Origin of the sequence: Microvirga sesbaniae (assembly GCF_025460805.1) — a bacterium.
In the GTDB taxonomy this organism is placed as follows: domain Bacteria; phylum Pseudomonadota; class Alphaproteobacteria; order Rhizobiales; family Beijerinckiaceae; genus Microvirga; species Microvirga sesbaniae.
The window spans coordinates 108,996-150,844 of sequence record NZ_JAMXFJ010000014.1 but is presented as its reverse complement, the minus strand read 5'-3'; the positions used below and the strand labels follow the sequence as shown (position 1 = coordinate 150,844).

Here is a 41,849-nt window from a genome sequence, read left to right as displayed (position 1 = left end):
TCAAGCGTGCCGTCATCAGCCACATGCGCCGGCTTGCCAGGTTGCCCGACCGGATCCGCAGCTACTTCGAGCATCCGTCGTTCCGTTATGCCGCGTAGTTCAAGATTACCCAATCCGGATCAGTAAGGGCCACACGGGTTATGGTGATAGCTCGACCTCTACTCCGCTCCTCGGAGATCAGACGCGCCTGACGGATCAGGGCGTCGACGTTGGCAGAGGCTCGGTGGATCAGCCGGCGGGGAAGATCCTGGTCATCTAGGAAGGTGGAAGCGGCAATGCGTTCTGGCGTCGGGTCGTGCCCTTCGGAGACGCTTTCACGGATCGCGCCCCAGATCTGGATATGGTCGTCTTGGACAAAGTCACCCGGACTGAGAAATCGCACTTTCTCGTATAGGCTTGGCTCGCGGAGGACTGCGCCAATAATTTCATCGTACGCGTTCATGTTTGGACTGCCGTCTGGAACTGTGGCGGGTTGAGGTCAGCGGACGTGGAAGCCGATATCTTCTTGAACCGATGGGATCGGCACATCAGGGGGAGGGAGTTCCAACCGGATATGCCCCGTGCGCTGCCGGTAGATGCGTCTACGGGCTCCCTGTGGCCATTTGAATTCGGGGCTCGATGGATCCATTCCATCTGGCGGAGCCTCCCACCCGATGAATTCGGTTTTCGCTGCTTCGGGATTGGACGGCTTGACGAATTTGAACACGACGTTGGGCTTCGGTACGCGCAGGGTAGATGCGGGCGTTCCGGCCGTGCGTCGAAGCCAGTTAAGCAACATCCCTACAGGCTCTGCCGGATTGAGCGGCTTGCAATAATCGATCGCCTGTATCAACCGATCATGACCGTGGGCTTGGGCGAGCCAGTGATAGGTTTTTGGGGCCTGTTGCTCCGCGATCCCGAGAGCGATGAGGTCACGGATTGCACGGGCCTTTGGAGTATCGGCATTGAGCTGTTCGTAACGCTTCACCAGGCTTTCGAGATGTTTAGCGACCCTTTGGTCAGCTTTGCTGTCATCGATCTCCCACGGCGCGGGCAGGCTGTCTTTATCCTTAAACGTGATCCGGCCTGCATGAATCGTGAAGAAGTCCTCAAGGTCTTTGCGGACCTCTTCAAAAACGAGTTCCGATACTCGACAAAGGGCTGCGGCCTCATGGCGGCTGATAGAGCGCCCCTTCTCAGCTAGGGCCGCAGCAAGCCGGATCGCCACGACGATCTGCTTTTGACCCTTTTTGGAGAGATCCACCAGCGATTGCGCGTCGAACATTCGCGTCGATTCCTGAACCGGGGAGGTTGATACCTGCTAAAGTATCAAGCCTCCTCCGAATTACAAGAACAAAGCGAGAATTAAACTGCAATCTATCGGCCTTTGCCACGTGTGCGCCGCCTTTGGGCGAGGATTGCGCGACGGCGGGTTTCCGTGTCTGCGGCAGCAGGCTTCTGCTCTTGGGCCTCTTCAGCGCCGGTCTTCCGCGGCTTCCGCTTCTTCCTCGGGAGTTCTTCGGCCACTGGCACCGGGACGGAGGCAACCTCAGGGATCGTGCGCGGCGGTTCAACGATCGGGGGAGCCGGGGCTTTGGCTGGTGTTTTTTGATCAATCTGGCCCGACAAAGCACGCTCAGCCCCTTCGCTTGGTGCGTGACTTGGGGCTGGTGCGGGCCGGTGCGGTTTAGCGACTCGCGGCTTTTGTGGTGCCGGAGCCGTCGGTTCCACGGTAGATACCTTCGGGTCGACGACTTTGTCAGCCGGTGCAGCTGGAGCCTGCGGCTTGTTGGTCGCTTCCTTCACCTGGGAAGGCTTAGAAGCCGAAACCGGCTTCGGCCCACCTTCGGGCATCTTGCCCGCGTTCTTCGGATTGAAGAAGTTCTTGCCGAGGTAGCGATCGACGGCCGACTCCTGAGGAGGCTGCGGTGTAGGTTTGGATGGGGAATCCGACAAGCTGGTGTGCTTCGGAAACCATCCTGCAGTCATTTCCCTGATCTCCTCGAGCGACATCCCGCGGCGGCGCGGCTTCGGGCCAGGCGCCGGATTGCTGGGAGCAACCATATCGAGGAACTGGCCGAAGAGTTGCTTTTGGAATGATCTGGCGAAGTCGGCGCGGATATGGGCGATCTGCGAGGCCTTCTCACGGTATTCAGCCGCGAAACGGTCGGCAAGTGCGCCAAACTGTTTGCCCTCGGTGGCTCTGACTTCCGCGGCCACCTCTATCAGAACCCTATCGATCTTAGTCCTCTGCGCGGGTTTCTTGAGACGCGCTCGGGACACCATCTTGTCAGCCACAAAGTTTGCCGCCGTTTGGGAGGCGACGGCCGACATCACAAGGCTGTAAAGATCGGCCGACCTGCGGATAAGCAGTTGAAATCGTTCGGAATCCGGGTGCCCGGCTGAGTGGAGGGCAGTAAAGAAGGCTCGGTTCTTATAGCTCGCATTGACCGCCGTGGTAGCGGCCTGTCTGGATTGCTGGTCGAGTTCGGCCGCTGCATCTATCCACTGCTGGCGGGCTGCCTCGATACCCTGCTCCGTGACTTGGCCCTTGCGCTCCTTAGCGTAGATTTTCGGGTCGATCCGCTTCTTAGCCTTCTGGGTGAGGCCCATGGCTTTGTAGGAGCGATGGTCGTAGCGCTTCGAGCTGCCTGCAGCCTCCAGGGCTTTGTTTAGAATGTTCTTATACCGGCGCCGCTCGATGCCGACCCAGGCGAGACTGCTCATTTCGCGGATCCGGTCCTGCATGAAAGGGCGCCGAGATCGTAAGTTTCGACTCTGTGATCGGAATGTCTCTATGATCTCGAAGTCCCAGGTAACCTTGCCCGTCGCAGGGTCTACCATCTGTTTTGCGGGTCGTTCGCTTAGCGCAATGTGGATATGAAAATTCCGCCGGTCGTTATGTTTGTCAGGCGCGTGAATAACGGCCCAGTAGGGAAGTCCTTGGCGTTCGAACTCAGAACAGTATTCCTTGGCCAGTTTTAGACGTTGAGCCGCGGTGATCTCGTGGGGGAGCTCCGCAATGATACGGGTCTGGACACGTCCGCCGCGTCCCAGCGAAACCTTTATGGCGCCGTCCGTTAGGAAGTCCCCCATCGTGTGAGCAAACTTCAGGAGAGCGATAGCTTCGGCGTCCTTTAGGTGGACCTCGTAGGGCGTCACCTCGGTTTTGCAGTTTTCGATAGCTTTGGCCAACGGTTTGGGAATCTCATGTCCCGACTTGGCATAGCGGTCGATCGCCTCCCAGAAGGCGGCACCACGGAAGGGGTTAATCGTGAACTTGTGATCTTTCGGACTACGCTCGGCTCGTTCCAGTTTCTGCCAGAACTCTAGTCGATCTTCCTTAGAGTCTCCTATATTCCCGAACGACGAGACGACGATGGCCTCGTTTTCCTCATGCTTTTCTGACGCGGCATCCCGTTCGATATATGATTGGCCCTCGCCAAGTCCTAGACCATCCCGCTGTTCCGCGAACTTTAAGGATTCTGGGTCGACGAACGTCTCGGCGGCGCCGTCGCGCTCAATGTAACTCTCGTGCTGAGCGGCACTACCGGATGGAGTGCGCCCAGCATAAGCCGCAACTGTATAATTTGTTTTAGATACTGACGTCACAGAAAAGTGAAACGTGACCCCGCCAGTATCGGGGGCCTGGGGCCTCGGTGCGGTCTTGAAGGCCATAGACCGATTGAAGTCTCTGGCCGATCTAAGCCCAGGTGACTTCATCGCATCAAGCATAGCTTTCAAATTCTTCGGCGATGTGCTGTGACGCCTCACCCGCTCCTGTGCTCTACGCTCAGCCTCCGCGATCCGGCCTGAAATTGCCAGTGCGCGAGCGGTATCGCGGCGAACCATTTCTTCAGCTTCTTGCTCAGTCATCGTTTGATTTGCAAATTGAACTCCTTGCGTGCTTTACCACAAAACTGCGAATTAAATCAGGCCGCGGCATCTTTATACCTCGGTCTTAACCTGCGCTGACACGCTTTGGGTCAGTTTGAAACTGACTCAAAATGGTGCAGTTTTCCGGTTGCAGAGTGAGCGAACGATTGTTGTGCTAATTCATCGGAAACATTGCGTTTTTTACGTTTTCGTTGGGCCTGTCGATGGTTGCTAAAATTGATGGTTCAGCTGTTTACCATCAATGGGATTCAGCTTTGTTAGAATCCGAGTTACCGCGTATAACGCTCCCGTCTAAAACGGGCTCAATCAACCACCCAAAAGGGGCAACAAAGAAATGGGCAAACATGCTGACGACGGTATAAGAGAATCGGTTTTCCATCCGATCGCGATTAGCGGAAGTCTCTCCCGGCTTACGGAAGCCGTCGCGGCCGCAACAAGCGTTGTGGCTCGGGACAAACGCTTTGTGGATCGAATGGACGAAGTTTTTGCTGATCTTCCTAAGCACAGGGCAGGCTTTAATGTCGGCGGTCGGGTCTTGGGTATGCGCCAGAGAAAATTTCTGGAGATCGCCCTGGCAACGTCCGAGAATTTGCGAGATATCCCAGAAGATGGCGCGTGTGAGCTGACGATCGTCGTGCGCGAGCCAGCGAAGATCGAGGATATGATGTCCTCGCTGAACATAGGTGATTTGATCGAGGTGCGTGGAACGATCGTTCCGTTCGCATACTCCGAAGATGATGGTGAGCGCGTTGTTTCGCTGACGATGGTCGCAAGCAATGTCAACGTTATCGATAATACGCAGAGATGAACTTTGACGCACCAGACCCCTCGATGAGTTCGTAAGGGTGTTCGCAGGGGGCCGCCATTGGGCGGCCTTTTTGCGTTATATCACTGAAGAAACTGGACTGATGAGAACTGAAGCGCCGCAAGTTTCAGTGTGACGAAGGTCGGAATCGACTCATCCGTCGTCGCGCCCCTGGTGTAGAAGGCGTTCCCGCCGGCCACTAACAGATATTGAGCATCCTTGTATGGGATCCGGAACCCGGCAGTGTGGAAATACAGCTATCGACCAACGGCTTTGTGCCTGGCGCCGGTAAGAACCTCAGACGCGACCATCTTTGCGCGCGAGTATCCTGGATCCGGCGTTGGCTTAGTCAGGACGCCTTTGGCGAACTGCCCCTTTTGACCAACAACTTCGCAGATCGTGTCTGGGTACTTAGGAGACGCGACCCGGTTCATGACGACAGTTCCAACGGCCAGCATTCCGTCATCACTGTTTCGATTGCTCTCGAAGTACATTGCGCGAGCTAGACATTCATGGGCGCTGCTGCTCACCAGCGTGATCTGCTTTTGCGTCTCCTTTGGCAGAGGTGCGTGGACTTGGGCACTTGTCTGGAAGGAAGAGACTGGCTCGGCCTGTCTGAATAGAGCGCTTTGGCATCCGCCAAGCGCTAGGCAAATAATGCTGGCGGTCCAGATGCGCGACGTTGATTTATGATTTGCGTTTCGGGTCATGCTCCTTTTTAGCGCAGAGCTGGTCCGTAACGAAAATTCGGATAATGGCAGTTTATTTCGCCGCCGTTAGGCCAGAGCATCGGGCAGTTGGTTCGGCGGTGTTTTTAGGATCGTGCCGGGATCTGTTGAGCCTGCCGATCGCGGTTAGGGTGGAATTCTGTGGCTTTCGTTCTTGGTCGACAAGGCTCTGGGAGTAACGAACCCGAAAGGGAACTTGGCTAAGCAGTTTCTCGATGGGCTGAACGTTTAGGCTGAGTGAATTGGCTCGGATGGCTCGTTTGGTGGGAACAGGTAGGACCGGCGATTTGACGTTTGGGGTGTTTAAGCGCCGATGGGGCTTAGCCACTTGTCGACAATTGCCGGAATGATCAGAGCCGAAGGTACGGTTTGAGGTTGTGGGAGGCGAGCGTGTTGGAAGCAGGCGTGATCTGCAGTCGCCGGCCGCTCGCGGGATCCATCGGGCATACGGCGAATAGGTTACCCATGCCTTCGAAGGGCAAATCCGGATTCGAAACGACCCTGCACATGGGCGTCTCCTGTTACGCAACTAAACTTCGTCACCTTGTATACCAAGGGCGGCCAGAGTCCAGACACATTTATGCCACAACCGGCGACAAGTGGCCGGATTGTCCTCTATCTGACGTTATAAAGTGAGAATGGCTACAATGGCTTCGCTTCTATGAGCGACATCCTCTCTCTTCGCAGCATCGTTGCGGAAAAGATCGCTGCCGCAATCCTCAGCGGCGAGTTCGAGCCGGGAGCACAGCTTAAGGAGGCGGCGCTGGCCGAGCGCCTTGGCGTGAGCCGGGCACCAGTACGTGAGGCGCTCCGCTTGCTCGAGGAGAGGCGTCTTGTTGAGAGCCATCCCTATTCAGGCGCTAGGGTGACGGTGTTTACACCGGAGGATGTGGCCGATCTTTATGAGTTGCGAGAGGTCTTGGAAGCTAGAGCCGCTTTCAAGGCGGCATTGAGAGCGACAAAGGAGGATATTGCGGAGCTCAAAGCAATTATCGATCAGGAGGCCACCCAGATATTAGGGGAGGCTGTCGAGCCTGCTGGTGATGAGCCTAACATCGACTTTCACCAAAAGATCATTCAGATCTCCGGGAACCGAGAATTCGCTCGCCTGATGAACAATGATTTCTGGCGATACAATCGGATTCTTTACCGGATGCACTGGGGCCGGAAGGAGGGAAGGGAAGAGGAGCGGCATCTCGAGCACGTACGGATATTCGAGGCAATCCAGTCTGGGGACGGTCCTTTGGCCGAACTACTCATGCGCCGGCATGTGCAGAGCACCCGGGTTGTGATCGGCGAGGCCCAACAGGTCAGGTACGGACGCCGAGCCTCGGATAAAGTCTGACCCCTGTCAGGGGGCGATGTCACAGAGAGTAAAGCACTTCGGGAAGCTGGCGTTCGTCAATCTAGGCGCAAAGGCGAGCGTGACGATCAGGAGCGATTAAGGTATTTATTCAGTTGCCGGTCCTAAGGCTGGGCGTTACCAACCTGAATATCTCCAGTTCCGCCTGATCCCACCTAATTGCAGTTTTGCCGTCTCCTCGGAGCCTCTCATGACGTTTTCCGCGTCCGTCTCTAATGGTGTTCTGCTCCTTTCTGGAGGCGAAGCCGAAGACAGCGTCCACGTCCGGTACGACGAGACCGGGCGCGTCATTGTTACATTGAACGGAGGCAATGTTCCCGTCGATGGGGGATCAGAGCCCGTACAGTCGATAGACGCGGTAGGGCTCACGGCCGCTCCGCTAACAATCCTAGGATCTGCTGCAGGCCATGCTTTCGTGGTCAAACCCGTTTCTGGTTCTGGTATCACCACCCTCGCCGGCGGGTCTGGAGTCGATAGTCTCACCATCGTTCAGAATGGCGGAATACCCCATCAATTCTATGTCGAGGGTATCGAACAGATCATCGGAAGCTCCATCGACGATCGTGTTTCCCTGGGAGATGCCGGAAACACCCTGACGATCACCGGCGTTGAGGTGCTGACCGGCGGGGCTGGTACTGATCTGGTCACCCTCAGCAACGACAATGACATTATCAAGCTAACCGGGATCGAGAGCGTCGACGGTGGGGCAGGAGGGGATCTCGTCGTCTTAGGTGATTCCGGGGGCACAATCTCTGTCAGAAACGTCGAGTCCCTGGTGGGCGGATCGGGAACCGATCAGGTGATCCTCAGTGACGGAGATAACACGATCCTCATAAGGGGGGTCGAGACTCTTGATGCCGGGGCTGGCAACGACACGATTAGGCTAGGCGACACATCCAACACTATTACAATCCTGAACGCCGAGACCATCGTCGGCGGGGTATCATCGGATATCGTGACCCTCGGCGATGGCGGCAACTTGGTGGCTGTAAGCCAAGTCGAGACGCTGATCGGGAGTGTCGGCGTCGACTTAATTACCCTGAGTAGCGGCAACGACACGCTCACTGCGAGCGGCATCGAGAGCATCGACGGTGGGACCGGAATGGACGTCGTGTTCCTGGCTGGTGCCGGGGGCACGGTCACTGTCAGAGGGGTTGAAATCCTGGTTGGCAGCACTGGAATCGATCACGTCACCCTCAGCGAGGCAGATGACACATTCATCTTTAGAGCGGTCGAGACCCTCGACGCGGGCGCCGGCAACGACACGATCAGCCTGGGCGATGCATCCAATACGGTCACAATCCTGAACGCCGAGACCATCATCGGCGGGGCATCATCCGATACCGTGACCCTTGGCGATGGCGGCAACGTCGTGGCCGTCAGACAGGTCGAGACGCTCATCGGTGGAGCTGGGACTGATCGGATCACGCTCAGCAGCGGGAATGACACCCTTTTCATGACCGGGATCGAGTTCCTCGATGCCGGGGCTGGTGGCGATACCATTACCCTTGGAAACCAGGGAGGCACCGTCACTCTGCACAATGTCGAAACCCTCTTGGGCGGCAGCGGCGTCGATCAGGTGTTCCTGAGCGATGGCGACGACATCCTCATCACCGTGGGCGTTGAGACCCTCGATGCGGGTGCCGGAAATGACAGCATCATCCTGGGAGACCGCGGTGGCACGTATACCATCCTAAACGCCGAGACTATCATCGGCGGAACGGGCTCGGATATCATTACCCTCGGAGCCGACGGCAACGTGATCGCTGTCAGATTGATCGACACGCTCATTGGCGGTGCCGGGGTTGATCACATTACTCTAAGCAGCAGCAATGACACGGTCTCGGTGAGTGGCATCGAGAGCATCGATGGCGGACTGGGCGGCGACAGCGTCACGCTCATTGGCCAAGGTGGGACTGTCGCAATCCGGAATGTCGAGACGCTGATCGGGAGCGTCGGCGTCGACCAGATCACACTGAGTGAAGGCAACGACACGCTCATTGCGAGCGGCGTTGAGGGCATCGACGGCGGGGCCGGAATGGACGTCGTTCTGCTGGGTGATGCCGGGGGCACGGTCACTGTCAGAGCCGTCGAGATCCTGATCGGCGGCACCGGGATCGATCACGTCATCCTCAGCGAGGCCGATGACACCATCATCTTTAGAGCGGTCGAGACGCTCGATGCGGGCGCGGGGAATGACCGTATCAGCCTGGGCGATACACCCAACACGGTCACAATCCTGAACGCCGAGACCATCATCGGTGGAACCGGGATCGATAAGATCACGGCTCAGTCAGGTTCATCGACGATCAACGGCGGTCTCGGCAACGATACCATCACGGGTGGCGGAGGACGGGATCTCTTCGAGGGCAAAGCGAGTGAACTCGACGGGGACGTCATCACGGACATCGAGAATGGCGAGAGCATCCGGATCACCACTGGCACACTTCAGGGCGCGTCACTCTCCGGTGAGACGCTGACATTCCGGGTGGACGATGTCGACTACGCCCTGACGCTCAAGGGCGCTACCGGGGCAATCGCGCTCTCGGCCAATACGATCATCTACAATGCGAGTGTCCCGCAGGTTTCGTCCGTGGCTGTGCCTGCCAATGGGACCTATAAGGCCGGGGACGCCCTGGATTTTACCCTAGCCTTTACTGAGGCGGTGGTTGTCAGCGGGGCACCCAGCATTGCCCTTGTTGTCGGCTCGAAGGTCGTCGAAGCATCGTACCTTGGCGGATCAGGAACAGGAGCACTGACCTTCCGCTATGTCGCGGCAACCGGGGACCTGGACGCGAACGGCATCGCAATCGGCTCCCTGGCCCTGAAAGGCGGCACGGTCCAAAGCTTGGGGGGCCTGGACGCGGAAACGATCCTCAACGGGGTCGGGTCGACCGCGCAAGTGCTCGTCGACGGGGTTCCTCCAGAGACAACGATCTCCGCGGGCCCGCCGGGGACTTCACCGAATTCCAACGCGGTCTTCACCTTCTTATCCAGCGAGGCGGGTGCATCCTTCCAGGTCAGCCTCGACGGGTCGAGCTTTGCCGCGGCCTCGGACGTATTTACGATCACCGGTCTCGTCGACGGCAGTCACACACTGGCGGTGAGAGCCATTGATGCCGCCGGCAACATGGATGCGACACCGGCCACCTATACCTGGACCGTCGATGCCGCTCGGCCGAAGGTTATCAACGTTGCCGCTCGCACGGCAGCCGGCACCTATTCGGCCGGGGATCAGATTGCGATCGCTGTGGAGTTCAGCAAGGTCGTGGTGGTGGATACGAGTGCAGGCCTGCCGACGCTCGCGCTCGAAACCGGTCTAATCGACCGTTTCGCGTCGTTCGTTTCGGGGTCGGGGACGAACACCCTGGTCTTCCATTACACGGTGCAGCCAGGCGACCTGTCAGGCGATCTGGACTATCTGGAGAGTGGCGCTCTCCGTTTGAACGGGGCCACCATCGCCGGCGTGTCGGGGAACAGCGCCGACCTTGCGCTGCCTGGCCCGGGAACATCGGGATCGCTGGCGGCCAACAGCAACCTTGTCATTGGCGAGCGGCCCGTCGATCCCGGCCCGGTGGACCCGGGCCCGGTCGATCCAGGACCAGTTGATCCGGGGCCGGTTGATCCCACGCCGACCGAACCTGACCCGGTCAGGCCTGACAATCTTCACGTCATCGGCAGTGCGTTAAACGACGTTCTGACGGGCGGAGGAGGAAACGACACGCTTTCCGGCGGCGCAGGGCACGATCGCCTCGATGGCGCCGGCGGAGCTGATCTGCTGACCGGGGGGACCGGTAACGACACCTATATCGTCGACTCGTCCGGCGACCGGATTCTGGAGAGCGTGAGAGGCGGCACGGACACGGTGTACAGCTCCGTAAACCTCAGGCTTGGATCGAACGTGGAAAACCTCCACCTGACCGGTCACGCCATCAGCGGCTATGGCAACTCGCTTGCCAACAAGCTCTACGCTTCGAGGGTCGGAAGTCTCCTGGACGGAAAGTCGGGGAATGACGTGCTCACCGGCAATGAGGGGCAGGACCGGCTCTATGGCTCCTCCGGGGACGACAAGCTCTACGGCCGGGACGGCAAGGACCGCCTTGATGGCGGCTCCGGGAAGGATCGGCTTTATGGTGGGGACGGCAACGACACGCTGGATGGTGGCGCTGGCGACGACGTCCTGTCCGGGGGCGAGGGAGCGGATCTGCTGCAGGGCAGCGCCGGTCGAGACGCCTTTGTCTTCGACACCAAGCTCGGGAAGGGTGAGATCGATACGATCCGATCGTTCAGCATCGCCGCGGATACAATCTGGCTGGACCGGTCGGTCTTTAAGGCACTCGGCAAGCAGGGAACGCTCGGGCTCGACGCATTCACGTGGGGGAAGGCGGCCTCGGACGCGGACGATCGCATCATCTACGACATGGCTAAGGGCGCCCTTTACTATGACGCCGATGGCAGCGGGACCGGCAAGGCGGTTCAGTTCGCCAAGATCGACAAATGGTTGTGGCTCAGCGCGTACGACTTCAAGATCGCTTAGGCTACCGCCAGGCCATGGCGATGGGAGAGTCGCACCGTTCGGCTCTTGGCCCATCCCTTTCCGCGTATTCCCGGCACGACACATCCCGCGTATCACGTCGGGGTCGGCGGTCCCTGACTTTGCTTCCTTGCAAGCAGTAGCATCCCGGTCATCTCAAGACCAACGGGTTGCTGATCAGTAATTACCCACGCCCCATTTTGAGCTGAGGTTCAGGCGGACACGGTCTGAAGGATGGTCTTGAACGCGTTGGTTTCCGGGCCAAGGCGCGCCGTGTCGACGACCGTTCGAATGTCTGCTTCGCCCGCGGCCGCCCACATCGCCCGATAGCCGTTGGTCACCTTGCGCTGAATCACGGCCGGTCTGAGCGCGCGTTCGCAGGCGTTGTTGGTTGCCTCAACCAATCCGGGCCAGTGGGCGAAGGTCAGAAGCTGATCGCGAGCGCGCCGGACCTTGCTCTGAAGGTCACGGGCGAGATCACAGGAGGTCGGCGCGGCCAGGATATCATCCAGACTTCGTTCCAAGGCGCGGCGCTTGCGGGCCAGGGTCGAGGCGGCAAGGGTTGCGACCTCCTCCGCCAGGGCAAAGGCCCGGTGCAGCCACAGCTTGAGGCGGGAGGGCAGGACATCCTCGCTCGCCTCATCGGCATAGGCGACGTCGCGGGAAAGATGAGCCAGACAGGTCTGGTGGGCGTCGGCATGGCCCTGCTGTGCGCTATAGCGGTCGGAGCACCAGACCTCGGGCCGGTGTCCGGCCATCATGGTCCGGACCACAATAGCGCCTCGGGTCGGCGAGGCGTGATGGACCACCGCCTCGGCGCAGCGAAACACCCAATGATAGGCATTGCAGCCCTCGATCCGGACGCCGGTCTTGTCGGAGGCGACGACCCGGGCCTGGCGTAACGCCGCAACCGCCTTGTCGCGCTCGGTTGCGAAGGCGTCCTGCGCCCGGCGCAGCATGTTCATCAGGCCGCCTTGGCTGATGGTGAGCCCGAACAGGTCCGCGAACGTGCCCTGCAGCCGCTCGTAGGACAGAGCCTGGAAGGTCTTGAGATAAGTCGCCATGGCATGGACGCGCGGCCCGAACGGTGTCCGCTTGGCGGCCTCCGGCACGGGCGCGACGACCCGCGTTCCACAGGCGGGGCAGCACACCGCCAGGCGCCGATGTTGGGTGACGCGGGGCGTTATCTCCGGGAGGTCGATCTGCTCGTGGATGCTGATCGTCTCCGCCGGCCAATCCACCATCAGGACAGCCGAGCAGCCCGAGCACCGGTCAGGACGATGCTCGACCACCTCATCGGGCGTGGCGCTGAGGATCCGGCTGTGACCTTCATGTCCCGGCTTGGCCCCGCCGGGCTTGGCCTGATCCCGACGCTGCTTGCGATCGGTCGAGGGTGGCTTGGAGGATGTGCGCGAGGTCTTTGGCGGATGCTGCAGCCGCAGCACCAGCTCGATCAGCTCTTCCTTGCTCAGACGCTGCAAATCAGTGCGATCCATCTCCCCATGGATTCAGGAATTGTGCCTGCTGACAAGGGCGTGGGTAATTACGCTGATCAAGGTTCCGATCTATGTGAGCGCCGCAACGGGTGATGCGAAGCGCTCGCGGCGGCGTTTGTGAAAGAACAAGTCCGGGCCAGGTTGCAGGTTCAGGATCCTGGGGTGGGCTGGAAAGAAGGATGGCGCTATCGGGGGCCGAATGGCCCTGCAGCAACCCTCGCCGAGATGGCCCTAACCCCTTCCAGAGGCTGCTTGTCAGCCGGGCCGAGCCGCTCTTGAGAGCGGCAGAGGCCGAGAGAGCATGCGGACGCTGGTCGTCCGCCCGCAGCCGGAGCGTTCTGCGACGGCAAGTAATCACATAGTATTCACGAGGGACGCGGTTTTCGCGTCCGGATGGCGAGGCAGGGCTGCGTTCAGCAGTCGGATGCCTCGCCCGTACCCGGCCACGATCCGCCTGGATCGTGCGGTTTGGCCTCAGCCAAAGCGCGCCGGGACAGCCTCGCAGAGCCCAATGTAAGTGACAGCAAATCTGGATGAACCGGTAGGTGCATCAGATTTGCGGTATTGGGCCCTAAAAATTATCCTGCCCCTAAACCTCCCTCTGGACCCCTCCTATTAGGGGTCTGTGAGCCTCAGAGGTGTTCCGACAGCCGCAGGCTATGCCCGTCGGCGGGGTAGGGTCATGCGGGACGTAGAACGGGGCCTGTGGCCCCTCCCGAGCCGATCGAGAGTCTTTGAGCCTGTCCTGCCTCGACCGGCCTCCAGGCCGCTCCGGGCGGGTTTGGAGACGCGCACACGGTGAGAGCGCGTCTATCTCTGCCGTGAAAACGTATTCCGACAGTACAAACTGATGTGATTACGCTCCAGCAGAATCGCGGGGGCACACCCGCTGTTCTTCGATACGACGGGCGTCAAGCAAAGGATATGTATTCAGGCCAAGCAAAAGACCAGTGGCGTTCTCTGAACGCTCCGAACAGGGGTTTTACTTTGCACGAATGGAGTCTGGCCAGTGAGCTGGCGAGTCCGGCCGGTGCACTCGGGAGATCCGGGAGCTGCAGCGACTAGGATCGACTGCGATCTAACAGGAGAATGGGTGACAGGTCGGTTGTGGCAAGACCTGTCACTCCGCTGACAGGCAGGGAGTTTCTCGACCTGTCAGATCGTCTGGTCCTTTGGTGTGCCTCGACCAGGCGGGGAGGGTGGCCCTCGGCCTCGATGGCACTGGCGGGACGGGCTGGTCGGCCGCTCGGTGTGTCAGGCCGCATTGCCCCAGACCTGTCACTTGCCCCGGCAGAGCCGTGACCGTGCCGGCCCGTCTAAGGGAGCGTGTCGGTCGCTGGCTCCTGGCAACAGGCGAGCTCGGATTCCTCCTGCATGTGTAGCAGGATGATAGTGGCCGAGAAGCCAAGCCTTTGCCTCGTAAGGGTTTGGCTGATGCTATGACAGGTGCCCGCATGTATGACCTGTCGCCCAAATGAAAGGTCTGTCGTAACAGGACCTGACAGATTGGGCCGGAACTGATGACAGGTGGTGTCAAATTCGACCTTTCATGTTCGATCTGAAGGGACAGGCAGCTCAATTGACGAGGGATCCAGCCGGAGTGCGATCGGACCAGGCAGCGGGTGTCGCGTGGGTCTATGAAGCAAGCGCGGACTGCGTGCTGTCGACCATCGCTCGATCGCGGACGGACTGCCTCCCAGAGAGCAGCAAGAGAGGATGGAGGGCTGCTGGGGTGTCTGCCAGGCCGGAGAAGATGTGACAGGCCTCCAGTTTTCGAACCTGTCGCTCGCCCGAAGTGCGAAAGATCGGCCGGGAACCAACCTGTCAGGCCGTTTTACTTTGGGCTGTCAGGTGAGAAATTTCGGACCTGCCATTTCTGCGACAGGTCAGTTTTCCGGCCATCTGCCTTTCCGGCATGCGGGACTGGCAGGAGGTTTCTGGTGATAACTGCCGTTTGAGTGTCAGTTGAATTCGACGTTCCGGGTTTCACTTCGTTGAATCTTGGCCATAAGGCTGCTACCTTCCGGTTTAATTCGGAGGTGTGAGTCCAACTGCGCGCCTCCTGTTTTTGACGAAGTGAGAGGCTTTGTGATGGGCGCTGCTGCGACCGGATCAGTATCAGTCAACACGGCCCGCAAGGACGGGAAGCGCTACTCCTGGGGCGCCGAGCGTCCCGGCGTGATCGAGAAGCGTGTGCAATTGCGCATGGACCAGATCGATGCTGAGATGGCCAAGATCCGTGAGGAAGGCGAACGGGCGATCGCGCGTCGGCTCGCGGCCAAGCAGGCTGAGAAGAAAAAGCTGGCCGATCAGAAGGTGCTTGTAGCGGAGCACCGGAAGGCTCTGAAGGAGGGCAGGCGCGCCTTCCGGGTGACCAATAGCTTTGTCGTGCCAAAGGGCAGCTTCACCGAAGAGCAACTCGCGGAATTCATGGCTGCCAATCCAGGGCTCAGCGAGAAAGAGGCTCGTGTCCTTCTATCTATGAGGACCTGCGAGTCAGAGCAGTCGGATGTGTCGAGGCCTAAGACTGTCTCTCCTCAGGAGACGAATGCTGCTGTACCCCTAGCGTCTACAGAGCCTCCCTCTGTCGTCGAGCAGAGGGCAAAGCCTGTCGAGGCGCCGAAGGTTGATCCTATTGAAAAGCCGAAACCGGCCACTGTTCATATTGAAGCGGCGGTGACGTTCTCTGCTAACGCTGGTGAGGCCGAGCGAGATTGGTCGGATTTCGACCCCGAGACCTGGGAAGAAGGGCAGCCGTATCCAGAGCACCTATATCGGGCCGTACAAAATCAGGACCGCGACTACTATCTCGTGCCGAATACAGAAATGGATGAGGTTGTCGAGCCGGTTGTCACGCCCGAGATCCAGGCTTTGCGGGATCGTTGTCGCGAGATTGAAAAGGCCCAGGAAGAGTTGTTTGAGAAGTTTGGCCGGAATCGGATGTTGTGGACCGACGAGGTGATTGCAGAGGCACGGAGATTGGATCAAGAGGTCACTGACGTCGAGATCGAACTTCGTTATGCACTGGCCGCCCAGTAGCAGGGGTTTGAAGGCGCGAGCATGAAAAAAGGCCCCTCTGTTTCGGGGGCCTTCTTGCGTCTCGACCGGATCAGGCTTTCTTACGGCGGTAGAAGCTCTCGCTCCACCAGGTACTCAGGTCACGGTAGCAGTCCCGTTTGAGCAGCATGCCTTTCCAGGGGAAGCGCTTTCTCGGACGTTTCACGGTGATCGACATCGACGGGATCCTTTCTGTTGTCGTGAGGGGAGTCGAGGGGAAAGGTCTCAGGCGGCGAGGTCCAGTTGGCTCTCGTTCCAGATGTCGCAGTGCGGACCGCAGGCCCGGCAGGGCTGTTTCGGCTGCGCGGTGATCCGGGCGACTTCCGCCTCGGCGGCTTCGACTGCGGCCCAGAGGGTCGGATGGTACCGGGTCTCCGGAAGGCGGCGCGGATAGCAGCCGGTGTTCCAGGAGACTTCCCAGCGCTCCTGCGTGCCTTTTTCCAGGATGAGATCGCTGCGCAGGACGTAGACGATCTGCTCGCCTGGGGTCCGGCCGCCGAAGTAGGTGTAGTGGCTCATGCCGGTGGACATGCGGTCGGTCCAGATGAGCGGGGCCGGCTTGTTGAGCGATGCGGCAGTCATGCCTTTTCTCCGAAGCTGTGAGATCGACGCGATGGGAGGTGCGACCCTTAGGCCGCGATCTGCTCCTCGCAGGGGATGAAGACGTAGTTGGCCGTGACGAGGACGCCGTATTGGGCGAGTTCCTCGATGAAGCGGGCCAGCCCTTCGATCTGCTCGGCGGTCGCGGGCGAGGCGATCGGCTCGCCGTCTCCCTCCAGCGAGTACCAGTTCTCACCGTTGATCTGGTACTCGCGGGTCCCGTTATCGATGTAGAGGCTGTCGATCAGGTGGATCTCATCCGGGCCTTCCCAGCTGAGGGCACCCTCGTCTTCGTCCCCGAAGCGGGCCGCGACTGCGATCTCCAGCCGAAGCTTCTTGCAGATGTAGGCGAGCTGCTGCGCCAGACGCTCATGGAGGTCACGGGCGAACGCTGTCTTGCAGGCGATAGCCTGGGCCAGAACCTGGATGCGAATGCCGGATAGAACCGTGAATTGCTCGAGGGTGTCCATCGCCTTGCTCCTTTTCGGGGATTTTTTCGATCATCTCTTCACAATCCCAATCGAGAATTGAGATGAGCCGGGATCAGGGCGATGGGGTTTGGAAGTCGGAGCATAAGAAAACCCGCCCTTTGTCGGGGCGGGTTTCTGATTTCACATCGTGCCCAACGGGCCGACCTTATTGATGTCGTATCGCTGGCAATGGTCATCGACCGCCCGCTCCGGCGTGTCGCCGGCGGAGTAGGCAGGCTGGAATCTATCGTCCTCGATGCAGTCATCTGGCAGGAGGTAAGTGGTCCAGGCGTAGGAGACAGCCTGAGCCTTCCACGCCTCATAGGTCATGGACGGGTTGGTGTGTTGGGTTGCGGCGTCCATATCAGGCGGCCTCCCCGACCTGGAAAGTGGGGCGCTGCACGACCCCACTGGCGTAAACGGCTTCCAGGTCAGCGAGAAACTTGTCGCCATACTGGAGGCAGCCGACCGCATGGATGTAGCGGGCGTAACGCTGGCGACCGAGCTCGTTGGGAAACTCGTGGTCCGTGGCCGTGCTGACGTCCAGGAACTCGCTGACCAGGGTGTCGCGATCGGATCCGATGGTCTTGTCGAAGCTGCTGAAGCGCCGGATCCGCATGTCCAATCTCCTTTTCGGGGTTTTGCCCAATCATTGGTTCGTGGACATGTCCCGAAAGGAGATGAGGCTCTTAGGCGGAGAACCCTGGCAGATCGACATGGTAGGGGGCTGGATCATTGCAGACGAAGCCGCCGCCCGGAAGTTTCCCGTCCTCCATGTATCGTTTGTGCTGCCTTTTGCAGCGGTCTTTCAAGGTGCGGCTATAACCGATGGCCTCAAAGAACGAATTTGGATTGTCGTGATCGACCAGCGTGCCATTTGCCTCAAGGAAGGCGTGCTGGACCTCGTGCTTGATCACGTCCCCACCAAAGATCTGCTCATAGATCTTGGCCTCGATGTCAGCCTCGACCTGTTCCTCGTCCTTGGCCGTATAGCCATGGATCAGGCATTGGCGGCGGAAGCTATCGAGGGCTCTTAGCTCTCCGATGGTCTTGGTCTTGATCCGATGCACGGTCCCTTTGGGATCGAGCACATAGTAGGTGGACTTGAAGTGATCGGCCATGGCGGCACTATATCACTGCAAAACGACGGATACGCCCTGGGTCTCCAGCGCCTCAATGACGCGGATAACCCCGTCGAGCATTGCCGTCTGGTCGCTGGTCCAGAACTCGAACATCAGCCAGTCGGAGCTTTCCCCCTGCAGGAACCAGCATGTATCGACAAAGCGCTTTCCGTCCTCGTGGCGGATGAACCCGTGGGGTGCCGCGCCGAGATAGCGAAAGGCCGTGGCGCGGAACGTCTCGACGAAGGCGACATCCTCTTCGTCGCTGTCGTTCATGTGGAGCTCAAGGAGCCAGCCCTTGCCGGGGAAGTCCTTGTGGAGCTTCAGGGAGTAGCGACTCGCATCCATCGTGAGGATCCTTTCGGGGATTGGTCCGATCATCTGTTCGCGGCAATGATCCCGAAATCGAAAACATCCTCCGGTGCTATGGGAAAGCGATTATCCGGATTGTTTATCGGCGAGGCGCTTGGATTGGATCTCCTTGACGATCATGGGGTGGAGAATCCAGCGTCCGGTGCTGGAGACGGGGACAAGGATGCTTTGGCGTGAGAGGGCGGTGGCCCACGCCTGAATTGCGAATTCCGGAAATTCGAATTGAACCGAGCTTTCCCGCAGTGCAGCCGCCTGGTCTTCAGAGATCCGGCTAAAACGGAAGTTGATCCAGCCTCGATCCTTAAGTTTCCGGAGCGCCTCCTTGATAGTGATATGGGCGGATCTCCCCACAACAGCCTGTTCGATCACGCCGGAGAGGATGGTTGCCTGCCAGTCGCGTGGTGGGACCTTGAAACAACCCGATCCGGGGACATCGTAGCCAATCGCCTTCTCCATGCCATCGCTCTCGATGCGGCCGACCGCCAAGCACGAATTGCGGGAGGTTCGGTGGCTCTCAAGAGCTCCTCGATAGGCCTTCACAAGAGGAGATACCTGCCGGGAGAGTGTGTCGGCTCGCCGGCGCCGACGGGTTTCAAGTTCCCGCTGCCCTTCCCTGATTTTTGGATTGTGGAGCCATTTGCGCGGGGCCGAACTGAGGATGGCGTCTTCGAGCCCTTTCCGCGAGGTGTCGCGCGGCAGTTTGGATAGGTCAACCTCAATGGCGCTGATGTCCATATTGGCGATTTGGGCGATCTTGGCAGGCCCGCACTCATGGGTGACGGCAAACTCGACGATCAGGTCCCTGTTTCCCTTTCGAACGATGACATCGGGAATGATCCCCCCCAGACGGTACTCCAGGACGGCGGCGTCAAATTCATAGGACTTTCCTTCGAAACCCACCCACCTCTCGGGACCGTCCCAAAGGTCCAGGGTCGGCAGGAAGAGGTGTAGCTTCTGTTCCAGAACCTCCTTGGCGAATTTGTGCAGGGCGGTTTCCGGTCCTGTGTTACAGGGCCGTCCGTCTTCAGAGCCCTGGTGACCGAAATGGTGGTGTTGAACCTCTCCCTTCCGGGCCACGAGGGGAGCCCCGCAGCCGGGACAGGTGCACTCGCAGGCCGTCCCTCGCGGCACCTCCGAGATGTGAGCGATGGAGCCGTCCGGCCTCTGGCCGAGGACGAGGCTTTCCTGCCCGTCATGGCAAGCGAAGCTGCTAAGGAGTGACGCCTCCATCACTGCAACCGTCCGTTTGAATCACTGCGGATCATAACACAGGCTGACCCGGCGGGATCCAGCAGGCAGGCAAGGGCCTGACGATCAATGGTGGGTGGCAGAATAGTGGAACGTCAGTTCAGCATGAGGGCTTTTTGCGGAGTAGCCGATGACGTCACATCCGGTCTTGGATCTGACTGGGCCCGGACCGCGAAGGATGATCTGGCTTCCCTGCTCCATACCGATCACCTGGTAGGCGGCAGGGGCACAGCCGGATTTGAAAGCGAACGCGGTGCCGACGATCCGGTTTCCTTCGTAGTCCCCTTCGAAAAGGACTGCCCCCTCCTTGACCCCTGCCGCTGCGAGGCTGGCCTTTGGCTTGGAATAGGTTGCCTTGATTTTATCTCCGACGACAAACCAGTCGATGACCGACTGGTTGTGCTCATAGATATAGAGCTCACCGGCAGAGGTAGGGCCTGTCCCAACTCCGCTCAGAGTGGCACCAAGCAGTGCGCTTATGAGAAGTGGCTTATGGAATTTCGGCAACATAGCAGGTAATCCGAGAGCGGAATCGATCGAGTATTAGTAGCCCCATACCAGAATTCAGATGGGTATAGCGATGAAGCGTTTTGGAATCCTGGTCGTAGGGTTAGCCGTGGCAGGACCGGCTTATGCAGCCGAACTCACTCCCGCCGAGCGAGGCGAGATTTGTCGTGCGGCAATGGGCGGCGTGATGGGCAGAAAGCCGTCCATCATGAAAGCCCAGCCCGAAGGAGAGATCACCATCGTCTCCTATAATCGCCCGTCGGATGGGACGCTTTGGAAATATCGTTGCCGTCTGGAGGGGACCAGGGTGATCTGGGCCGCCGAAACCGGCCGCTGGCGAACCGATCCGCTGGATAGCGTCGTGACAGTTGAGGTTCTCGACAAGGGCAAGCGGGTCCGGATCGTCGAGCGGCACGAGGATGGATCTCAAAACGAGTATTCCTATCCCCGGAGGGAGCTGCGCTGAGTCAGGCGGCATTCAGGACCTTCCCTTCGGCCTCGGCAATCCGGGCCCAGAGGTCGATGTCCGGTTTCGGTGCCTCTGTCGCCATAATGACGGCGGTACCATCCTGAAGGGCCTCGAAGGTCGTTCCCAGGCTTTCGAGCAGAGCGGGCGTTTTCCAGATCACGGGAATCTCGTCGACGGTCATGTCGCACATGCCGCCGCGGCCGCTGTTGTCGTAGATCATCGTGATCTTCGGCGTCATCAGGATCGAGTAATAGAAGCAGGATCGGATGATGACGTTCGGCTCCTTTGTCCGGCTCGGGTGACCGACCACAAAGAACGGGTCGAACTGGTCGCCATTATAGGCGCGGATCAGGAGGTGACCGACATCCGTCATCGGATCGCTCGGGAGGTCCTGCGGCTGGGAGGCGGGAGCATCGGTCATTTCGAACCTTTCGGGGTTTCTCAAATCATCGGATCGATGGGATGATTTTAGAGGAACTGAAGAAAGCCCGGATCGTGATTGGTCTGGTTTCCAGAGGTTTGACGATACGCCCATAAAAAAGAGGCCCCGAAGGAGCCTCTTTGCGTGATCCCTGTACCAAGCCGATTAGTAGGTGCAGACGTAGCGATAGCCGTTGTTTGCCATGAACGTCCCCGTGACCGGGTCGTACGACCGGTACTTGCGGGCGCAGTAGGCCGCGAGTTGCGGATCCTGCGTGCCGGGAGGCGGCGGCGGAGCGGCCTGTGCCTGGTTGGCGATCGCGCCAGCGACCAGAGCGCCAGCGGCGAGGCCAAGCACGCCAGCAGCAACCGCGCCGCCGTTTCCGCCGTGGCGGTGATAATAGCGTGGGCCGCCATAGTAGCGCGGACCGCCGTAGTACCGGCGGTATTGGGTGTAGCTCTCACCCGGGTACTGCTTGGTGATCTCCGGCATCTTGGCGCGGGGTGCTGCAATCGCCTGAGACACAGGAGCCGCTAAGACAGAGGCGGCGAGAACGAGAGAAGTTAGCTTACGCATGATCGTCTGATTGACCTTTACCTGTGAGGTCCAAACGGGTCCGGCATGGTGATAGCCGTTCCGTCTGGCGCTTCGGTTTATAGGACAGATTATCGGGGGGCGGAAATAAATCGTGGATGAACGAAGCGCCCGTGGGGGATTACAAATTCGTAATCCTGACGGCGGCTGGGTTTCTTGACCCGAACATAAAAAAAGAGGCTCAAGTCGAGCCTCTTCCCTGGCGTCAGAGCGCCATCGATCAATAGGTGCAGACGAAGCGTTCCCCAGCTCCCGTCAGGTAGGTCCCGGTCATTGGATCGTAGGATCGAAACCGACGAGCGCAGTAGGCAGCGAGCTGGGGGTCAGTTGTAGCCGGAGGAGGTGGAGCAGCCTGGACCTGTGCTTGGTTGGCGATCGCGCCCACGACGGCTGCGCCTAGGGTCAGTGCCAGGATCCCTGCTCCGATGGCGTCGCCGTTGTCCCCAAGGTAGTGTCGAGGGCGGCCATAGTGACGGGGCTCGGCATACTGAGGTCGATACCCGCGCTCATAGCCGGAGTATCGATCCCGGCCGTACCGGCTTTCAGCATAGCCCCCGGGGTACCGGGATTGCGCTGTGGCTTCCGCGAAGGAGATGCCGAGAGTCAGCAGGGCGAGAAACAGGGTCGCGATCTTGCGCATCGAGGCTGCTTTCTATTTCGACGATGGAGGGCGAAGGTTGGGCCGGCTCAGTAGTCGTCGCGGCGCTTGGCAGCGGCGCGGTTGTAGGGGACGCCCTTGCCCTTGCGGCGGGTGTCGATAACCTTGTGGGTGCTGCGGCCCTGGCTGCGTGCGTTGGCGAGAGCTGCCTGAACCGGGTTGAAGCGCGCCATTGTCCTGATCCTTTCTGGGGATTTTTCTGAATTCATCTTCACGCTCATGATCCGAAGTAAGATTCCGGACATTCCCAGTGCGATGGATCAGACCGGATTCCCCCGAACGCCAGGGTTTGAGCCGCTACAAGCCCGAGTGCGCTTCGCCGTCTTGCGCGATCCAACGATGGGATACCTGCTCTCTCCCGAGATCGGCCGCGTATTCCACAATTGAGAAAGTCAGGGTGGGGAATTCGCTGGACAGGTTCAGGAGAGTGGGACGGGGGTCTTGGTCGCCCCCCGATAGGGCGACGATGATCTCCTCGGAGTTGTCTTTCCTGATGGCGGGAAAGGAACCCAGAAACTGAGATCTGAATTCGCCGATGGTCGCCTGCGGCCCTGTGATCGTCGCCTCAATGATGAATTCGGACACGAACCGCCCTCCCTTCCTTTGACGGGCAAGTGGCTCCTTGGGGTTTTTACTCAGCCAGCACCCGGGTTAATCGAAGGTGCGGGAGGTTGTGCTGCCGGCGGCGGCTGTTTTCTTCGCCAGCGCTCCTTGAAGGTTCGGGTATTTCGCCTCTGAATATCAGCTGGCGTAAACGCCCCCTGTCGCAATGGCGACCCCAATAACAGCCACCAGGCCCAGCATACTGGCCCATCCTTGCCTTTGGGATTTCCAGAGGGTCACCGCTGCCGGTGTCAGGCACATGCAGAGCAGAATGAGACCGAACATGAAGAACGCATGGAGGTTCGGGGAGTGGTAGATCGCCCCGATATTGAAGTCTCGCGCCTGCGGCGGTTCTCCCAGGAAGAATTGCGATAGAAACGAGAACATCGTTTTCCCCCGATGATTTTGGGGAGCGTCATCCTCCCCTTTACTCAGTTGTAGCCCAAATCAGACAAACTTCGACAAGATCGGTCAGATTTCCCCAGCATAGGCGGCCGACCGGGGACGATTCCCGTTACCTCTGGCGTAATCGACCCGATGCTGTGGGTGGGCCATTGTTCACATGCCGGTGAGGAGCCGGCGCAATAACGAATTCGTAATCAGGGCCTCAATAGAAACCGCCAGGGGCAGACCCCACCTCGGGGTGGCTGTTGGGCTGGGGCTATTCCGCCGCATCGTCGGCACACGTGGAGACGAGGAATGACTTTGGAACAAGGGCCAAGAGGTAGTCAGAGGGCGACGATTTCCCCCTTGGATCTCGAGCAGATCAAGAAAGCGGTGAACGAATTGCGGAATTCGCACCCGAGGAGCGTTCTGGCCGACCTGGTTGAAGAGAGGATCCGGGCGCTGGAGAGTGCCTCCCACCACTTCGTGAGCGACCTCTTCGAGGACTTTCGTATCAGCCGCCCGCTCAACTCTTAGTGACCGGACGGGTTATCCAAACACCGGCCTGAGCAGGCGTTATCACCTCGACAGTCAGGGCACGGATCATCGTCCTTAGCGATGCCCGTGCCATTGCATTCGTAACAGCGGGCACCGCTGAGCCAGTCGCGCTCCCCGGTGCCTTCACAGGATGGGCAATCGTCCATGACTGTTCCGATCAGTGGAATGTGTTGAGGTGATCCGTAATTCGCCCAATCCGACCCGAAATAGAAAGGCAGGCGTTTAATTCGGCGATGATTGGCGGTGTGAGGACTGCGACCGGGATCTCGACCAGTTGGAGGGCATTGGCCTTGTCATAGAGACCGGCATAGCGGAAGGCCTGGCGGTGCTTGTTGAACTGCTCCTGCACCAGTTCGGCCGGCCCGTGCTTATGCAGGGTACCGCCCAGGATGCTGTCGGTTTCGAAGAACAGCCCGAGTTTGCCGTCGGCCGGGATCGACAGGACCGTATCGGGCCCTCTCATCAGATAAAGGTTTCCGTCGGTGCCGATGCCGTATTGCAGGGTCTTCCAGGCCCGTTGCAGGACCTCGACGCCGTTGCCGAGATCATAGAAGTCATTGCCGATCTTCTGTTTTACCAGAACTTCGGGACCGAGATTGCCGGTGTCATCGAGGAGCGACACAAAGGCATCGCCGAACGGCTCATTGACGAGGATCGTCTTGGCCTGGGGCTCAATGAACAGGCCCATATAGTCGGTTTCTGTCATGAGCATCAGTTCGCCATAGACCGACACGGCCGTGTCTTTGTCCGGGAACACGAAGCAGCGGTGGGTGGCGATCAGGTCGGTGGCAGCCAGCATCGGCATGATCCTTCTCTCGAGGATGGGAATGGGGAGGCTTAGGAGCGGAGGTACGCGGCGTCCTTCGTGACCTTCAGGCGGCGTCCCTCTGCCTCGGTAAGGCCGACGAACTCGCGTTCGGAGAAGCTGAGTTCATCCGGGTAGTAGTCGAACAGCCTCACTTCGCGACCGTCGTCGAAGGTGGCGAAGACCTCCGGCAGCGGGCCGAAGCGGTCTCGGGAGATCGGAGTGATGCGGGCGGATACGATCTTGGCTTCAACCATGGCGAAATCTCCTGCGGTTCGGAATGACGAATTAGCCCTGCTTGGGCTCGACGAATTGGATCTGGAATTCCCAGGACGCGACCTCCTGGTTCTGCTGGTTGCGCCAGGTGCGCTTCTTCCAGTAGCCGCGCACCACGACGGTCGTGCCCTGATCCATTGGGGCGAGCATCGCGTCGATCTCGGATCGCTCGCGGAAGTATGGGACGAAGTAGGTCCCGCTAAAGCCGCGGCTGCGCTCATCGGCGCCGTGGAAGGCGACGATCTTGTCCCCCGATGTCGTGAACCGGTGCATCGGGCACTCACTCAGGGTCACGGTGATCGTGTGCTTGGAGAGTTCCTGCCGCTTCTTGGCATCCTCGGCGATCTGGGCCTGAAGCTCGGCCTCCTCCCGTGCTGCGCGCTCCTCCGGCGTGAGAACCTTGATCTTCGAGAAATCGAACGCCATGGCCGTGTCCTTTCGGGGATTTTCATCTCAGGGTGTCTGCCCATCTCAGAAGGACAGAAAATTCCCGTGGGTCAGCGGTGTCTGCGGCCCGGATGCCGGATGGCGTGACGGGCTTCCTCGGCCCGGAGGCGGAGGAAGGTTTCGCGAGGTCCGCTTGGCTCATCGCGCAGAGACACGAAGGCTGCAGCCATTCGTGAGGCGATGGTCTCCCGGTGAAGCCGCAGGACCACGACTTGGCGAGGGCGATAGAGGCGAGGGTGCATGATGGCCCTCCCTCAGGCTGCTTCGAGCATGTAGCGCTTGTGGGCGGGCATGACCCGCAGCAGGGCCTCTCGAGACAACCTCTGCATGGCCGTGACTGCGGCATTGGGCTTCTCTTCGCCGGTCAGAACACGGTTGAGAGTGTCAATCGTGCTGTGATCGAGTTGCTCGACAACCACGAAAGAGCGGCTCGTGCGCGGTGTCGCCCCGCCGATCTCGCCATAGAAAGCCTTGAACGAGGCCTCGCGCTCCATAACCATCTCGACCCGTCCGTGCCGGAGGATTTCGACCTGGGTGTCGTCGATGTGTTCCCAGAGGATGCCGAAGGAAGCCTTGCGATCGAGCCAATAGGTCGGCTCACCGTTGACCGACATCATCAGGCCCTGCGGAACGATGTGGTAGCGGAGCTCGGGCATGGACCTCTTCCTTTCTGGGGATTTCATCTCGGGTTTTCCGATGATCCCAAGCCGGGAAAGGTCATCGGCATAGTGGGTGTCGCCAGTCAGGCCGCGAGCCTGAAGAGGCAGCGGTCCTCGTCGGCATAGTCTTCGGAGCCGTCCACGAGAGCCTCACAGGAATCGGCGGCCCAAACCTCCTGAAGGGGGAGGGTGACGGTCTCGCCCTCGACATTGACGCCGGCAGCCCGGAGCATCTCTTGCACGGTGTTCCCGTCCACTTCGGACACCTGAACCAGGTTGTTAGTCACGTCATGGCTGATCGGGATGATCCCGGTTGGATCGGCCTTGGTAACAGCCGTGAAAGCGTCCAGCGCCGTATGGAAACTCAGAAACGAGAATTGCCGGAACATGCCCATTTCGATTGCGGGGGTCGCTGCTGCCATCATAATTCTCCGGGGATTTTGATCTTGAGCTATTCCCCAGTTCTGGAAGAAATTAGCCAGACCCTCCTGGACGAATGGCCGAATAGGGCCGAGCAGGGTGGTTACTAACCGGCAATACCTCCTCGGCTATGGTCGCCCGACGAATTCTCCCGAGGTGGTTATGGCGACTATTGAACTCTCGAATTACTGGGGCTCCGGCATCGACATGTGGGATTTCACTGCAGACGGATGGGGCTATATACCCTCGCCCAACCCTAGCGGTGTTCTCAACCCAGGCTATAACTCGATCACGTTCAATGCCTATGGATTTGAACAATATGACAACGTCACGGTGAACTACTACTATGACGGCTACGACTACGTGGTTGTCGAAGATGTGTTCTACTATGATGGGAGCACGCTTGTTCAGACCCTTGGTGACTTGAACATTCAGACCACTGTTGCCGACCTCAATGCACCAGAATGGTATGTGAGGTTCAACCAAGGCAATGACCGGTTCGTAGGAAACGACTACGGTAACCAGATCAAAGGCGGTTGGGGCGATGACATCCTCGTAGGTGGTCGTGGGTACGACTACTTGTTTGGTGACGACGGCAACGACACGCTCATTCCTGGACTTGGCCTCGATGCTCTCTATGGCGGTGCTGGCATCGACACCGCGGCTTTCGATGGATCCAGTAGCGAGTGGGTATTCGAGCAGGACATTGTCAGCGGTTCCATCAGAGCCACGGACATGGTTGAAGACTTCAACATCAACCACCTCTTCGATGTTGAGTACGTCTCCTTCGACGATGGAACGTATAGTGTTAGAAGCCTGATCCCGATTGTTGGGACCAGCCGCAATAACACGCTGATAGGCGACTCAGGCGACAACCGGCTCAAAGGCCTTGGTGGCAATGACACCATCAAGGGCCTCGGCGGGGACGATTACCTTTATGGTGGCGCTGGCAATGACGTTCTGTCCGGCGGAAGCGGCAGGGACAACTTCGTCTTTGACGTGCGGCCAAATCGCTCGACGAACAATGACAAGATCACGGACTTCCGCGCCGCCGATGACACCATCTGGCTTGATAATGCGGTTTTCACGAAAATTGGCGCGGATGGTGCACTGAAGGCCGCAGCGTTCCGCTCAAATATGACGGGTCAGGCACAAGATCGGTCAGACCGGATCATTTATGAGAAGGATACGGGCAAGCTGTTCTACGACGCGGATGGCACCGGCAGTGCCGCATCGGTTCACTTCGCAACCCTCACCAATAAGGCTGCTGTAAACGTGAAGGACTTCTACGTCCTTTAAGGACTCAGCCTACCGACACTTGGGTTTGAAAAACCAAGCATGAAAAAAGCCTGCCGACTGACATCGGCAGGCTTTATTTATTGGGCATCGTCTTTCTGGCGGCACCCCTCAAGCGTACCACCAACCCTTCGGCTGCCCCTGTTCGTCGGTCCAGATCCGATAATGCGGCCAGGACCGGGCAAGCTCGATGAAGGCCTCTCTGGGCTTCATGTTGAACTTCTCGGCGTACTGCGCGGTCGAGAAGACCTCGGAGAATGCGAAGGCTCGGCGCTTCTCATAGGGAAGGAGGAGGTTCTGGCCCCCGTTCTCCTCCGCAAGGGCGCGGATTTCGGCATTGGCCCTTTCGGCAAGCGCCCGAACCTGTTTTGCCCGCTTGGCAGCCTCAATGTTCTTCACCTGGGTTTCGCGCTTGCCGTCACCGTCGCAGGCGAAGCAGAGGCCGGGGATACCATAATGGACCCGGATGTGGGTGGTCATGCCCGTGCCGCCGCAACGGGTGCATTCGTGGGGTGCCGCCTTTGCCATCGCTCAATCCTCATTCGGGGATTTGGACCAAATCGAGTTCGATCCTTCCGGCAGGAAAGCGATAGGACATCCGTCCACAATTTCGAAGGAACTGAGAAGTTGGAAATCTATTGAATCATAAGGACGGGCACTTATGTTGGTGCTGGTCAGGCACGCTGAATGAGCGTGAGACATACCTCAGGAATGGAAGAGAAACGTTCCTGTGCGCCCGTACCGGCCGGATGGGAAGCTGTAAGAGCTTCAAAGCCGCGACGTTCTCAAACCGGAGCTAGCTCTGCCCTAGGTTTTGCGACCTGTGGCCATGGGTCATTTCATGGAAAATTCCAATGGAAGTGACCGTAGTGATCGACGTCGCGCAGATTATTTCGGCTATCGCCGCACTGATCCTTGCGCTCAAGAAGTGAAATTTGCTCTCGGCCTCAGGGCCGGGAGCAATCCGCGTTGGCAATACCGGCCTTCCGCAGCATGGCCTCATACGAACAGTCCCCTGAAAGGGAGGCCTCCCCCTGAGACGGAACGTCCTCTGCGATAGGCCGAATATCGCGAGACCGGACATACATCCACGGCGGCAGGCACTTGCCTGGCAGTTCCGGCTCAAAAACCCAAAGGGTTTGCTCGGTCTCAGTGTATTTGGACTGGAACACGTGCTCTAGAGTGAGCCGTCCCGTAACGCCGATGCAGGGCTTGTTCCAGGTGGTCATCTCTGGGTGACCGACATAGCGAACCCGCTGGCCGACGGCGATGGCGCCGTCGGCTCCCTGATGGAGATCGGACATGGAGCGATCTTAGGCGGCTTGCTGGCGCTGGCGAGCGTAGAAGCCGCCGATGGCGCGAAGCTCGGCCTCGGACCGCACGCGCTTGGAAGGCTTTTTATCGGCCTTCTTAGAGCGGGGGACATACTGGCCGGTTTCGCGCAGCATCTTGAAATACTCCTTCGGCGGCAGATACGGCCGATCGTACTTCTTCTTCTCGGGAGCGCTTTCCGCGACCGTCGACGCAGCCGGCGCCTCAGTGGCCGCCGGGAGATCCGAACCGAGGACCTCGGTGTCCCCAACGAGTTCCGCTTCGACACCGTTCTCGTTGGCAGATACCGTCAGCATCTCGAAATGCGCCGGCGGGGCCTTGTAGCCTTCAACCTGCATCCAGCAGTCACCCGCCACGTCGAGATACTCGAGCTCGGAGGCCGGGATGGTGAACGGCTCGGTCGAGTAGGCCATCTCCCTGATACCGTGGTGCTCGACACCGCCAGTCAGCGACATGATGTCGACGATCTCGGAGATCGAATCGGCGTTGAAGCCAATGATCGTGAATGGGGCATTCTCGGCGTTGACGAGGTCCGAGACGCGGATGGCGTTGAGATCGCGGCCGAACACGAAGCCGTCGATCAGTTCCTCATTGTCCAAGCGGAAGAGCTGGCTCTTCAGACCGACCTCAGCAATCGAAGCCAGGCGATGGGTCTCGACGACGGTGAAAATGATGCCAACTGCGTCCATGATCTTTTTCCTTCCGGGGATTTAAAATCATCTTCCTTCGCGGACGGCCCTCGAAAGAGGTTACCGTTGGGGCCCTGTTCTCAGTAGCCGAGCGCCTTGGCAGTCTCGGCAATATCCTTGAGCCGGGCGGTGCTCACGTACTCGTACACGGCTTCAAGCTGCTCGGCCGTCGCGTCCGGGTGGGAGGTGACAGCGCCAATCCAGCGGGCGATGGACTCAAGTTGAGCGCGGGAAAGCTTTTCCATGGGAAGGCCCTCATCATTCCGAAGCGGTGGGTTCGTTTGATCTGTCACGGGCCGAAGTCCTTTTGCGGGGATTTCAGCAATCCGATGATCGCTTGGCCGGATCAAGGCAAGACGACAAAACCGCCTCGAGGGCAGGGCCTTAGGAGAGAGGATTTGTCCTCTCCCCTGAGAAAAAGGGTTAGGAGAGTCCGGACTGAGATTGCCCCTGGGTTCTGGCGGCGGGCAATGGCTTAGCGTAATTATCTTACCGGGGGTTCCCCGCCCACTGCATATTTTACGTCTTGCCAGTACACAAAGTCCTATCGATACTCAGTTCCTGAAAATAACAACTATGAGGGTCCGGGTGATGAAGCTGTTATCACTACTCAGTGCAGTAGCCCTTGTGAGTTCCATCGTAGGGCCGGCTGTTGCACAGGAGAAGGTCAAAGTCGGCCTGGTCTTAACGCTCTCCGGCCCATCCGCCCTGCTCGGGCAGCAGGCTCGCGACGGCTTCAATCTTGCTGTGAAGGATCTCGGGGGAGCATTAGGTGGCCGGGGGGTCGAGGCCATTGTTATCGATGATGAGCTTAAACCCGATGTTGCCGTCACCAAAGTCAAGAGTTTGTTGGAGCGCGACAAGGTCGACTTTGTCGTCGGGCCGATCTTTTCTAATGTCCTGCAAGCAATTCACAAGCCCATCACAGAGTCAGGGACTATTTTAATCAGCCCTAACGCTGGCACCTCGACCTTCGCCGGGAAAGGCTGTGATCCCAACTTCTTTGTAACCTCTTATCAGAACGATCAAGTTCACGAAGTGCTGGGCAAGGTTGCGCAAAACCGCGGCCATAAGAAGGTCTATCTCCTCGCTCCAAACTATCAGGCGGGCAAGGATGCACTGGCCGGCTTCAAGCGACACTACAAGGGCGAGATCCTCGAGGAGTCCTACGTTCCGCTCAACACCCTCGACTTCCAGTCCGAGCTTGCGAAGATCGCCTCGATGAGCCCGGATGCCGTCTTCACCTTTATGCCAGGCGGCATGGGCGTGAACCTCGTCAAGCAGTACAAGCAGGCAGGGTTGACGGACCGCATACCGTTCCTGTCTGCCTTCACGGTCGACGAGTCAACACTACCTGCCCAGCAGGATGCGGCACTCGGCATGTTCGGTGGCATGACATGGGCACCGAACATGGATAATCCCCAAAGTAAGAAGTTCGTGTCCGCCTATGAGGCCGCTTACAACTCTGTTCCGGGTTCCTATGCGATGCAGGCATACGATGCGGCACTCCTGATCGACAGTGCGCTGAAAGCCACTGGCGGCAAGACTGACAATAAGGAAGCGCTGCGTGAGGCCATCAAGAAGGCAGACTTCCAATCTCTGCGTGGCAATTTCAAGTTCGGCCCGAACGGCTTCCCGATCCAGGACTTCTACTTAGTGAAGGCCGCCAAACGTCCTGACGGGAAGTTCCAGACCGAGATCGTCGAGAAGGTATTTGAAGGTTACCAGGATGGCTATGCCAAGGAATGCAAGCCTCAGAGCTGATCCTGACGGGCTATCATTGAGGGTCAGAAGCAAGGCAGCAACACAGTTTGGAGGCTAAAGCATGAGCGAGACAGCAGGCGTCACGCGCGCCAACGAAGGACTCGACGGGATTAAGTGGAACATCCTCGGCCAAACTTACGTGCCCAAACATAGGACAGAGCATTCGTTCTCCTGGCATGCGACGTTCCCCCCTGATACCTTCGTGCCGCCCCACATTCATCCAACACAGGATGAATACCTCTACATCCTGGAAGGACGCTTGGACTTCTGGCTGAATGGGGAGGAGACATCGGCCACCCCAGGTGATCTCGTCCGCCTTCCCATGGGTGTGCCCCACGGGATCTTCAACAAGTCGGGGGCTACTGCGAAATGCCTGTTCTGGGTCTCCCCGACCGGTAAGCTCTATGATCTGTTCTGGGGAATCCATAACATGACCGAGCAAGCACCAGACGCAGTCGTCGCCTTGTCTGCGCAGCACGAGGTCGAATTCCTGCCGCCTCCAGCACAGCCTGCAACGTAGGCGCTTGGAGAATTCTGCTGTCATCAGCCTCAGTAGAGATCAGGAGGAATATCGATGAAAGCCATCATCGTCGGCGGCGGCATCGGCGGTCTTACGACGGCCCTCATGCTCCACTCGAGAGGCATAACGGCAGAGCTCTATGAACAGACCGATGCCATCCGGGAATTGGGGGTCGGGATCAACACTCTCCCCCATGCCATAAAGGAACTCAAGCAGCTCGGTCTGTTGGATCGGCTGGACGAGGTAGCAATCCGAACCTATGAGCTGATCTACACCAACCGGTTTGGTCAGGAGATCTGGCGTGAACCAAGAGGCATCGAGGCGGGCTTCGATGTTCCGCAGTTTTCGATCCACCGCGGGCGACTTCAAGCCGTCATTCACCGGGCCGTTGAGCAGCGGCTTGGACGTGAGGCTATTAGAACCGGTTGCCGTCTTGGTGCATTCAATCAGGATGAGGGGGCGTGTCCGCCTACTTCTTTGATCGGGCGGGCCGTCACGTCCACACATCAAGAGGGGACATACTGATCGGAGCGGACGGTATCCATTCGACCGTACGCAATAAGCTGTTCCCCAATTAGGGGCCACCCTGTTGGAATGGCATCATGTTGTGGCGGGGGGCCACGGAGTGGCCGGCGTTCCTGACAGGCCGCTCCATGATCGTTGCCGGCGGAATGCGTGCGAAGGTCGTGGTTTATCCCATCGCTGAAGGCTGGCGGCCTGGAGTGAAGCTAACCAACTGGGCTGTCGCTGTCAGACTGGGTGATGGGTCCTCGCCGCCACCCCGGCGGGAGGACTGGTCCCGGCCTGGCTCGCGCGAGGAACTGATGCCACATGTGGAGCGCTTCTCAATTCCGCACCTGAATGTGAGCCAACTCATCGAGCAGACGCCTGAGTTTTGGGAGTACCCGATGTGCGACCGCGATCCGCTCCCGCGGTGGACTCACGGGCGCATCACGCTGCTCGGAGATGCAGCGCACCCGATGTATCCAGTAGGCTCCAATGGCGCGAGCCAAGCAATTCTCGACGCTCGCTGCCTTGCGGACAATCTTGTGGCAGCAGAGCACCCGGTCCAGGCCCTCGTGTCTTATGAGCGGGAACGGCTTCCAAAAACCGCCGAGATCGTCCGCTCCAACCGGACAGGCGGACCCGAAGGTGTCATTGATGCCGTCGAGGAGCTCGCGCCGAACGGCTTTACCGATATTGACAAGGTCCTTTCCCATGAAGACCGCGCTGCGATCGTCAGAGGCTATGCCAGAAAGGCAGGCTTTTCGCCTGACAAGTTAAGCCACGCTGCCTGAAGCCGACAATGAATGTCACCATGCGATGAGCATATTGGCTCAACAGGATGGGACCGTAAGTGCTGTCTCAAGGTCCCTGGGATAAAGTTGGCCAGCTAGAAGCGATTGCCCTTCAGCTTTGATAGAGCGCCTCGATCAGTTCCGAGGGCATGCGGAAGATCTCCCGCAGCTTTCTGAGGTCGCCATTGGCACGCTCCCATTCGGTTTTCAGCCGGTTAAGCGGCGCCAAGAGCCCGAAGGCAAACTGCACGGCCTCGCGGTGGCACTGCTCTTCCTGCTTGGTCTTCGGATAGTGCCGGACGATCAATCCGGCGTCGGCGCCGTGCTTCTCCCGGACCTTCGGAGCGTGAAGCACGTAGTGGCCGATGGCCTTGGCGACCTCGAGGTTTGCCCGGGGGAGGTCTGGATTATCGGACGGCTTGAGCAGAACCAGGAAATCCCGTTCTCCATAGACAATTAGGCTGTCACTGTGTTCGCTGGGCATCGCGCCGATGATCACGTCGGCGAGACCGTTCATGAACCCGGTTTTGCCACCCATCGGACTGAGAAGGCTCACCGCCGGCGTGCCGACCGTAAACCCGACATCCTTCGCGAACCTCGCTGCCTGGGCGAAAATTTGATCTCTGGAGAGACCGCAGGGGATAGGATCGTGAGCGTTGCGGGGCAGGCGCATTTACTTCCCCTCCACCTGTCCGAGAACGAAGTTGAGCATGCCGATCAACGACTTCTTCAAACGGCTAGTGTCGTAAGGCCGGGGCTTCGGAATTGCGTAGAATCCGGCCTCAAGCATGCCGTCCGTCGGTTCCTTGAGGGTTTCCAAGACGAGGCGAACCGCCTGGAGGGACTTGGCTCGGCGGTCTGCGAAGTCCTGGGCGAGCGGTTGATGGGCGATCGTTACCTTTTCGGCAGCCCAGGCGGATGGGTCGAGCCGCTTGGCGGCCTCTATCACAAGGTTCGTATCAGTCATGCGTTCTCTTTCAGCTTGACGTTAACCAGGGCCAAGTGGGCGGGATGTGCGCCGTCATACCTGACGGTGCGGTGCTTCGATCTTCGCGATTTCGTCCGGACGAACCCACATCATCACGTCGCTCTCCCGATGGATGAGGTCGATGCTGTTGTCGTAGACCTGTTCGATTTCCATTTCGGTCCCCGATTGGAAAGTCGAGCCTTCCGAACTGATCGCCTTGGTGAGTGTGACCCGTTCCCCGGGACGGAACCCGTGAGTGAAGATGTCGCCGGTGAGGGTCATCTGCATGATCGTGTGCTCAATGTTCTTGAGCACGATGGTCCTAGCGATGTGAGGCAGTACATCAGCCCTGTTCGGATGCTCGGGCTTCTCGAGGTCGCGGGCTACCTCCCGAAGGATCGATGCCGCATCAGGGTCCGCGAAAGTCGAAAGCGCAGCATCGACCGAGCTGGTGAAATGCTTGATGCCCTTGAAATCGTCGCGCCCAGCGATCTGCTGGTCAATCCATTTCGGCCAGGGCAGAACCCGCGCCTCGGGATCGAAAGCTTGAAATATTCGAGCGTCGAGAGCCCGACTGGGCTGACGGCTCGCCTTCAGATCAGCATGAAGGGACTTCAGGAACGTGAGTTTGTCTGTCATGGGCGATGGCTCGTTAGGACAAAATGGTCGTGATAACCGAAAAGCCGTGCTATCGATCAGGGGGGTTTTCTTCGGGAATTGATCGTCCAGCCATGCGATCGAGACTGGCCATTCTGGTGTTGGCAGTATTTGCGATCGGCCAAACCGGCGCGCGTGCGCAGACCGATGAGGACCTGCGCCTACTCTGGCGGAAGGGCGATCTGGCCGGCATGGAGCAGTTCGCCAGAACGGGCGATAGTCGCGCCGAGGCCTGGATGGGCCTGATGCTCCGGAACCGAAGCCGCCGCCCTGAGGCCAAGGAGTGGTTCCGCCGGGCTGCCGAGAAGGGTGACCGGTTTTCCCTTTGGTCAATGGCCGAGATACACGAGCAGGACCGCGAGTATCCTGAGGCAGCCTATTGGTACCGGCGGGGTGCTGAGGCAGGAATGGGCGAGAGCGCGACCCAGTACGCCTACCTTTCGCTAAAGGGCCGTGGGGTCGAGAAGAACGAAGCGGAGGCCCTACGTTGGTATCTCCGGGCGGCCGAACTAGGCGATCGCTATGCCTATCTGCCCTTGGCGCGTCTCTATTCCGAAGGCACAGGAACGTCCCAGAATCGGATCGAAGCCTATGCTTGGGCAACTATCGCCGAGTACCATCTCGACGGCAGCGACTTCGAGCCCGAGCAAGCTGCACGCGAGTTGAAGGTTCACTTAGGCCAGGCTCTAACCGCCGACCAGGCGGCTGCGGCGTTGAACCGGGCCAAGGAATTGCAGCCCGGTGTCGACTCCTTTGAGAAGTCGAGCGGCATCATGCCGATAATCGCCGGATTGGGGATCTTAGGTGTCTTGGCCTGTATCCCAGTGGGGCTGCTGCTTGGGGCCAAAGCGTTTGTGGGATGGGCCGTACGCAAGATCCGAGGCCGCGGCTAAGCGGTGGCTGGCTCGGCCCGTGAAGCCGTGGCACTGGAGGGCTTGTAGAGGATAGCTGATGCCTGCCCGGTGTTGTCCTGGATCCATAAGGATGCGCCCATGCAAAAAGCCGACCCTGAGTAGGGCCGGCTTCGGAATTCTATCGGGGACCGAGGGGGCTAGTCGGTGAACCTGGCCCCATAGAAATAACCGTCGGTCCAGACGAGACGCACATGTGCGATGGCGGCGTGGCTCGGAATCTTGAGCTCAAATGTCACTGGAACATCGGCAGGTTCAGGGAAAACCAGCCGAACACCCTTTTCAGACAAGTCCCATACGGTGCACCGCTGCGGCTCGTGGGGCGGATCAGCGGTGATCCACCCTTCAAGGTCAGTACGATAGCGCTCATAGGATCGGCGTTCGGGTAGGCCAACGCGCATGCGGGCATCCTAGGATTGTGGAAGGCACCACATAGAATGGCTGGCTTGTGCGAGGGTTCCGCCAAGTTCCCGGTTCAATCCGCTATGGGCAGCCTGGGGCAAGCCCGGAACTCCTTCAGGTGCGGTTGGAGTTGTAGCAAGGTCTCCTCCCACATGAGCCGACGGACCCGAGTGTAAAACTCCTTCATCATGTCGGCTTCAGGATCCTTTGGGGCATCCTTGACCTCATAGGGTTCCGTCCGCGCCGATGCAAAGTCCTTGAAATCGGCTCCAAGGACGGTACCGCCGTCGCTGTAGCCATAGCCCTGTTTGGCGACCCTCCGGAGGTCGTCATAGGAGAAAAACGTCATCGTGAAGTCCGGCCCCAGGTGTTCCGGCCGGTCATTCTCATGGAAGATTGCGATCCCACGGTCGCCAATATGGAGGTGTCGGGCGTCCCAGAAGCCCGACACGCAGCGGCCGATGGTGTGGAACAGGCTTTCGCCCGGCCCGCTGACTTCGAGGGCGAAGGCCTCGAAGACCATGGGATCGAAGGGAAAGGTCTCTTCGGTCACGAACAGATGGGCGGGGAGGTCTCGTACCGTGATGGTATCTTTGCCCATCCGGACGAGCGCCAGGTCAGCTCCGTCCTTCTGGATGACCACGCCACGGTCGTTGCCGAGGAGCGGCAGGGCCGTCTTCAGGAGGTTCGGATAGAGAGTGGCGGAGAGGCTCGAGGCGAATTTCACCGTCAGCATACGCGAAGCTCCTTTTTGGGAATTTTGACTGTCCTGGTCGCAACACTTGATCCTGATTGAAGAACCGGGATTGGCGACGCTTACAAAAGAAAAGCCCGTCCTGGACGGGCTTCTCATTCTCGACAGCTAGGCCGGCTCAAAAGTTCGGTACCGGAAATGCGCGATCAAGCGCGGGATCCTCAATCCGCCACTGGGCAGAGCGATCGCGAGCCCCTTCCTCATCCTTTATAGCGGCCAGCGCCATCAGGACGTCGCCGGCAAACCGGGGGTCATTTGCTTGGGAAAGAGCCGTAACGGCATCTTTCAGGGTGCATTTTGCCAGGGAGCGAAGCTCACGAACCCTGGCAAACAGGGACGATCCCCTGACGTCTTCAGAGAAGTTTGGGAACTTCCCTGTAAGCTCGTAACACATCAGGGCCGATTGAGCCTTGTTGCGGGCCTCATGCTCACTGGTGTAGGCCGGGGGCACCTCAATCTCAGCCAGAACGGTCTCTGATCCTTCGTGCGGGAGCATCTGGATGTTGAACCCGAACAGTCCTGCGGACTGGGTGATACCGGACATGCGGGCGGAGAGGCTCGCCATTTCGATCATCCTTTCTTCCGGGGATTTCCGGATTTGTTCCTCACATCCTGCCCGCAGCGAATTAGGCGACGACCTGACCGCATTATAATTCGGTTTTCAGCAAATCTCCACCGCACTTGCCGATTGGTTAACAACGACACCGCGGATGAATGCGGGGCGCTCCTGACGCAGGCCGCGATCAGGGATCGAAGGCTGAACGACCACAGGCCGGTTCGGCGGGCACTCCGGGTGGGGCATCATGGCAAGAGGTGCTGCAGTCAGCACCGGCATCCCATCGGGACCAGGCTTCACGGTCTTCTGCAGAACGATGAAGCCGCCAGGAACCCGCCCCTGTATAATGACCTGAGCGTCCATTCGAACCGGAGCGACGCTAGGTGTGGGCTTCACGCCGGCCTCGAATTCATCATAGGTGAGATTGTCGTTTTCGGCGCGCAACATCATTCGTCCGATCCTTGGATGGGCGGTGAAACGGAATGGCGGAAGAGAGGAAAGGCCGTTTAGGCGGCCAGGACCTGTGCGTCCGGGCCAGCCTGGCTGATCGCGTATTCGGCGATCTCGAGGAGACGGGCGGTGTCCATATCCGACACCTTGTCGAGCCGCTGCTCGCAAGCGGTGGCGAGTTCCTTTGCGGAGAGCGCATGCGGATTGTCGGTGTCATAGCTGATTCCGACGTTCCGGAGGGCCTCAATCGCGTGGCTTCCAGTCCACTGTACCTGCGGGTCGTCCGTGCGCTCGCCTTCGACCCGCAGGATCGGCTTCGCGCCGTTATAGGCCATGTCGTCCCGGGTTTCGACGGTTACACCCAGGCTATGTTTGATCGCGAAGGTCAAATGATCTGCGACTTTGACCCGTAGATCCGAGGTGAGGGTCTGAACAGCCCCGGCGACGCAAGTCGGGTTCGCGCGGATGGCGTAATACCCAAACTGGCAGTCATCGAGGCCGATGAAGTCGGGATCGGCGGTGCCGACGGCCTTAATGGCAGTGACAATCTGCACGGCTTCGTCGCGGGTGAGTTGGAGTTCACGCTTCGGAGCGCCCTCGATGGCGAATACATTCGGAAGAAGAGCGGAAACCGTGACGGACATCGTTGCCATCCTTTCGGGGATTTCTTCAACAGCGGGATCGTCCCCAAGGTGAGAAACGTGCCCATTCGGTCAGGGGCCGGCTCCTTCCTCAGGATCAACGAGTAGGCGGGCCGACTAAGTTCAGTAGCGGGCGCGGTGGAGATAGCGGCCTTCCTGGATCATCACGTCAGGAGACTCGGGCTCAGCGCTGACCTCGGCGATGAATTCATGACCATAAAGGAAGCTGCCCATCGTATAGATCGCCCTCGCATAGCGATCCCGGTCGAGGTTCGACGGGAACTCATGGTCGTCGGCAATCCGGACATTGCGATATTCAGCGACCAGATCCGCCTGGGTGCCGTTGGTGGCGTCTTGCAAGGAGTTGAAGCGCATGACTCTCATGGCACAAGCCTTTCGGGGATTTAAGCCTTCATCTGTTCGTGAACATGACCCGAGCACGTGAAAGGGATTTGGGTGCAACCCCAAACAAAAGGCTCCCCGATGGGGAGCTTGGTGTGATCCAGGTTTGGACCGGACTTAGTTCAGTTCGAGGAAGACCGTGGCGCGCGAGCTGGCGCGAAGGTCCTGCTGGACCTCGAGGAGGCCTTCGAGTTCGCTCCGGAGATTGATGTTGCCGAAACCGAGTTCCTGGCCGTTCACGATCTGCTGCTTCGGATCGATCTTTGCCTCCAGGATCTTCTGCGCGCTGACCTGGACAGAGCACACGTCTTCGTCGCTATTGATGAAATCGAGATCCTCACCGAGGCCGAGACTCGACAGGATTTCAGTCGCGGTGCCGCGGGTGACCGCAAAGGACCGGCTTACTCCGGCAAAGGCCGTGCGGCCATTGACGTTACGCTGGCGGATGACGTTGAGCGCATAGGAGTAAGCCATCTTCATCTTCCTTTTCAGGGGATTTCTCGAACTATTGGATCGCGAACCTTCGAAATTGAAACGAACTGACTTAGGCGAGACGACTGAAACCATCGCTGAAGAACGGTTTCTTAGGCTTGTTCGGTAATGCTGCCAGGTAAGAACAAGACTAGGGGTATACCAATGTTAAGGGCCATCGCAATTGCGACACTCGCAGGCTGTGTTGCGGCACCAGCTTATGCTGAAACGGAGTGGCAGAGGACGATCAGGACAATGAGCTGGGCCTATAACCCAGCTGGCAAGACGGCCATTCTTGGCGTCCCCGAAACCGACAATACGCCGATCTCCCTGCGCTGCGTCGGAAAGGGAAGGGTCGAGTTTGAAGCTCCGTATGAGCCCAGCACCTTGCAGAAACTGCCAAACGGCGGCCTCCGAGCAGTGGTAAAGGTCGGAGTATATCGAGATACGGCAGAAGCCACGGTCGACGGAGCCGCTAAGACCGTCAAGGATGAGTCGAGCGGGGACTACACTGTCTTTGTCAGTACCATCTCAACGGGGCACGAGTTGGTTAGGCTGCTGGGCGATGCCGACTCTACGGAGTTCTGGCAAGACAAGGACGGCTCTCAAGACTCATCGGACGATGAGGATGCATACCCTCTGAAAGGAGCTCCTAAGGTGATCAAGCGGCTGCTCGCATCGTGCAAATGAGTGGCTGCGAGCTTTCGAGGTTTCTCTGCCCGTCCATAAAAAAGGAGGCCTCCGAAGGCCTCCTTTTCCCGCCTAGTGGGCGGTACGGGTCGCAAGCAGGTGGAAAGCGGCCGTTTCCCGGATGGCCTGATCGACGGCGGTCGCTCCATCCGTCGGCGCCAGATCCATGAGCTCGGTCTGGCGGCTGTCGGGAACGAAGATTTCCGGATTGATAAAATCTTCTTCGGCTGGGCGGCCAAGAAGCGAGGCGGCGGTGGCTCGGATCGCTTGTCGGATCGCATTCGCCGGGAAGGATGCGGACAGACCGATCAGGTCGCTGCGGCGCTCAGCCGGCAGGAACTGTTGGGGGTCGAGGGAACTGGCAATGCCTTGGATGGTCGAATGGCCATTCTGGTTCATGTCTTTTCCTTCCGGGGATTTCAAATCGATCTTGAACGCATCTTCACTAGGCAATCAATCGTCGATGACCTCGACATAGATCTGAGTGACACCATGCTCATGCGGGTCGCCTAATCCGGCGAGGGTCACCCGGTGGCCTTCATAGGCCCCGTCGGAATGGTACCGGCTGGTAGCGTAAACTTCATGACGACGGCCGGCGATGTTGCCTCGCTCGTCATGATAATTGTGCTCATGATCCGCTCGGATGGTTACACCGCCGTAGGGGTCGAAGTTGGAAATGAGGGCTCCCTTGTCCGAAAGCGTGTTGATGTAGTGTGACGGCAGGACGAACTTGACCCGACATCCAGGTTTGAACGGCCTGCCATTGCAATCCACGATCGGGGCATTCCCTGGATTAAACGTGGTTCGAGTCTGAAGGCTGTTGACCTTGTCGCTAGCAATATCCTGACGCGGTGTCTGATTGCTCATCGTCCTCATCTCCTGGGGTTTGCTATAGGTGAGACCCGTTCAGGGCTTGAACAGCTTCAGGAGACCGGCATGGGCCCGAATGCCGTCTCGCTTGATCAGTTCGACCGTTTCAGGCGCACACGTCGCAAAGGGGCTCCAGCCGTCATAGCCCTCCGCACGCTGATAGAGGATGCAGTAGTCGGCGTTCACGCCGAGTTGTCGGCAGTGTCGCCATACGGTGGTATCGGTGAGCGGCCTGAACTCGACATCAGTCTCTGGCCCGTTCAGCACCGATCCAGTCGCGCCTTCATAGGCGAGGCGCGCTTTGACAATCGGATGTTCCGGGTCGGTATGATCCCAGCCGCCGACATACTGCAGGAGCTCGAGGAGTGGGGCAGCGAGCGGGTTCTCTGCCTTCCTCTTCTTGGCGAGAGCCAGGACTAAGACCAGCGGATCACCCTGGTTTAGCCGATCTGCGATGTACTGAGCCTCCTGCTCGGTCAGGCCGAGCTCTCTATTAGCGCCGGCGACAGTAGTGCCGCCTTCTTCGTCCCGCAGGTCGATGTACCAGTAGTCTCCCCGCTGGGAGTAGATCGCCTCATAGCGCGGCGGGTTCTCTGTGGCTCCGTTATCCTCGTCGACCTCCTCGCGGTCGTCGGTTCTCTCATAGGCGAGGAAATAGGTATCCTTGGCAAGATCCCAGGCACGTCCCCATAGGGCCATGTCAGCTTC

The 41,849-nt window shown here is 59.0% G+C and carries 53 protein-coding genes and 1 pseudogene (1 of these 54 only partly in view); 12 read left to right on the top strand and 42 right to left on the bottom strand.

The genetic code is table 11. The features are described 5' to 3' along the window. Positions 1 to 85: 85 nt before the first annotated feature. The 3 genes from OCW50_RS19455 to OCW50_RS19445 all read right to left on the bottom strand — a co-directional run bounded on the left by OCW50_RS19455 (position 86) and on the right by OCW50_RS19445 (position 3,855). A complete protein-coding gene (locus tag OCW50_RS19455; RefSeq protein ID WP_262267141.1) occupies positions 86 to 442 on the bottom strand; it encodes a DnaB-like helicase N-terminal domain-containing protein in 357 nt (118 codons plus the stop codon). Between the two features lie 36 nt (positions 443 to 478). Further along, the gene (locus OCW50_RS19450) at positions 479 to 1,264 is read right to left on the bottom strand and encodes a histone H3 family protein (protein ID WP_262267142.1); all 786 of its coding nucleotides are present in this window, start codon (positions 1,262 to 1,264) and stop codon (positions 479 to 481) included. Positions 1,265 to 1,356: 92 nt separating this feature from the next. Further along, a complete protein-coding gene (locus OCW50_RS19445; RefSeq protein WP_262298616.1) occupies positions 1,357 to 3,855 on the bottom strand; it encodes a MobA/MobL family protein in 2,499 nt (832 codons plus the stop codon). Positions 3,856 to 4,210: 355 nt separating this feature from the next. On the opposite strand from OCW50_RS19445, the gene OCW50_RS19440 reads away from it, so the two are divergent. Continuing rightward, a complete protein-coding gene (locus tag OCW50_RS19440; protein WP_262267144.1) occupies positions 4,211 to 4,684 on the top strand; it encodes a hypothetical protein in 474 nt (157 codons plus the stop codon). Positions 4,685 to 4,938: 254 nt separating this feature from the next. On the opposite strand, the gene OCW50_RS19435 is transcribed toward OCW50_RS19440, so the two are convergent. Next, on the bottom strand, positions 4,939 to 5,139 hold the full coding sequence (locus OCW50_RS19435) for a cell wall hydrolase (protein ID WP_262267360.1): 201 nt from the start codon (positions 5,137 to 5,139) through the stop codon (positions 4,939 to 4,941). Between the two features lie 931 nt (positions 5,140 to 6,070). Between OCW50_RS19435 and OCW50_RS19430 the strand changes: the two genes are divergently transcribed. Continuing rightward, the gene (locus OCW50_RS19430; protein ID WP_262267145.1) at positions 6,071 to 6,754 is read left to right on the top strand and encodes a GntR family transcriptional regulator; all 684 of its coding nucleotides are present in this window, start codon (positions 6,071 to 6,073) and stop codon (positions 6,752 to 6,754) included. 208 nt (positions 6,755 to 6,962) lie between these two features. Beyond that, positions 6,963 to 11,309, top strand: coding sequence for a calcium-binding protein (locus OCW50_RS33230; protein WP_315974451.1), 4,347 nt, complete (start codon positions 6,963 to 6,965; stop codon positions 11,307 to 11,309). A gap of 209 nt (positions 11,310 to 11,518) precedes the next feature. Here OCW50_RS33230 and tnpC read toward each other — a convergent pair whose 3' ends face one another. Next, a complete protein-coding gene (tnpC, locus tag OCW50_RS19415; protein ID WP_262267146.1) occupies positions 11,519 to 12,802 on the bottom strand; it encodes an IS66 family transposase in 1,284 nt (427 codons plus the stop codon). Positions 12,803 to 14,893: 2,091 nt separating this feature from the next. Between tnpC and OCW50_RS19410 the strand changes: the two genes are divergently transcribed. After that, entirely contained in the window at positions 14,894 to 15,841 is a 948-nt protein-coding gene (locus OCW50_RS19410) for a hypothetical protein (protein ID WP_262267147.1), read from the top strand. A gap of 70 nt (positions 15,842 to 15,911) precedes the next feature. Here the strand turns inward: OCW50_RS19410 and OCW50_RS19405 are convergent, their stop codons facing one another. The 9 genes from OCW50_RS19405 to OCW50_RS19365 form a co-directional block, all read right to left on the bottom strand. Beyond that, positions 15,912 to 16,037: a hypothetical protein gene (locus tag OCW50_RS19405; RefSeq protein ID WP_262267148.1), complete on the bottom strand. Its 126-nt coding sequence runs from the start codon at positions 16,035 to 16,037 to the stop codon at positions 15,912 to 15,914. A gap of 47 nt (positions 16,038 to 16,084) precedes the next feature. Continuing rightward, a complete protein-coding gene (locus OCW50_RS19400) occupies positions 16,085 to 16,441 on the bottom strand; it encodes a hypothetical protein (protein WP_262267149.1) in 357 nt (118 codons plus the stop codon). Between the two features lie 47 nt (positions 16,442 to 16,488). After that, the gene (locus OCW50_RS19395) at positions 16,489 to 16,929 is read right to left on the bottom strand and encodes a hypothetical protein (RefSeq protein WP_262267150.1); all 441 of its coding nucleotides are present in this window, start codon (positions 16,927 to 16,929) and stop codon (positions 16,489 to 16,491) included. Between the two features lie 141 nt (positions 16,930 to 17,070). Beyond that, the gene (locus tag OCW50_RS19390; RefSeq protein ID WP_262267151.1) at positions 17,071 to 17,292 is read right to left on the bottom strand and encodes a hypothetical protein; all 222 of its coding nucleotides are present in this window, start codon (positions 17,290 to 17,292) and stop codon (positions 17,071 to 17,073) included. Between the two features lies 1 nt (position 17,293). Next, positions 17,294 to 17,548, bottom strand: coding sequence for a hypothetical protein (locus OCW50_RS19385; RefSeq protein ID WP_262267152.1), 255 nt, complete (start codon positions 17,546 to 17,548; stop codon positions 17,294 to 17,296). Positions 17,549 to 17,618: 70 nt separating this feature from the next. Further along, complete coding sequence (locus tag OCW50_RS19380) at positions 17,619 to 18,050, bottom strand: hypothetical protein (protein WP_262267153.1); 432 nt, start codon at positions 18,048 to 18,050, stop codon at positions 17,619 to 17,621. A 12-nt stretch (positions 18,051 to 18,062) separates the two neighbouring features. Then, complete coding sequence (locus tag OCW50_RS19375; protein WP_262267154.1) at positions 18,063 to 18,398, bottom strand: hypothetical protein; 336 nt, start codon at positions 18,396 to 18,398, stop codon at positions 18,063 to 18,065. A gap of 90 nt (positions 18,399 to 18,488) precedes the next feature. Beyond that, positions 18,489 to 19,499 carry a hypothetical protein gene (locus OCW50_RS19370; protein ID WP_262267155.1) on the bottom strand — a complete coding sequence of 337 codons (1,011 nt, stop codon included), beginning with the start codon at positions 19,497 to 19,499 and terminating at the stop codon, positions 18,489 to 18,491. A 237-nt stretch (positions 19,500 to 19,736) separates the two neighbouring features. Next, positions 19,737 to 20,180 (bottom strand): hypothetical protein, encoded by a 444-nt coding sequence (locus OCW50_RS19365; protein ID WP_262267156.1) that lies wholly within the window; start codon positions 20,178 to 20,180, stop codon positions 19,737 to 19,739. Between the two features lie 58 nt (positions 20,181 to 20,238). On the opposite strand from OCW50_RS19365, the gene OCW50_RS19360 reads away from it, so the two are divergent. Further along, the gene (locus tag OCW50_RS19360; protein ID WP_262298615.1) at positions 20,239 to 20,643 is read left to right on the top strand and encodes a hypothetical protein; all 405 of its coding nucleotides are present in this window, start codon (positions 20,239 to 20,241) and stop codon (positions 20,641 to 20,643) included. 1 nt (position 20,644) lies between these two features. On the opposite strand, the gene OCW50_RS19355 is transcribed toward OCW50_RS19360, so the two are convergent. The 6 genes from OCW50_RS19355 to OCW50_RS19330 all read right to left on the bottom strand — a co-directional run bounded on the left by OCW50_RS19355 (position 20,645) and on the right by OCW50_RS19330 (position 23,309). Beyond that, the gene (locus OCW50_RS19355; protein ID WP_262267158.1) at positions 20,645 to 21,067 is read right to left on the bottom strand and encodes a hypothetical protein; all 423 of its coding nucleotides are present in this window, start codon (positions 21,065 to 21,067) and stop codon (positions 20,645 to 20,647) included. Between the two features lie 165 nt (positions 21,068 to 21,232). Then, positions 21,233 to 21,643: a BA14K family protein gene (locus tag OCW50_RS19350; RefSeq protein WP_262267159.1), complete on the bottom strand. Its 411-nt coding sequence runs from the start codon at positions 21,641 to 21,643 to the stop codon at positions 21,233 to 21,235. Between the two features lie 238 nt (positions 21,644 to 21,881). Beyond that, positions 21,882 to 22,301 (bottom strand): BA14K family protein, encoded by a 420-nt coding sequence (locus OCW50_RS19345; protein WP_262267160.1) that lies wholly within the window; start codon positions 22,299 to 22,301, stop codon positions 21,882 to 21,884. A gap of 47 nt (positions 22,302 to 22,348) precedes the next feature. After that, positions 22,349 to 22,492, bottom strand: coding sequence for a hypothetical protein (locus tag OCW50_RS19340; protein WP_262298614.1), 144 nt, complete (start codon positions 22,490 to 22,492; stop codon positions 22,349 to 22,351). Between the two features lie 124 nt (positions 22,493 to 22,616). Continuing rightward, positions 22,617 to 22,904, bottom strand: coding sequence for a hypothetical protein (locus tag OCW50_RS19335; protein ID WP_262267162.1), 288 nt, complete (start codon positions 22,902 to 22,904; stop codon positions 22,617 to 22,619). A gap of 156 nt (positions 22,905 to 23,060) precedes the next feature. Next, complete coding sequence (locus tag OCW50_RS19330; RefSeq protein ID WP_262267163.1) at positions 23,061 to 23,309, bottom strand: hypothetical protein; 249 nt, start codon at positions 23,307 to 23,309, stop codon at positions 23,061 to 23,063. 363 nt (positions 23,310 to 23,672) lie between these two features. Here OCW50_RS19330 and OCW50_RS19325 point away from each other — a divergent pair, with 363 nt between their 5' ends. Then, entirely contained in the window at positions 23,673 to 23,843 is a 171-nt protein-coding gene (locus tag OCW50_RS19325; protein ID WP_262267164.1) for a hypothetical protein, read from the top strand. Positions 23,844 to 24,021: 178 nt separating this feature from the next. Here OCW50_RS19325 and OCW50_RS19320 read toward each other — a convergent pair whose 3' ends face one another. The 5 genes from OCW50_RS19320 to OCW50_RS19300 form a co-directional block, all read right to left on the bottom strand. Further along, the gene (locus OCW50_RS19320; protein ID WP_262298613.1) at positions 24,022 to 24,663 is read right to left on the bottom strand and encodes a hypothetical protein; all 642 of its coding nucleotides are present in this window, start codon (positions 24,661 to 24,663) and stop codon (positions 24,022 to 24,024) included. 38 nt (positions 24,664 to 24,701) lie between these two features. Continuing rightward, the gene (locus OCW50_RS19315) at positions 24,702 to 24,926 is read right to left on the bottom strand and encodes a hypothetical protein (protein ID WP_114944390.1); all 225 of its coding nucleotides are present in this window, start codon (positions 24,924 to 24,926) and stop codon (positions 24,702 to 24,704) included. Between the two features lie 31 nt (positions 24,927 to 24,957). Then, positions 24,958 to 25,371, bottom strand: coding sequence for a hypothetical protein (locus OCW50_RS19310; protein ID WP_262267166.1), 414 nt, complete (start codon positions 25,369 to 25,371; stop codon positions 24,958 to 24,960). Positions 25,372 to 25,646: 275 nt separating this feature from the next. After that, on the bottom strand, positions 25,647 to 26,048 hold the full coding sequence (locus OCW50_RS19305; RefSeq protein WP_262267168.1) for a hypothetical protein: 402 nt from the start codon (positions 26,046 to 26,048) through the stop codon (positions 25,647 to 25,649). 86 nt (positions 26,049 to 26,134) lie between these two features. After that, entirely contained in the window at positions 26,135 to 26,473 is a 339-nt protein-coding gene (locus OCW50_RS19300; protein WP_262267169.1) for a hypothetical protein, read from the bottom strand. Between the two features lie 160 nt (positions 26,474 to 26,633). On the opposite strand from OCW50_RS19300, the gene OCW50_RS19295 reads away from it, so the two are divergent. Then, a complete protein-coding gene (locus tag OCW50_RS19295) occupies positions 26,634 to 27,770 on the top strand; it encodes a calcium-binding protein (RefSeq protein WP_262267170.1) in 1,137 nt (378 codons plus the stop codon). 108 nt (positions 27,771 to 27,878) lie between these two features. Here OCW50_RS19295 and OCW50_RS19290 read toward each other — a convergent pair whose 3' ends face one another. The 4 genes from OCW50_RS19290 to OCW50_RS19275 all read right to left on the bottom strand — a co-directional run bounded on the left by OCW50_RS19290 (position 27,879) and on the right by OCW50_RS19275 (position 30,033). Then, a complete protein-coding gene (locus OCW50_RS19290) occupies positions 27,879 to 28,295 on the bottom strand; it encodes a hypothetical protein (RefSeq protein ID WP_262267171.1) in 417 nt (138 codons plus the stop codon). A 419-nt stretch (positions 28,296 to 28,714) separates the two neighbouring features. After that, on the bottom strand, positions 28,715 to 29,071 hold the full coding sequence (locus OCW50_RS19285) for a hypothetical protein (protein ID WP_262267172.1): 357 nt from the start codon (positions 29,069 to 29,071) through the stop codon (positions 28,715 to 28,717). A gap of 9 nt (positions 29,072 to 29,080) precedes the next feature. Beyond that, the gene (locus OCW50_RS19280; RefSeq protein WP_262267173.1) at positions 29,081 to 29,788 is read right to left on the bottom strand and encodes a hypothetical protein; all 708 of its coding nucleotides are present in this window, start codon (positions 29,786 to 29,788) and stop codon (positions 29,081 to 29,083) included. 80 nt (positions 29,789 to 29,868) lie between these two features. After that, the gene (locus OCW50_RS19275) at positions 29,869 to 30,033 is read right to left on the bottom strand and encodes a hypothetical protein (RefSeq protein WP_262267174.1); all 165 of its coding nucleotides are present in this window, start codon (positions 30,031 to 30,033) and stop codon (positions 29,869 to 29,871) included. 346 nt (positions 30,034 to 30,379) lie between these two features. Here OCW50_RS19275 and OCW50_RS19270 point away from each other — a divergent pair, with 346 nt between their 5' ends. The 3 genes and pseudogenes from OCW50_RS19270 to OCW50_RS19260 all read left to right on the top strand — a co-directional run bounded on the left by OCW50_RS19270 (position 30,380) and on the right by OCW50_RS19260 (position 33,370). Continuing rightward, a complete protein-coding gene (locus OCW50_RS19270; RefSeq protein ID WP_262267175.1) occupies positions 30,380 to 31,552 on the top strand; it encodes an ABC transporter substrate-binding protein in 1,173 nt (390 codons plus the stop codon). Positions 31,553 to 31,613: 61 nt separating this feature from the next. Beyond that, complete coding sequence (locus OCW50_RS19265) at positions 31,614 to 32,072, top strand: cupin domain-containing protein (RefSeq protein WP_262267176.1); 459 nt, start codon at positions 31,614 to 31,616, stop codon at positions 32,070 to 32,072. A 54-nt stretch (positions 32,073 to 32,126) separates the two neighbouring features. Next, positions 32,127 to 33,370 (top strand): annotated as a pseudogene (locus OCW50_RS19260) (flavin-dependent oxidoreductase). Between the two features lie 112 nt (positions 33,371 to 33,482). Here the strand turns inward: OCW50_RS19260 and OCW50_RS19255 are convergent. From OCW50_RS19255 to OCW50_RS19245, 3 genes are read right to left on the bottom strand one after another with little or no spacing between them, the layout of a single operon-like run. Beyond that, positions 33,483 to 34,043 (bottom strand): ImmA/IrrE family metallo-endopeptidase, encoded by a 561-nt coding sequence (locus OCW50_RS19255; RefSeq protein WP_262267178.1) that lies wholly within the window; start codon positions 34,041 to 34,043, stop codon positions 33,483 to 33,485. After that, positions 34,044 to 34,337 carry a hypothetical protein gene (locus tag OCW50_RS19250; protein ID WP_262267179.1) on the bottom strand — a complete coding sequence of 98 codons (294 nt, stop codon included), beginning with the start codon at positions 34,335 to 34,337 and terminating at the stop codon, positions 34,044 to 34,046. A 54-nt stretch (positions 34,338 to 34,391) separates the two neighbouring features. Next, positions 34,392 to 34,976 (bottom strand): hypothetical protein, encoded by a 585-nt coding sequence (locus tag OCW50_RS19245; RefSeq protein WP_262267180.1) that lies wholly within the window; start codon positions 34,974 to 34,976, stop codon positions 34,392 to 34,394. 92 nt (positions 34,977 to 35,068) lie between these two features. On the opposite strand from OCW50_RS19245, the gene OCW50_RS19240 reads away from it, so the two are divergent. Continuing rightward, positions 35,069 to 35,887: a tetratricopeptide repeat protein gene (locus OCW50_RS19240; protein ID WP_262267181.1), complete on the top strand. Its 819-nt coding sequence runs from the start codon at positions 35,069 to 35,071 to the stop codon at positions 35,885 to 35,887. A 158-nt stretch (positions 35,888 to 36,045) separates the two neighbouring features. Here the strand turns inward: OCW50_RS19240 and OCW50_RS19235 are convergent, their stop codons facing one another. The 7 genes from OCW50_RS19235 to OCW50_RS19205 all read right to left on the bottom strand — a co-directional run bounded on the left by OCW50_RS19235 (position 36,046) and on the right by OCW50_RS19205 (position 39,584). Next, on the bottom strand, positions 36,046 to 36,306 hold the full coding sequence (locus OCW50_RS19235; RefSeq protein WP_262267182.1) for a PilZ domain-containing protein: 261 nt from the start codon (positions 36,304 to 36,306) through the stop codon (positions 36,046 to 36,048). Positions 36,307 to 36,380: 74 nt separating this feature from the next. Further along, complete coding sequence (locus tag OCW50_RS19230; protein ID WP_262267183.1) at positions 36,381 to 37,043, bottom strand: hypothetical protein; 663 nt, start codon at positions 37,041 to 37,043, stop codon at positions 36,381 to 36,383. A gap of 136 nt (positions 37,044 to 37,179) precedes the next feature. Further along, a complete protein-coding gene (locus OCW50_RS19225; protein ID WP_262267184.1) occupies positions 37,180 to 37,635 on the bottom strand; it encodes a hypothetical protein in 456 nt (151 codons plus the stop codon). A gap of 87 nt (positions 37,636 to 37,722) precedes the next feature. Next, a complete protein-coding gene (locus OCW50_RS19220; RefSeq protein ID WP_262267185.1) occupies positions 37,723 to 38,067 on the bottom strand; it encodes a hypothetical protein in 345 nt (114 codons plus the stop codon). A gap of 56 nt (positions 38,068 to 38,123) precedes the next feature. Beyond that, complete coding sequence (locus OCW50_RS19215) at positions 38,124 to 38,711, bottom strand: hypothetical protein (RefSeq protein WP_262267186.1); 588 nt, start codon at positions 38,709 to 38,711, stop codon at positions 38,124 to 38,126. Between the two features lie 120 nt (positions 38,712 to 38,831). After that, entirely contained in the window at positions 38,832 to 39,083 is a 252-nt protein-coding gene (locus OCW50_RS19210; protein ID WP_262298612.1) for a hypothetical protein, read from the bottom strand. Between the two features lie 144 nt (positions 39,084 to 39,227). After that, complete coding sequence (locus OCW50_RS19205) at positions 39,228 to 39,584, bottom strand: hypothetical protein (RefSeq protein ID WP_262267188.1); 357 nt, start codon at positions 39,582 to 39,584, stop codon at positions 39,228 to 39,230. A gap of 126 nt (positions 39,585 to 39,710) precedes the next feature. Here OCW50_RS19205 and OCW50_RS19200 point away from each other — a divergent pair, with 126 nt between their 5' ends. After that, positions 39,711 to 40,271 (top strand): hypothetical protein, encoded by a 561-nt coding sequence (locus tag OCW50_RS19200; protein WP_262267189.1) that lies wholly within the window; start codon positions 39,711 to 39,713, stop codon positions 40,269 to 40,271. 72 nt (positions 40,272 to 40,343) lie between these two features. On the opposite strand, the gene OCW50_RS19195 is transcribed toward OCW50_RS19200, so the two are convergent. The 3 genes in view from OCW50_RS19195 to OCW50_RS19185 are tightly spaced (at most 54 nt apart) and all read right to left on the bottom strand, a layout consistent with a single transcriptional unit that may run on beyond the window. Then, positions 40,344 to 40,670 (bottom strand): hypothetical protein, encoded by a 327-nt coding sequence (locus OCW50_RS19195; protein ID WP_262267190.1) that lies wholly within the window; start codon positions 40,668 to 40,670, stop codon positions 40,344 to 40,346. Between the two features lie 54 nt (positions 40,671 to 40,724). Beyond that, complete coding sequence (locus OCW50_RS19190; RefSeq protein ID WP_262267191.1) at positions 40,725 to 41,138, bottom strand: hypothetical protein; 414 nt, start codon at positions 41,136 to 41,138, stop codon at positions 40,725 to 40,727. A gap of 39 nt (positions 41,139 to 41,177) precedes the next feature. Further along, a protein-coding gene (locus OCW50_RS19185; protein WP_262267192.1) for a hypothetical protein crosses the window boundary here: on the bottom strand, positions 41,178 to 41,849 show its final stretch. Its footprint extends 906 nt past the window's final position; the window shows 672 of its 1,578 coding nt (coding positions 907–1,578); the start codon falls outside the window, past its right edge; the stop codon is at positions 41,178 to 41,180.

Coding starts and splice junctions, on each gene's coding strand:
- OCW50_RS19385 (WP_262267152.1), bottom strand. CDS start 17,548: ATGCGGATCCGGCGCTTCAGCAGCTTCGACAAGACCATCGGATCCGAT.
- OCW50_RS19375 (WP_262267154.1), bottom strand. CDS start 18,398: ATGGATGCGAGTCGCTACTCCCTGAAGCTCCACAAGGACTTCCCCGGC.
- OCW50_RS19355 (WP_262267158.1), bottom strand. CDS start 21,067: ATGACCGATGCTCCCGCCTCCCAGCCGCAGGACCTCCCGAGCGATCCG.
- OCW50_RS19390 (WP_262267151.1), bottom strand. CDS start 17,292: ATGGACGCCGCAACCCAACACACCAACCCGTCCATGACCTATGAGGCG.
- OCW50_RS19250 (WP_262267179.1), bottom strand. CDS start 34,337: ATGACTGATACGAACCTTGTGATAGAGGCCGCCAAGCGGCTCGACCCA.
- OCW50_RS19320 (WP_262298613.1), bottom strand. CDS start 24,663: ATGCTGGCTGCCACCGACCTGATCGCCACCCACCGCTGCTTCGTGTTC.
- tnpC (WP_262267146.1), bottom strand. CDS start 12,802: ATGGATCGCACTGATTTGCAGCGTCTGAGCAAGGAAGAGCTGATCGAG.
- OCW50_RS19380 (WP_262267153.1), bottom strand. CDS start 18,050: ATGGCCGATCACTTCAAGTCCACCTACTATGTGCTCGATCCCAAAGGG.
- OCW50_RS19230 (WP_262267183.1), bottom strand. CDS start 37,043: ATGCTGACGGTGAAATTCGCCTCGAGCCTCTCCGCCACTCTCTATCCG.
- OCW50_RS19400 (WP_262267149.1), bottom strand. CDS start 16,441: ATGACTGCCGCATCGCTCAACAAGCCGGCCCCGCTCATCTGGACCGAC.
- OCW50_RS19295 (WP_262267170.1), top strand. CDS start 26,634: ATGGCGACTATTGAACTCTCGAATTACTGGGGCTCCGGCATCGACATG.
- OCW50_RS19315 (WP_114944390.1), bottom strand. CDS start 24,926: ATGGTTGAAGCCAAGATCGTATCCGCCCGCATCACTCCGATCTCCCGA.
- OCW50_RS19200 (WP_262267189.1), top strand. CDS start 39,711: ATGCTGCCAGGTAAGAACAAGACTAGGGGTATACCAATGTTAAGGGCC.
- OCW50_RS19310 (WP_262267166.1), bottom strand. CDS start 25,371: ATGGCGTTCGATTTCTCGAAGATCAAGGTTCTCACGCCGGAGGAGCGC.
- OCW50_RS19195 (WP_262267190.1), bottom strand. CDS start 40,670: ATGAACCAGAATGGCCATTCGACCATCCAAGGCATTGCCAGTTCCCTC.
- OCW50_RS19255 (WP_262267178.1), bottom strand. CDS start 34,043: ATGCGCCTGCCCCGCAACGCTCACGATCCTATCCCCTGCGGTCTCTCC.
- OCW50_RS19215 (WP_262267186.1), bottom strand. CDS start 38,711: ATGTCCGTCACGGTTTCCGCTCTTCTTCCGAATGTATTCGCCATCGAG.
- OCW50_RS19270 (WP_262267175.1), top strand. CDS start 30,380: ATGAAGCTGTTATCACTACTCAGTGCAGTAGCCCTTGTGAGTTCCATC.
- OCW50_RS19265 (WP_262267176.1), top strand. CDS start 31,614: ATGAGCGAGACAGCAGGCGTCACGCGCGCCAACGAAGGACTCGACGGG.
- OCW50_RS19410 (WP_262267147.1), top strand. CDS start 14,894: ATGGGCGCTGCTGCGACCGGATCAGTATCAGTCAACACGGCCCGCAAG.
- OCW50_RS19350 (WP_262267159.1), bottom strand. CDS start 21,643: ATGCGTAAGCTAACTTCTCTCGTTCTCGCCGCCTCTGTCTTAGCGGCT.
- OCW50_RS19240 (WP_262267181.1), top strand. CDS start 35,069: ATGCGATCGAGACTGGCCATTCTGGTGTTGGCAGTATTTGCGATCGGC.
- OCW50_RS19340 (WP_262298614.1), bottom strand. CDS start 22,492: ATGGCGCGCTTCAACCCGGTTCAGGCAGCTCTCGCCAACGCACGCAGC.
- OCW50_RS19235 (WP_262267182.1), bottom strand. CDS start 36,306: ATGCGCGTTGGCCTACCCGAACGCCGATCCTATGAGCGCTATCGTACT.
- OCW50_RS19245 (WP_262267180.1), bottom strand. CDS start 34,976: ATGACAGACAAACTCACGTTCCTGAAGTCCCTTCATGCTGATCTGAAG.
- OCW50_RS19210 (WP_262298612.1), bottom strand. CDS start 39,083: ATGCGCTTCAACTCCTTGCAAGACGCCACCAACGGCACCCAGGCGGAT.
- OCW50_RS19360 (WP_262298615.1), top strand. CDS start 20,239: ATGGGTATAGCGATGAAGCGTTTTGGAATCCTGGTCGTAGGGTTAGCC.
- OCW50_RS19455 (WP_262267141.1), bottom strand. CDS start 442: ATGAACGCGTACGATGAAATTATTGGCGCAGTCCTCCGCGAGCCAAGC.
- OCW50_RS19285 (WP_262267172.1), bottom strand. CDS start 29,071: ATGTCCGATCTCCATCAGGGAGCCGACGGCGCCATCGCCGTCGGCCAG.
- OCW50_RS19430 (WP_262267145.1), top strand. CDS start 6,071: ATGAGCGACATCCTCTCTCTTCGCAGCATCGTTGCGGAAAAGATCGCT.
- OCW50_RS19225 (WP_262267184.1), bottom strand. CDS start 37,635: ATGATCGAAATGGCGAGCCTCTCCGCCCGCATGTCCGGTATCACCCAG.
- OCW50_RS19435 (WP_262267360.1), bottom strand. CDS start 5,139: ATGCTGGCCGTTGGAACTGTCGTCATGAACCGGGTCGCGTCTCCTAAG.
- OCW50_RS19450 (WP_262267142.1), bottom strand. CDS start 1,264: ATGTTCGACGCGCAATCGCTGGTGGATCTCTCCAAAAAGGGTCAAAAG.
- OCW50_RS19275 (WP_262267174.1), bottom strand. CDS start 30,033: ATGGAAAAGCTTTCCCGCGCTCAACTTGAGTCCATCGCCCGCTGGATT.
- OCW50_RS19365 (WP_262267156.1), bottom strand. CDS start 20,180: ATGTTGCCGAAATTCCATAAGCCACTTCTCATAAGCGCACTGCTTGGT.
- OCW50_RS19445 (WP_262298616.1), bottom strand. CDS start 3,855: ATGACTGAGCAAGAAGCTGAAGAAATGGTTCGCCGCGATACCGCTCGC.
- OCW50_RS19395 (WP_262267150.1), bottom strand. CDS start 16,929: ATGGACACCCTCGAGCAATTCACGGTTCTATCCGGCATTCGCATCCAG.
- OCW50_RS19190 (WP_262267191.1), bottom strand. CDS start 41,138: ATGAGCAATCAGACACCGCGTCAGGATATTGCTAGCGACAAGGTCAAC.
- OCW50_RS19405 (WP_262267148.1), bottom strand. CDS start 16,037: ATGTCGATCACCGTGAAACGTCCGAGAAAGCGCTTCCCCTGGAAAGGC.
- OCW50_RS19305 (WP_262267168.1), bottom strand. CDS start 26,048: ATGCCCGAGCTCCGCTACCACATCGTTCCGCAGGGCCTGATGATGTCG.
- OCW50_RS19440 (WP_262267144.1), top strand. CDS start 4,211: ATGGGCAAACATGCTGACGACGGTATAAGAGAATCGGTTTTCCATCCG.
- OCW50_RS19220 (WP_262267185.1), bottom strand. CDS start 38,067: ATGATGTTGCGCGCCGAAAACGACAATCTCACCTATGATGAATTCGAG.
- OCW50_RS19290 (WP_262267171.1), bottom strand. CDS start 28,295: ATGGCAAAGGCGGCACCCCACGAATGCACCCGTTGCGGCGGCACGGGC.
- OCW50_RS19205 (WP_262267188.1), bottom strand. CDS start 39,584: ATGGCTTACTCCTATGCGCTCAACGTCATCCGCCAGCGTAACGTCAAT.
- OCW50_RS19330 (WP_262267163.1), bottom strand. CDS start 23,309: ATGTTCTCGTTTCTATCGCAATTCTTCCTGGGAGAACCGCCGCAGGCG.
- OCW50_RS33230 (WP_315974451.1), top strand. CDS start 6,963: ATGACGTTTTCCGCGTCCGTCTCTAATGGTGTTCTGCTCCTTTCTGGA.
- OCW50_RS19280 (WP_262267173.1), bottom strand. CDS start 29,788: ATGGACGCAGTTGGCATCATTTTCACCGTCGTCGAGACCCATCGCCTG.
- OCW50_RS19300 (WP_262267169.1), bottom strand. CDS start 26,473: ATGGCAGCAGCGACCCCCGCAATCGAAATGGGCATGTTCCGGCAATTC.
- OCW50_RS19345 (WP_262267160.1), bottom strand. CDS start 22,301: ATGCGCAAGATCGCGACCCTGTTTCTCGCCCTGCTGACTCTCGGCATC.